At 41.6% G+C, this 57,671-nt stretch carries 56 protein-coding genes, 4 tRNA genes and 8 pseudogenes (1 of these 68 running past the window's edge); 46 read left to right on the forward strand and 22 right to left on the reverse strand.

The annotated features are described in order from the left end of the window. Positions 1-271 precede the first annotated feature (271 nt). From gyrA to dnaA, 7 genes are all read right to left on the reverse strand, one after another. The gene (gene gyrA, locus BTW01_RS09880; protein ID WP_162102826.1) at positions 272-2,737 is read right to left on the reverse strand and encodes a DNA topoisomerase (ATP-hydrolyzing) subunit A; all 2,466 of its coding nucleotides are present in this window, start codon (positions 2,735-2,737) and stop codon (positions 272-274) included. A 210-nt stretch (positions 2,738-2,947) separates the two neighbouring features. Further along, positions 2,948-4,864 carry a DNA topoisomerase (ATP-hydrolyzing) subunit B gene (gene gyrB, locus BTW01_RS09885; protein ID WP_162102886.1) on the reverse strand — a complete coding sequence of 639 codons (1,917 nt, stop codon included), beginning with the start codon at positions 4,862-4,864 and terminating at the stop codon, positions 2,948-2,950. Between the two features lie 53 nt (positions 4,865-4,917). After that, complete coding sequence (remB, locus tag BTW01_RS09890) at positions 4,918-5,163, reverse strand: extracellular matrix regulator RemB (RefSeq protein WP_162102827.1); 246 nt, start codon at positions 5,161-5,163, stop codon at positions 4,918-4,920. Between the two features lie 17 nt (positions 5,164-5,180). Further along, positions 5,181-6,293 carry a DNA replication/repair protein RecF gene (gene recF, locus BTW01_RS09895; RefSeq protein WP_162102828.1) on the reverse strand — a complete coding sequence of 371 codons (1,113 nt, stop codon included), beginning with the start codon at positions 6,291-6,293 and terminating at the stop codon, positions 5,181-5,183. Between the two features lie 15 nt (positions 6,294-6,308). Next, on the reverse strand, positions 6,309-6,524 hold the full coding sequence (gene rlbA / locus BTW01_RS09900; protein ID WP_003226810.1) for a ribosome maturation protein RlbA: 216 nt from the start codon (positions 6,522-6,524) through the stop codon (positions 6,309-6,311). Between the two features lie 131 nt (positions 6,525-6,655). Continuing rightward, positions 6,656-7,792, reverse strand: coding sequence for a DNA polymerase III subunit beta (dnaN, locus tag BTW01_RS09905; protein WP_162102829.1), 1,137 nt, complete (start codon positions 7,790-7,792; stop codon positions 6,656-6,658). A 191-nt stretch (positions 7,793-7,983) separates the two neighbouring features. Next, positions 7,984-9,324 (reverse strand): chromosomal replication initiator protein DnaA, encoded by a 1,341-nt coding sequence (dnaA, locus tag BTW01_RS09910; RefSeq protein WP_162102830.1) that lies wholly within the window; start codon positions 9,322-9,324, stop codon positions 7,984-7,986. Between the two features lie 618 nt (positions 9,325-9,942). Here dnaA and rpmH point away from each other — a divergent pair. From rpmH to noc, 8 genes are all read left to right on the forward strand, one after another. Next, positions 9,943-10,077, forward strand: a complete 135-nt coding sequence (rpmH, locus tag BTW01_RS09915; RefSeq protein WP_003178075.1) for a 50S ribosomal protein L34 — start codon at positions 9,943-9,945, stop codon at positions 10,075-10,077. A 149-nt stretch (positions 10,078-10,226) separates the two neighbouring features. Next, positions 10,227-10,577, forward strand: a complete 351-nt coding sequence (rnpA, locus tag BTW01_RS09920) for a ribonuclease P protein component (protein ID WP_162102831.1) — start codon at positions 10,227-10,229, stop codon at positions 10,575-10,577. A 144-nt stretch (positions 10,578-10,721) separates the two neighbouring features. Then, on the forward strand, positions 10,722-11,507 hold the full coding sequence (gene spoIIIJ / locus BTW01_RS09925) for a YidC family membrane integrase SpoIIIJ (protein WP_162102832.1): 786 nt from the start codon (positions 10,722-10,724) through the stop codon (positions 11,505-11,507). Next, positions 11,504-12,130, forward strand: coding sequence for an RNA-binding cell elongation regulator Jag/EloR (gene jag / locus BTW01_RS09930; RefSeq protein WP_162102833.1), 627 nt, complete (start codon positions 11,504-11,506; stop codon positions 12,128-12,130). The genes spoIIIJ and jag overlap by 4 nt, the downstream gene beginning before the upstream one ends. 311 nt (positions 12,131-12,441) lie before the next feature. Then, a complete protein-coding gene (mnmE, locus tag BTW01_RS09935; RefSeq protein WP_162102834.1) occupies positions 12,442-13,821 on the forward strand; it encodes a tRNA uridine-5-carboxymethylaminomethyl(34) synthesis GTPase MnmE in 1,380 nt (459 codons plus the stop codon). Between the two features lie 20 nt (positions 13,822-13,841). After that, positions 13,842-15,728, forward strand: a complete 1,887-nt coding sequence (gene mnmG, locus BTW01_RS09940) for a tRNA uridine-5-carboxymethylaminomethyl(34) synthesis enzyme MnmG (protein ID WP_162102835.1) — start codon at positions 13,842-13,844, stop codon at positions 15,726-15,728. 13 nt (positions 15,729-15,741) lie between these two features. Then, the gene (gene rsmG, locus BTW01_RS09945) at positions 15,742-16,461 is read left to right on the forward strand and encodes a 16S rRNA (guanine(527)-N(7))-methyltransferase RsmG (protein WP_162102836.1); all 720 of its coding nucleotides are present in this window, start codon (positions 15,742-15,744) and stop codon (positions 16,459-16,461) included. A gap of 121 nt (positions 16,462-16,582) precedes the next feature. After that, positions 16,583-17,434: a nucleoid occlusion protein gene (noc, locus tag BTW01_RS09950; protein WP_162102837.1), complete on the forward strand. Its 852-nt coding sequence runs from the start codon at positions 16,583-16,585 to the stop codon at positions 17,432-17,434. 50 nt (positions 17,435-17,484) lie between these two features. On the opposite strand, the gene BTW01_RS09955 is transcribed toward noc, so the two are convergent. Continuing rightward, the gene (locus BTW01_RS09955) at positions 17,485-17,925 is read right to left on the reverse strand and encodes a PH domain-containing protein (RefSeq protein ID WP_162102838.1); all 441 of its coding nucleotides are present in this window, start codon (positions 17,923-17,925) and stop codon (positions 17,485-17,487) included. A gap of 241 nt (positions 17,926-18,166) precedes the next feature. On the opposite strand from BTW01_RS09955, the gene soj reads away from it, so the two are divergent. Both soj and spo0J read left to right on the forward strand, forming a co-directional pair. Further along, a complete protein-coding gene (gene soj, locus BTW01_RS09960) occupies positions 18,167-18,928 on the forward strand; it encodes a sporulation initiation inhibitor protein Soj (RefSeq protein WP_162102839.1) in 762 nt (253 codons plus the stop codon). Continuing rightward, the gene (gene spo0J, locus BTW01_RS09965) at positions 18,921-19,769 is read left to right on the forward strand and encodes a stage 0 sporulation protein Spo0J (protein WP_162102840.1); all 849 of its coding nucleotides are present in this window, start codon (positions 18,921-18,923) and stop codon (positions 19,767-19,769) included. Before soj ends, spo0J begins: the two co-directional genes overlap by 8 nt. Positions 19,770-19,801: 32 nt before the next feature. Here spo0J and yyaC read toward each other — a convergent pair whose 3' ends face one another. Next, on the reverse strand, positions 19,802-20,419 hold the full coding sequence (gene yyaC / locus BTW01_RS09970) for a spore protease YyaC (protein ID WP_162102841.1): 618 nt from the start codon (positions 20,417-20,419) through the stop codon (positions 19,802-19,804). A 409-nt stretch (positions 20,420-20,828) separates the two neighbouring features. Between yyaC and BTW01_RS09975 the strand changes: the two genes are divergently transcribed. From BTW01_RS09975 to BTW01_RS10025, 11 genes and pseudogenes are all read left to right on the forward strand, one after another. After that, positions 20,829-21,845 (forward strand): hypothetical protein, encoded by a 1,017-nt coding sequence (locus tag BTW01_RS09975; RefSeq protein ID WP_162102842.1) that lies wholly within the window; start codon positions 20,829-20,831, stop codon positions 21,843-21,845. A 93-nt stretch (positions 21,846-21,938) separates the two neighbouring features. Then, positions 21,939-22,145, forward strand: a complete 207-nt coding sequence (locus BTW01_RS09980; RefSeq protein ID WP_162102843.1) for a DUF951 domain-containing protein — start codon at positions 21,939-21,941, stop codon at positions 22,143-22,145. 50 nt (positions 22,146-22,195) lie between these two features. Next, entirely contained in the window at positions 22,196-24,199 is a 2,004-nt protein-coding gene (locus BTW01_RS09985; protein ID WP_162102844.1) for a molybdopterin-dependent oxidoreductase, read from the forward strand. A 126-nt stretch (positions 24,200-24,325) separates the two neighbouring features. After that, positions 24,326-25,426 carry a redox-regulated ATPase YchF gene (ychF, locus tag BTW01_RS09990; protein ID WP_162102845.1) on the forward strand — a complete coding sequence of 367 codons (1,101 nt, stop codon included), beginning with the start codon at positions 24,326-24,328 and terminating at the stop codon, positions 25,424-25,426. A 110-nt stretch (positions 25,427-25,536) separates the two neighbouring features. Continuing rightward, complete coding sequence (gene rpsF / locus BTW01_RS09995; protein ID WP_014115888.1) at positions 25,537-25,824, forward strand: 30S ribosomal protein S6; 288 nt, start codon at positions 25,537-25,539, stop codon at positions 25,822-25,824. Positions 25,825-25,864: 40 nt separating this feature from the next. Then, positions 25,865-26,386, forward strand: a complete 522-nt coding sequence (gene ssbA / locus BTW01_RS10000) for a single-stranded DNA-binding protein SsbA (protein WP_039074877.1) — start codon at positions 25,865-25,867, stop codon at positions 26,384-26,386. Between the two features lie 43 nt (positions 26,387-26,429). After that, positions 26,430-26,669 (forward strand): 30S ribosomal protein S18, encoded by a 240-nt coding sequence (rpsR, locus tag BTW01_RS10005; protein WP_010332656.1) that lies wholly within the window; start codon positions 26,430-26,432, stop codon positions 26,667-26,669. A 67-nt stretch (positions 26,670-26,736) separates the two neighbouring features. Next, positions 26,737-27,495 carry an exodeoxyribonuclease III gene (xth, locus tag BTW01_RS10010; RefSeq protein WP_162102846.1) on the forward strand — a complete coding sequence of 253 codons (759 nt, stop codon included), beginning with the start codon at positions 26,737-26,739 and terminating at the stop codon, positions 27,493-27,495. Between the two features lie 59 nt (positions 27,496-27,554). Further along, positions 27,555-27,716, forward strand: a pseudogene (locus BTW01_RS10015) (LacI family DNA-binding transcriptional regulator); the annotation flags it as partial. A 123-nt stretch (positions 27,717-27,839) separates the two neighbouring features. After that, complete coding sequence (locus BTW01_RS10020; RefSeq protein WP_162102847.1) at positions 27,840-28,220, forward strand: VOC family protein; 381 nt, start codon at positions 27,840-27,842, stop codon at positions 28,218-28,220. Positions 28,221-28,237: 17 nt separating this feature from the next. Continuing rightward, positions 28,238-28,455: pseudogene (locus BTW01_RS10025) on the forward strand (acetyltransferase); the annotation flags it as partial. 75 nt (positions 28,456-28,530) lie between these two features. Here BTW01_RS10025 and BTW01_RS10030 read toward each other — a convergent pair. After that, entirely contained in the window at positions 28,531-29,886 is a 1,356-nt protein-coding gene (locus tag BTW01_RS10030) for an MFS transporter (RefSeq protein WP_162102848.1), read from the reverse strand. A 226-nt stretch (positions 29,887-30,112) separates the two neighbouring features. Between BTW01_RS10030 and BTW01_RS10035 the strand changes: the two genes are divergently transcribed. After that, complete coding sequence (locus tag BTW01_RS10035; protein ID WP_162102849.1) at positions 30,113-31,012, forward strand: CPBP family intramembrane glutamic endopeptidase; 900 nt, start codon at positions 30,113-30,115, stop codon at positions 31,010-31,012. Here BTW01_RS10035 and BTW01_RS10040 read toward each other — a convergent pair. Together BTW01_RS10040 and BTW01_RS10045 are read right to left on the reverse strand one after the other, a co-directional pair. Continuing rightward, entirely contained in the window at positions 31,009-33,078 is a 2,070-nt protein-coding gene (locus BTW01_RS10040; protein WP_162102850.1) for a thioredoxin domain-containing protein, read from the reverse strand. The genes BTW01_RS10035 and BTW01_RS10040 overlap by 4 nt on opposite strands. 335 nt (positions 33,079-33,413) lie before the next feature. Next, positions 33,414-33,986: a DUF421 domain-containing protein gene (locus tag BTW01_RS10045; RefSeq protein ID WP_162102851.1), complete on the reverse strand. Its 573-nt coding sequence runs from the start codon at positions 33,984-33,986 to the stop codon at positions 33,414-33,416. Between the two features lie 322 nt (positions 33,987-34,308). Between BTW01_RS10045 and BTW01_RS10050 the strand changes: the two are divergent. Beyond that, positions 34,309-34,377 (forward strand): annotated as a pseudogene (locus tag BTW01_RS10050) (universal stress protein); the annotation flags it as partial. Between the two features lie 372 nt (positions 34,378-34,749). Here BTW01_RS10050 and BTW01_RS10055 read toward each other — a convergent pair. From BTW01_RS10055 to BTW01_RS10065, 3 genes and pseudogenes are all read right to left on the reverse strand, one after another. Next, complete coding sequence (locus BTW01_RS10055) at positions 34,750-34,989, reverse strand: hypothetical protein (RefSeq protein ID WP_162102852.1); 240 nt, start codon at positions 34,987-34,989, stop codon at positions 34,750-34,752. Beyond that, on the reverse strand, positions 34,976-35,197 hold the full coding sequence (locus BTW01_RS10060; protein ID WP_162102853.1) for a helix-turn-helix transcriptional regulator: 222 nt from the start codon (positions 35,195-35,197) through the stop codon (positions 34,976-34,978). The genes BTW01_RS10055 and BTW01_RS10060 overlap by 14 nt, the downstream gene beginning before the upstream one ends. Before the next feature lie 350 nt (positions 35,198-35,547). Continuing rightward, positions 35,548-35,718, reverse strand: a pseudogene (locus BTW01_RS10065) (DUF255 domain-containing protein); the annotation flags it as partial. A gap of 185 nt (positions 35,719-35,903) precedes the next feature. Here BTW01_RS10065 and BTW01_RS10070 point away from each other — a divergent pair. The 5 genes and pseudogenes from BTW01_RS10070 to BTW01_RS10085 all read left to right on the forward strand — a co-directional run. Further along, positions 35,904-36,269: pseudogene (locus BTW01_RS10070) on the forward strand (cystatin-like fold lipoprotein). Positions 36,270-36,410: 141 nt separating this feature from the next. Next, positions 36,411-36,659 (forward strand): annotated as a pseudogene (locus BTW01_RS18460) (replication protein); the annotation flags it as partial. A 246-nt stretch (positions 36,660-36,905) separates the two neighbouring features. Beyond that, complete coding sequence (locus BTW01_RS10075) at positions 36,906-37,376, forward strand: hypothetical protein (protein WP_162102855.1); 471 nt, start codon at positions 36,906-36,908, stop codon at positions 37,374-37,376. A 21-nt stretch (positions 37,377-37,397) separates the two neighbouring features. Further along, entirely contained in the window at positions 37,398-37,835 is a 438-nt protein-coding gene (locus tag BTW01_RS10080; RefSeq protein WP_162102856.1) for a terpene synthase, read from the forward strand. Between the two features lie 1,094 nt (positions 37,836-38,929). Further along, positions 38,930-39,139 (forward strand): annotated as a pseudogene (locus BTW01_RS10085) (MBL fold metallo-hydrolase); the annotation flags it as partial. Between the two features lie 76 nt (positions 39,140-39,215). Here BTW01_RS10085 and BTW01_RS10090 read toward each other — a convergent pair. After that, positions 39,216-39,527: pseudogene (locus tag BTW01_RS10090) on the reverse strand (GNAT family N-acetyltransferase); the annotation flags it as partial. Positions 39,528-39,620: 93 nt separating this feature from the next. Here BTW01_RS10090 and BTW01_RS10095 point away from each other — a divergent pair. Then, a complete protein-coding gene (locus BTW01_RS10095) occupies positions 39,621-40,403 on the forward strand; it encodes a hypothetical protein (RefSeq protein ID WP_162102857.1) in 783 nt (260 codons plus the stop codon). Positions 40,404-40,447: 44 nt separating this feature from the next. On the opposite strand, the gene BTW01_RS10100 is transcribed toward BTW01_RS10095, so the two are convergent. Continuing rightward, the gene (locus BTW01_RS10100) at positions 40,448-41,758 is read right to left on the reverse strand and encodes an MFS transporter (protein ID WP_162102858.1); all 1,311 of its coding nucleotides are present in this window, start codon (positions 41,756-41,758) and stop codon (positions 40,448-40,450) included. A 180-nt stretch (positions 41,759-41,938) separates the two neighbouring features. On the opposite strand from BTW01_RS10100, the gene BTW01_RS18275 reads away from it, so the two are divergent. Continuing rightward, positions 41,939-42,094: a hypothetical protein gene (locus tag BTW01_RS18275; protein WP_202923598.1), complete on the forward strand. Its 156-nt coding sequence runs from the start codon at positions 41,939-41,941 to the stop codon at positions 42,092-42,094. Between the two features lie 144 nt (positions 42,095-42,238). On the opposite strand, the gene BTW01_RS10105 is transcribed toward BTW01_RS18275, so the two are convergent. After that, positions 42,239-43,168 (reverse strand): manganese-dependent inorganic pyrophosphatase, encoded by a 930-nt coding sequence (locus tag BTW01_RS10105; protein ID WP_162102859.1) that lies wholly within the window; start codon positions 43,166-43,168, stop codon positions 42,239-42,241. A 202-nt stretch (positions 43,169-43,370) separates the two neighbouring features. Between BTW01_RS10105 and hypR the strand changes: the two genes are divergently transcribed. Next, on the forward strand, positions 43,371-43,742 hold the full coding sequence (gene hypR / locus BTW01_RS10110; RefSeq protein ID WP_162102860.1) for a transcriptional regulator HypR: 372 nt from the start codon (positions 43,371-43,373) through the stop codon (positions 43,740-43,742). Positions 43,743-43,771: 29 nt separating this feature from the next. Here hypR and BTW01_RS10115 read toward each other — a convergent pair whose 3' ends face one another. Further along, the gene (locus BTW01_RS10115) at positions 43,772-44,251 is read right to left on the reverse strand and encodes a spore coat protein (RefSeq protein WP_162102861.1); all 480 of its coding nucleotides are present in this window, start codon (positions 44,249-44,251) and stop codon (positions 43,772-43,774) included. Positions 44,252-44,396: 145 nt separating this feature from the next. On the opposite strand from BTW01_RS10115, the gene BTW01_RS10120 reads away from it, so the two are divergent. The 4 genes from BTW01_RS10120 to rplI all read left to right on the forward strand — a co-directional run bounded on the left by BTW01_RS10120 (position 44,397) and on the right by rplI (position 48,160). Further along, positions 44,397-44,546, forward strand: coding sequence for a hypothetical protein (locus BTW01_RS10120; protein WP_162102862.1), 150 nt, complete (start codon positions 44,397-44,399; stop codon positions 44,544-44,546). A gap of 222 nt (positions 44,547-44,768) precedes the next feature. Beyond that, positions 44,769-45,698, forward strand: a complete 930-nt coding sequence (locus BTW01_RS10125; protein WP_162102863.1) for a YybS family protein — start codon at positions 44,769-44,771, stop codon at positions 45,696-45,698. A 36-nt stretch (positions 45,699-45,734) separates the two neighbouring features. Next, positions 45,735-47,714 (forward strand): cyclic-di-AMP phosphodiesterase GdpP, encoded by a 1,980-nt coding sequence (gdpP, locus tag BTW01_RS10130; RefSeq protein ID WP_162102864.1) that lies wholly within the window; start codon positions 45,735-45,737, stop codon positions 47,712-47,714. Continuing rightward, complete coding sequence (rplI, locus tag BTW01_RS10135; RefSeq protein ID WP_162102865.1) at positions 47,711-48,160, forward strand: 50S ribosomal protein L9; 450 nt, start codon at positions 47,711-47,713, stop codon at positions 48,158-48,160. Before gdpP ends, rplI begins: the two co-directional genes overlap by 4 nt. A gap of 127 nt (positions 48,161-48,287) precedes the next feature. On the opposite strand, the gene BTW01_RS10140 is transcribed toward rplI, so the two are convergent. After that, a complete protein-coding gene (locus tag BTW01_RS10140) occupies positions 48,288-49,493 on the reverse strand; it encodes a CynX/NimT family MFS transporter (protein ID WP_162102866.1) in 1,206 nt (401 codons plus the stop codon). A 71-nt stretch (positions 49,494-49,564) separates the two neighbouring features. Next, positions 49,565-49,708: a YycC family protein gene (locus BTW01_RS10145; protein WP_003236536.1), complete on the reverse strand. Its 144-nt coding sequence runs from the start codon at positions 49,706-49,708 to the stop codon at positions 49,565-49,567. 120 nt (positions 49,709-49,828) lie between these two features. Between BTW01_RS10145 and BTW01_RS10150 the strand changes: the two genes are divergently transcribed. Next, positions 49,829-50,032 carry a hypothetical protein gene (locus BTW01_RS10150; RefSeq protein ID WP_162102867.1) on the forward strand — a complete coding sequence of 68 codons (204 nt, stop codon included), beginning with the start codon at positions 49,829-49,831 and terminating at the stop codon, positions 50,030-50,032. A 51-nt stretch (positions 50,033-50,083) separates the two neighbouring features. Here BTW01_RS10150 and BTW01_RS10155 read toward each other — a convergent pair whose 3' ends face one another. Continuing rightward, positions 50,084-50,284: a DUF2188 domain-containing protein gene (locus BTW01_RS10155; RefSeq protein ID WP_162102868.1), complete on the reverse strand. Its 201-nt coding sequence runs from the start codon at positions 50,282-50,284 to the stop codon at positions 50,084-50,086. A 168-nt stretch (positions 50,285-50,452) separates the two neighbouring features. Here BTW01_RS10155 and dnaB point away from each other — a divergent pair, with 168 nt between their 5' ends. The 10 genes from dnaB to yycH all read left to right on the forward strand — a co-directional run. Next, the gene (dnaB, locus tag BTW01_RS10160; RefSeq protein ID WP_162102869.1) at positions 50,453-51,817 is read left to right on the forward strand and encodes a replicative DNA helicase; all 1,365 of its coding nucleotides are present in this window, start codon (positions 50,453-50,455) and stop codon (positions 51,815-51,817) included. A 277-nt stretch (positions 51,818-52,094) separates the two neighbouring features. Continuing rightward, positions 52,095-52,190 carry a hypothetical protein gene (locus BTW01_RS18695; RefSeq protein ID WP_419724064.1) on the forward strand — a complete coding sequence of 32 codons (96 nt, stop codon included), beginning with the start codon at positions 52,095-52,097 and terminating at the stop codon, positions 52,188-52,190. 231 nt (positions 52,191-52,421) lie between these two features. Continuing rightward, complete coding sequence (gene purA / locus BTW01_RS10165; protein ID WP_162102870.1) at positions 52,422-53,714, forward strand: adenylosuccinate synthase; 1,293 nt, start codon at positions 52,422-52,424, stop codon at positions 53,712-53,714. Positions 53,715-53,939: 225 nt separating this feature from the next. Beyond that, positions 53,940-54,015, forward strand: a tRNA-Lys gene (locus BTW01_RS10170). A gap of 9 nt (positions 54,016-54,024) precedes the next feature. After that, positions 54,025-54,096 (forward strand) — tRNA-Glu (locus BTW01_RS10175). A gap of 83 nt (positions 54,097-54,179) precedes the next feature. Beyond that, positions 54,180-54,256, forward strand: a tRNA-Asp gene (locus BTW01_RS10180). 34 nt (positions 54,257-54,290) lie between these two features. After that, positions 54,291-54,363: transfer RNA gene (locus BTW01_RS10185), tRNA-Phe, on the forward strand. A gap of 382 nt (positions 54,364-54,745) precedes the next feature. Then, complete coding sequence (gene walR, locus BTW01_RS10190) at positions 54,746-55,453, forward strand: cell wall metabolism DNA-binding response regulator WalR (RefSeq protein WP_162102888.1); 708 nt, start codon at positions 54,746-54,748, stop codon at positions 55,451-55,453. Between the two features lie 7 nt (positions 55,454-55,460). Further along, entirely contained in the window at positions 55,461-57,296 is a 1,836-nt protein-coding gene (gene walK, locus BTW01_RS10195) for a cell wall metabolism sensor histidine kinase WalK (protein WP_162102871.1), read from the forward strand. Further along, positions 57,286-57,671, forward strand: the beginning of a protein-coding gene (yycH, locus tag BTW01_RS10200) for a two-component system activity regulator YycH (RefSeq protein ID WP_162102872.1). It continues 979 nt past the right edge of the window; the window shows 386 of its 1,365 coding nt (coding positions 1-386); its start codon is at positions 57,286-57,288; the stop codon falls past the right edge of the window. Before walK ends, yycH begins: the two co-directional genes overlap by 11 nt.

The following is a 57,671-nucleotide window of genomic DNA, read 5'->3' on the forward strand; positions in this document are numbered from 1 at the left end:
CTGACTACGCACATCACTGTACGATTTGTTTAAAACTGAATTAACAGGTACGTTTTGTCTTGTTTAGTTTTCAAAGAACTTTGTGTGCTTCTCTCGAAGCGACTACTTAATAGTAACATTTTTAGTTAACTAGGTCAACACTTTTTTGAAAAAGTTTTACTAGCTGTAATTATGTCTTTCAAAAGACAACAGAAATGATTATACCATAATTTTTATGACTGTAAAGGACTATAATAGAAAAAAAGCACAGCTATTTCAGCTGTGCTTTCTCTTACACTTCTTCTTGTGTTTCTTCCTGCTCATCTTCTTCATTTTTCTCTACTAATGCTACTGTTGCAACATGCTCTTCTTCCGCCATTCTGATAAGGCGTACACCTTGAGTGACACGTCCGGTGGTTGAGATGTCATTAATGTCCATTCTAATGAGTACGCCGCTGGCAGTAATAATCATTAGATCCTCTTCACCTTTAGTAGCCTTGACTGTTACTAATTGGCCGTTGTTCTCTGTGATTTTTGCTGTTTTGAGTCCTTTTCCGCCACGGCTTTGGGTTCTGTACTCTTCAGCTGGAGTTCGTTTTCCATAACCTTTTTCAGTTACGATCAGGACATGTGAGTCTTCTTCTAATATCTCCATCCCGACAACAACGTCATCATCAGTCAGGGTAATGCCTTTTACACCTGCTGCAGTTCTTCCCATTTCCCTGACATCAGTTTCAAGGAAACGGATCAGCAACCCATTTTTCGTTCCGATGATCATTTGTTTTGTGCCGTCGGTCAGACGTACACCCATCAATTCATCATCCTCACGAAGGCCTAGGGCGATTAAGCCGTTATTTCGGATATTAGCAAACTGAGCAAGTGAAGTTCGTTTTGAAATCCCATGCTTTGTTGTGAAGAAAAGGTAAAGATCTGCATTGAATTCAGTGACTGGAATAATCGCGTTAATCCATTCACCCTTTTCTACCTCCAGCAGGTTAATAATCGGAATTCCCTTTGCTGTTCTGCCGTATTCAGGGATTTCATACCCTTTTGCACGGTATACTTTCCCTTTGTTCGAGAAGAAGAGTATCGTGTCATGTGTTGACGTAGAGACTAAGTGCTCAACAAAATCATCTTCATTAGTCCCCATTCCCTGTACGCCTTTTCCGCCTCGTTTTTGACTGCGGTAAGTTGATGCAGGGAGACGTTTGATGTATCCATTGTGTGTCAGAGTGACGACGATGTTCTCTCTTTCGATAAGATCTTCATCTTCGATTGTCTCTAATCCAGAAGTAACGATCTCCGTACGTCTTTCATCATTGAAACGCTCTTTGATTTCAGTAAGTTCTTCACGGATGATTTCAAGCACTTTATATTCATTTGCCAAAATGTCTTTTAGCTCTGCAATTAATTCGACTAGAGATTGGTATTCTTCTTCAATCTTTTCACGTTCCAGTCCTGTTAAACGCTGCAGTCTCATATCGAGGATTGCCTGCGCTTGCTTCTCTGTCAATGAGAATTGCTCAATTAAACCTGTTCTCGCAATTTCAGCCGTTTGAGAATTACGGATAAGAGAAATAACTGCATCGAGATGATCCAGAGCTACTCTCAAACCTTCCAGGATATGGGCTCTCGCTTCCGCTTTACGCAATTCATATGCAGTACGGCGTCTGATTACGACTTTTTGGTGGTCAAGATAATACTCCAGACATTGCTTTAAATTCAATACCTTCGGCTGACCGTCAACAAGTGCAAGCAAGTTGATACCAAAAGATGTTTGTAATGCAGTTTGTTTGTAAAGGTTGTTTAGAATAACATTTGCATTAGCATCGCGTCTGATTTCAATGACAATTCTCATACCTGTACGATCTGACTCATCGCGAAGATCTGTGATGCCTTCTATCTTCTTGTCTCTAACAAGATCAGCAATTTTCTCGATTAATTTTGCCTTATTTACTTGGTAAGGGAGCTCGGTAACGATAATTCTTTCTTTACCTGAAGATGTTTGTTCGATCTCAGCTTTTGCTCTGATCGTAATTGAGCCTCGGCCAGATTCATATGCTTTCCGGATACCGCTGCGTCCCAAGATTTGACCCGCAGTCGGGAAGTCAGGCCCTGGAATGACTTCCATCAGCTCCTGGATTGTAATGTCTGGATTCTCACTGACCGCAAGTACGCCATCAATGATTTCACCAAGCTGGTGCGGAGGGATGTTTGTCGCCATACCTACCGCAATACCGGCAGCACCATTTACAAGCAGATTCGGGAACCTTGAAGGCATAACAACCGGTTCTCTTTCTGACCCGTCATAGTTGTCTTGATAATCGATTGTGTCTTTTGTGATATCTCGAAGAATTTCCATCGAGATTTTAGACATTCTTGCTTCTGTATAACGCATAGCAGCCGCTGAGTCTCCGTCAACAGAACCGAAGTTTCCGTGACCGTCAACGAGCATATAGCGGTAGTTGAAATCCTGCGCCATTCTGACCATAGATTCATATACCGCTGAATCACCATGCGGGTGATATTTACCGATAACTTCTCCGACGATACGCGCGGATTTTTTATAAGGCTTGTCACTCGTCATGCCTAAATCATTCATTGCGTATAAAATCCGTCTATGAACCGGTTTTAAACCGTCACGAACATCTGGAAGAGCACGAGATACAATAACGCTCATTGCATAATCCAAGAAGGATGTACGCATTTCTTGGCTGATATTTATTTCACGAACTTGTGGTGTGTTTTGTTCACTCATTAAAAAACCTCCCTGAAGTATCACATGAAATATGTGGGAGTAGATTGTCCATTATGACCTTCTATACGATTTCACTATTCTCCATTATATCAATAAACTCATGATTATACACATAAAATTGCTAGAATATATAGGTGTTGCAAGCATTACTGCGTCTGATCTTTTTTAGAAAAAAGCCTTATTTCATAATGGAAATAAGGCTTTTTATAATTAGATGTCAAGATTTTTAACGTATCTCGCATTGGCTTCTATGAAGTTTCGGCGAGGCTCTACTTTGTCTCCCATCAGCATTTCAAATGTCTCATCCGCATCCATTGCATCTTCAAGCGTGACCTGAAGAAGCGTTCTCGTGCTTGGATCCATGGTTGTCTCCCATAGCTGGACGGCATTCATTTCTCCAAGTCCTTTGTAACGCTGCAAGCCAGGCTTAGGCGTTTGCGGAAGAGTATTTAACAAGTCTTCCAGCTCCTTGTCATTGTATGCATATTCAACGCGTTTCCCTTGTTGAACCTTGTAGAGCGGCGGCTGCGCAATGTATACGTAGCCATTTTCTATAATTTGGCGCATATATCTGTAAAAGAACGTTAATAGCAGTGTTCTGATGTGCGCGCCGTCAACATCGGCATCTGTCATAATGACAACTTTGTGGTAACGGGCTTTTTCCAGATTGAAATCTTCCCCGATACCTGTACCGAGCGCTGTGATCATAGAACGAACTTCATTGTTGGAAAGAATTTTATCCAGTCTCGCTTTTTCAACGTTCAGGATCTTACCTCTAAGCGGCAAAATGGCTTGGAAATGTCTGTCACGCCCCTGTTTAGCAGATCCTCCGGCAGAGTCACCCTCTACGATATACAACTCGGAGATGCTCGGGTCTTTTGAAGAGCAGTCCGCTAACTTACCAGGCAGGTTTGAAATTTCCAACGCACTTTTGCGGCGTGTTAATTCACGGGCTTTTTTTGCAGCCATTCTTGCTCTTGCCGCCATTAAACCTTTATCGACAATTTTTCTGGCCGCATCTGGATTTTCAAGCATAAATGTTTCCATTGCTGCAGAAAATAACGTATCAGTAATTGTCCGTGCCTCTGAGTTACCTAGTTTCGTTTTCGTTTGGCCTTCAAACTGCGGATCAGGGTGTTTGATTGAAATAATTGCAGTTAATCCTTCTCTTACGTCATCCCCGCTTAAGTTTGGATCATTTTCTTTAATAAGCCCTTTTTTTCGTGCGTAATCGTTGATAACACGAGTCAGCCCCGTTTTAAAACCCGCTTCGTGGGTACCGCCTTCATACGTGTTAATGTTGTTTGTAAAAGAGTAAATGTTGCTTGTGTAGCTGTCATTGTATTGCAAAGCCACTTCAACCGTAATGCCGTCCTTCTCACCTTCGATGTAAATCGGTTCTTCATGGACAACTTCTTTAGAACGGTTTAAAAACTCTACATAACTTTTAATTCCGCCTTCGTAATGGTACTCATGTTTGCGCTCTTGCCCTTCACGTTTATCTTCAATCGTGATGTTCACGCCTTTCGTCAAAAAGGCTAATTCACGAACGCGGTTAGCAAGCAGATCATAATCATACTCAGTCGTTTCTGAGAAAATTTCAGGATCTGGGACGAAATGTGTCGTCGTTCCTGTATGATCCGTTTCGCCAATGATTTCAAGATCTGAAACCGGAACTCCGCGTTTATAAGTTTGGCGGTGGATTTTACCGTCACGATGCACCGTCACAACAAGCTCGGTTGAAAGCGCGTTTACGACTGACGCACCTACACCATGCAATCCCCCGGATACTTTATAACCGCTTCCGTCAAATTTCCCTCCGGCATGAAGCACCGTCATAATGACTTCTACCGCAGGACGACCCATTTTTTCATGAATCCCGACTGGAATACCGCGACCATTATCGATCACCGTGATACTGTTGTCTTTTTCAATCTCGATATTGATATCCGTGCAATAACCGGCCAAGGCTTCGTCAATACTATTGTCGACAATTTCCCATACTAAATGGTGAAGGCCTTTGCTGTTTGTTGAACCGATATACATCCCCGGTCTTTTACGGACAGCTTCCAATCCCTCTAGTACCTGTATCTGATTTTCATCATAACTATTTTGCTGCTGTTCCATAGCCACGTCATTCACCTACACTTTTCTAAACGATATATTCGCGATAAAAATTTCTAAGAATCTATTTCAAACATAAACTGCGCACGCTTTTTTAATGTACTGGAAGATAATGGAGAGTAATATATATTCTGAACTGTGACTACGATAGATTTTGGTGTGCCGTTTACGGAAGGCACCGTCTTGTGTTTCTGTTTTTTCAGAAATTCTTCAACAATAGGCGACATGTTGGCTTTGAAATCAAAAATGCCAACAATATCTCGTGTTGAAACCACAAAGTCATCACCTAAATGAATATACAATTGCCCACCTCATTTCTTCACTTCACTAACGCACCGTCTTGCACACGAAACATTCCTGCTTGCCGTAAGGTTTCATGGTCAATGCCATCAACGCTTGTCGTGGTGACAAACGTTTGTACACGGCCTTGGATCGTATGAAGCAAGTGCGACTGGCGATAATCATCCAGCTCACTCAGTACATCATCCAATAGTAAAATGGGATATTCTCCGATTTCTTCATGGATTAGGTCAATCTCTGCCAGCTTAAGAGATAATGCTGTCGTTCGCTGCTGTCCTTGAGAACCATACGTTTGCACATCGCGTCCGTTCACATAAAAAAGGACATCGTCACGATGAGGCCCTGACAGCGTAACACCGCGCTCAATTTCTTTTTCTCTTAATTTAGAAAACGCTTCTTGATAGCTATCTCCTATTTTCGACAAGTCTTCGGGATCTGATACCTCAAGAGTCGTATGGTATTTCAGGGTTAGCTCTTCAAGTCCTCTTGAGATGCCCGCATGAATAGGCTGCGCCCATTTTTCGAGCTGGGCTGTAAACCGCAGTCGCTTTACGACGACTTTTGCCGCAGCTTCTATAAGCTGATCGGTCAAAACATCAAGCATCGTTCTGTCAGTTTGTTTTCTTGTTTGCAGCTGCTTCAAAAAATGATTTCGCTGGGAAAGGATTTTCTGATAAAGAGACAGATCGTGGAGGTAAACAGGAGAAACCTGTCCGATTTCCATGTCAAGAAACCGCCTTCTCACTTGAGGGCTTCCCTTTACAAGATTTAAATCTTCCGGCGCGAACATGATGGTGTTGAGGGCCCCGACATACCGGCTGAGTTTTTGCTGCTCAATATGATTGACCTTGCCCTTTTTACCCTTTTTGGAGATGACGAGCTGCATCGGGATCGCCCCGTTTTGCTTCATCACTCTTCCCTCTATTTTAGCATAGTCTTTGTCCCATCGTATAAGTTCTTTGTCATTTGACGTCCTGTGCGATTTTGCCATGGACAAGACATAGATCGCTTCCATGAGGTTTGTTTTCCCCTGGGCGTTTTCTCCGATGATCACATTTACTTTATTTTCAAATTGAAGTTCGGCATGGTCGTAGTTGCGGTAAGATGTCAGTTCTAAGTTCTGGATATACAATCAGTGTCACCCGCTTTAATTAACGACTTGAAATGAACCAAATCCTTCAATCTCTACCACATCGCCAACATAAAGCTTTCTGCCGCGGCGGTTGTCCGGTTCGTCGTTCACAAGCACTTCATGCTCGCTTAAAAACCACTTTGCCATACCGCCTGATTGAATCACATCGGCTAATTTTAAAAATTGTCCGAGTGTAATCATCTCTGTATCAATTGAAATCGGATTTGCCATTATATCGACCTCTTTCAAATATCACTAATATCTAATTGTACTAAAAAAAAACGAATTAGGGAAAGGGAAAACTTGTCGGAGCAGATACTGAATAGAAAAGCTGCCGAAAGGATCGGCAGCAATGTGTCGGATTAATAGGTTCTGACAGGAAGGATAAGCTGTACAATCGTTTCATCATTCGGCGTGCGAATTAGGAAAGGTCTCATTGCACCAGTAAAGCTTACGCGTATTTCTGCTCCTTCAAGCACCTTTAGTGCATCCAGCATATATTTTGGACTAAACGAGATATTTAATTCCTCACCTTCAATTCGATCTGCAACAATCGCTTCCACAACTTTCCCGATCTCAGGTGAGTTGGAAGAAATTTCTATGGATTCAGCTGGTTTTGCAGACAGCTTCACCACGTTGTTGCGTCCCTCTCTCGCTAAAAGAGATGCGCGATCAATCGCCTGAAGGAAATCTTTTGTGTTCACAATCATTTCTGTTTTGCTTTCTTGCGGAATCAGGCTGGTGGTATCCGGATAATTTCCGTCCAGAAGCCGCGAGAAGAATAAAACGTTTTTCGCTTTAAACAGAACTTGGGTTTCTGTGATAACGATATCTACAAGTTCTTGGTTGTCGTCCAAAATTTTGCTGAGCTCAGTTAAGCTTTTTCCCGGAATCACAACGTTATAAGATCTGTCTTCTGAAATATCAAGCTTCGCTTTTCTCAAAGCAAGACGGTGGCTATCCGTCGCAGTGCATAATAATTCACTTTTCTCCACTTTCCAGTTTACACCTGTCAAGATAGGGCGTGTTTCTGAGGTGGACACCGCGAATACTGTTTGTCTGATTAGATTTTTCAACAAATCAGTTGGAATTTGAATCGCATGATGCTCCTCGATCTGTGGCAAATGCGGATATTCATCAGCATCAAGCCCGTTTAGATTAAATTCAGCTTTTCCTGAACGAATAATCGTTAAATATTGATTTTGGACTTCGATTTCTACAGTTGCCATCGGCAGTTTTTTGACAATCTCACTAAAGAAGCGGGCTTGTAAAACGATGCTTCCCGGCTGTTCTATTGTGACAATTTCCTTATCTTCTTCTTCTTTCGGGATAAAGGATTCAATAGAAATATCGGAATCGCTTCCTGTAAAGGATACGCCATCATCTGATGCAACGATTTTAATACCAGTCAGAATGGGAATCGTCGTTCTAGACGAAACTGCTTTTAATACATCTTGGACACTTTCAACAAGACGATCTTTTTGAATCGTGAATTTCATTTTTATCCTCCTAACGGATAATGTATTAATATATATTTTATTTATAAAAAATAGTAGAAGTAATAGTAGGGCTTGTGGATTTGTGGATAAGTTGTGAAAAAGACAGGAAACACAGCCTATCCACATGTGGACAGACTGTGCATGACTGATGAAAAGTTATTCACACTTTCCCCGATTCATCCTGGGCCCTTCTATTTGAGCTGTTCTTTAATTTCTTTTACATGCTGCTGAAGCTGTTCATCATCTGCCAGCAGTTTTGAAATTTTTTCATGTGCATGAATAACGGTTGTATGGTCACGGCCTCCAAACTCTTCTCCGATTTTCGGAAGAGAGGAATCAGTCATTTCCCTCGATAAGTACATGGCGATTTGACGCGGGAAAGCCACTGATTTTGTCCGCTTTTTCGCTTTGAAATCCTCGAGTTTAATATTAAATTGCTGGCCTACTACCCTCTGAATTTCTTTTATCGTAATGACTTTTGGTTTGGAAGAAGGAATAATATCTTTCAGCGCCTCAGCGGCCAGATCAGCATTAATATCTTTATTAATTAAAGATGAATAAGCAACAACTCTGATTAATGCTCCTTCAAGTTCCCGAATATTGCTGTCGATTTGATTCGCAATATAAAGCATGACCTCGTTCGGAATATCGAGGCCCTCCGCTTTGGCTTTTTTTCTTAAAATTGCAATTCTCGTTTCTAAGTCAGGCGGCGTGATATCAGTAATCAGGCCCCATTCAAAGCGCGAACGCAATCTGTCTTCAAGTGTCGGAATTTCTTTTGGCGGCCGGTCACTTGAAATGACGATTTGTTTGCTTTCTTCGTGCAATGTGTTAAATGTATGGAAAAATTCTTCCTGAGTCTGTTCTTTCCCGGCTAAAAATTGAATATCATCTATCAAAAGCACATCAACATTCCGATAGCGATTGCGGAAATCTACGGCTTTATTATCCCGGATAGAGTTGATGAATTCGTTTGTAAATTTTTCAGAAGACAGATAAACCACTTTGGCAGAAGGATTATGATCTATAACATAATGGCCGATCGCATGCATTAAGTGTGTTTTCCCTAGGCCGACGCCCCCATAGATAAATAAAGGGTTGTATGCTTTCGCGGGAGCTTCCGCAACTGCGAGGGAAGCAGCGTGTGCAAATCGGTTTCCAGATCCGATGACAAAAGTATCAAAAGTATATTTTGGATTGAGCATATTTTGAGGAAAATCAGATGTATCTTCTTTGGCCTTTTTCTTCACTTGCGGTTTTGGCATAAAGTCTTCAACATCTTGATTTTGGGGAATGACAAACTTAATGCTCAATTCTTCCCCGGTTAATTCATATATAGTATCTGCAATCAGATGCAAGTATCTGGACTCCAGCCAGTCTCTGGCGAATTCATTAGGAGCCGTGATTGTCAACGTGTCTCCCTGCAGTGAGTGCGCCTTGGTTGATTTCATCCAAGTCTCAAAACTCGGTTTGCTCAATTTTTTTTCAATTTGAGCAAGGGCTTGGTTCCACAGGTCTAATATATTTTCCATCTTTCGGCATGTCCCTCCTTTTCATATCAAATTGTTTCTTTCTCTGTTGTAGAACACAAAAAAAGAGCAAATGGCGCTGCCATTCGTACACATTAAATGTTGAAAACATATAATATAGTAGATAAATAGCTTTTCGACAAAATTCACAACTTGTGGACAACATTCTACACAAGCTGTGAGAAATCAATCCACAACTTATCCACAGTTTGTGGATAAAGAGGAAAGGTGAGATTAGTAATCAAGAGTTAAAACACAAATATAATACCAAAATAAACGAGAGCATGCAATGGTTGTTGCAATCTTATCCACAAAGCAGACAACCTGTTGAAAAAATATTGTCCACAGGGGTTGGTAATGTGAAAATGTTGTCGATAACCTTTGTGGATATTGAAAAAAGGCAAAAAAGATATCCACATTCGTGATGTAAGAGGCAAATTGTTCGATTTTTTTCGATAAATTACGGAATCTGAAAAATAAGGTTTCGAAAGTTGAAAAGGTGTGGTATCCTATTATGGTTGCAGGAAATAAAAGCAATAGTGAAGTTGACAATGAATAGGTAGCACAAATATAATAAGTAAGACTGTCTTTAACAGCTATTCCTCGAGGGAGGTGTCATAAATGAAAAGAACATTCCAACCGAATAACCGTAAACGCAGTAAAGTTCATGGCTTCAGAAGCCGTATGAGTTCAAAAAACGGTCGTCTAGTTTTAGCACGCCGTCGCCGTAAAGGCAGAAAAGTATTATCAGCTTAGGCCACTGAATAATGTCAGTGGTCTTTTTTCACATTATGGGAAAAGAAGTGTGATGCGGGATGGACCAGAGGATGCTCCCTGGTTCAGACGCATCTCATTTTCATAATAAATTTTATAAGTTTCTGCCAGCCAGTATCGGAGTGAGTCATTTGAAGAAGCGAAATCGTTTAAAGAAAAATGAAGATTTTCAAAAAGTGTTTAAGCACGGGGTATCAGTAGCGAACCGCCAGTTTGTCTTATATACGCTTGATCAGCCTGAAAACGATGAGCTGCGCGTCGGGCTTTCCGTCAGCAAAAAAATAGGTAACGCTGTGATGCGAAATCGGGTCAAACGTTTGATTCGGCAGGCTTTTCTTGAAGAGAAAGAGAGACTGAAGGAAAAGGATTACATCATTATTGCCAGAAAACCAGCGAGCCAGCTGACATTTGAGGAAACGAAAAAAAGCCTGCAGCATCTATTCAGAAAGTCTTCTTTATATAAGAAATCTTCGTCAAAGTAGGCATTTGCCATTGCTTTCTTACAACTTTTAAAAGCGCTTCCTTTCTGGTTGATTAGAAAAAGACACCATTTAAAACTGAAAGATGCTAAAATACATACAAGTATGCTTTGCACTTAAAGAATGTAAAGATAATTATAGGAGGAAATGTTGTTGAAAAGGAGAATAGGGTTGCTATTAAGTATGGTTGGCGTATTCATGCTTTTGGCTGGATGCTCAAGTGTGAAAGAGCCGATCACTGCAGATAGTTCGCATTTTTGGGACAAGTACGTAGTATATCCATTGTCTGAGCTCATTACGTATGTAGCGAAATTGACGGGAGATAACTATGGACTTTCAATTATTCTTGTTACCATTTTAATTCGTTTATTAATTTTACCGCTGATGATTAAGCAGCTGAGAAGTTCGAAAGCGATGCAGGCTTTACAGCCGGAAATGCAAAAGCTTAAAGAAAAATACAGCTCAAAGGACCAAAAAACACAGCAAAAGTTACAGCAGGAAACAATGGCTTTATTCCAAAAGCATGGCGTGAATCCACTGGCGGGTTGTTTCCCGATTTTAATCCAGATGCCGATTTTAATTGGATTTTATCATGCGATCATGAGAACACAGGCGATCTCGGAGCATAGTTTCTTATGGTTTGACTTAGGAGAAAAAGACCCTTACTATATCCTTCCTATCGTTGCAGGTGTCGCTACATTTGTTCAGCAGAAACTGATGATGGCGGGCAATGCGCAGCAAAATCCGCAAATGGCAATGATGCTTTGGATTATGCCAATCATGATTATCGTATTTGCGGTCAACTTCCCGGCGGCACTTTCTCTTTATTGGGTAGTCGGCAACTTATTTATGATTGCACAGACTTTCCTCATTAAAGGACCAGATTTGAAAAAAAATTCTGAGCCGCAAAAAGACGGAGGAAAGAAAAAGTGAGGAATGTGACTGCTGCAGGGCGAAATGTCGATGAAGCAGTACAGTCCGGACTGAAAGAGCTGGAATTAACGAAGGATAAGGTGGAAATTACCGTTATTGAAGAGGGAAACAAAGGATTTCTCGGTATTTTCGGAAAAAAGCCTGCGGTCGTAAAGCTAGTTGAAAAGATTGATCCGATTCAGCAAGCGAAGTCTTATCTTCAAACGATTGCCGAAGCGATTGCCGGAAAGTCTGATGTGACTGTTCAAGAAAGCAGGAAGACAGTGAGTTTTCATATAACAGGTGAAAAAGCGGCATTGTTGATTGGGAAAAGAGGACAAACCTTAAATGCCCTTGAAACGTTGACACAGCTTGCCCTTAACCGTTATCCAGGCCAATATAAAAATGTCATAGTAGATGCAGAAAACTATCGGCTAAAAAGAAAAGATACACTGAGTCAGCTGGCCATCAGGCTTGCAGATCAGGTTCTAAAAACGAAAAAAGCAGTTCATCTTGAACCGATGCCGTCCAGTGAAAGAAAAATCATTCATGATACTCTTTCTGGATATGCGAATCACGAGATCAAAACATATTCAATGGGTGAAGGTGAAAATCGTCATCTCGTTATTTCCCATAAAAGATAGCATAAAACCGAAGTCCGGTAAAAAGCGGATTTCGGTTTTTTTGTTTGAAAAAATACTATTTTGCCTAGTAATATCAAGCTTTTGGTCGTTATGTTTTTTTCTTTTAAAGTGTATCCTGTTGATAAAAAGGAAAGTCAGGAAATAAAATTAATTGTTATTCACATGTGGATAAGTTAAAGTAATAGGAGGCGAATTCCCTATTCTGTGGATAACACATCTTCCACTTCGAACCAAACTATGTTATCTTTTAGTTTTGGCATAATAAAATTTTTTTATATAGATGAAAGATTAAGTAAAGAGAGGTGAACAGCATGGATACAATTGCAGCAATTTCCACACCGATGGGAGAAGGTGCGATTGCGATTGTACGGTTGAGCGGTCCAGAAGCCATTCAAATCGCAGATAAAATTTATAAAGGACCGAAGGAGAAAACACTTGGCTCGGTCGAATCACATACGATTCATTATGGTCATATCGTAGACAGACTTTCGGATCGTGTCGTTGAGGAAGTAATGGTATCAGTGTTAAAAGCACCGAGAACCTTTACACGTGAAGATGTCATCGAAATTAACTGTCACGGGGGAATTGTAACCGTGAACCAAGTGCTTCAGCTCGCTTTAAGAGAGGGAGCGAGACTGGCAGAGCCGGGTGAATTTACGAAGCGCGCATTTTTAAACGGACGAATCGATCTTTCACAGGCGGAAGCGGTGATGGACTTGATCAGAGCCAAAACGGACCGGGCAATGAACGTCGCCATGAATCAGATGGAAGGGCGTCTTTCTGCATTGGTGCGCCGGTTACGCGGTGAGATTTTAGAAACACTGGCTCATGTTGAGGTGAATATTGATTATCCGGAGTATGACGATGTAGAAGAAATGACGCATCAGCTTTTGGTTGAAAAGGCAACTGCCGTGAAAAAAGAAATTGAAGCGCTGCTGAGGACTTCTGAGCAAGGAAAAATTTTGCGTGAGGGTCTTTCTACTGTCATTATCGGCCGGCCGAATGTGGGAAAATCATCTCTTCTGAACAGCCTTGTACATGAGGCAAAAGCTATTGTAACGGATATTCCGGGAACGACTCGGGATGTCATTGAGGAATACGTAAATGTACGGGGTGTTCCGCTCCGTCTGGTTGATACAGCAGGTATTCGTGAAACAGAGGATATTGTTGAACGAATCGGTGTTGAACGTTCTCGCCAGGTTCTAAAGGAAGCGGATCTGATTTTACTTGTGCTTAATTCTAGTGAAGAGCTTTCTGAAGAAGACGTGAAGCTTTTTGAAGCCGTAGAGGGCATGGACGTTATCATAATTATGAATAAGACTGACCTTGAGGTGAAGATTGACAGTGAACGTGTTCGTGAGCTTGCTAACGGACGCCCTGTTGTCACGACATCTCTATTAAAAGAGGAAGGTATCAATGATCTGGAAGAAGCGATTCAATCGCTGTTCTACACGGGTGCCATTGAGAGCGGAGATATGACTTATGTCAGCAACACACGTCATATCTCTATTTTACAGCAAGCCCAACGTGCCATTGAAGATGCACTTAGCGGCATTGAACAAGATGTCCCGATCGACATGGTGCAAATCGACCTTACAAGATGCTGGGAGCTTTTGGGTGAAATCATCGGAGATTCAGTCCATGAAAGCTTAATTGATCAGCTCTTTTCACAGTTCTGTTTAGGAAAATAATTAAAGGAGGAGTTAGAATCATGGGGTATGAAGCAGGCCAATACGATGTGATTGTGATTGGCGCCGGGCATGCCGGTGTTGAGGCTGCCCTCGCATCAGCACGCCAAGGCGCCAAAACGCTTGTCTTGACCATCAACTTAGATATGGTTGCATTTATGCCATGTAATCCGTCTGTCGGCGGTCCCGCAAAAGGGATTGTCGTCCGCGAAATTGACGCGCTTGGCGGAGAAATGGGCAGAAACATCGATAAAACGCACATTCAAATGAGAATGCTGAATACTGGAAAAGGTCCTGCGGTTCGTGCTTTGCGTGCGCAAGCAGACAAATTCCAATACCAGCACGAAATGAAAAATACACTTGAAAAAGAACCAAATTTAACATTGCTGCAAGGAATTGTAGAGCGGCTGATCGTTGAAGACGGCGAATGCCGCGGTGTGGTGACACAAACCGGCGCGCATTATCGTGCGCAAGCAGTTGTTATGACGACTGGAACATATTTAAGAGGACGAATCATTCTTGGTGATCTGTCTTACTCAAGCGGTCCGAACAACCAGCAGCCTTCTATTAAGCTTTCTGAGCATTTGGAGGAGCTTGGTTTTGACCTTGTTCGTTTTAAAACAGGTACGCCGCCTCGCGTCAAAAGCGACACGATTGACTACAGTAAAACGGAAATCCAGCCTGGTGACGAAGTGCCTCGCGCTTTCTCATATGAAACAGTGGAATATATTACAGATCAGCTTCCTTGCTGGCTGACATATACAAGCCCTGAGACACATGAGATTATTGACAGCAACCTGCACCGCTCACCAATGTATTCCGGTATGATCAAAGGTACGGGCCCAAGATACTGTCCGTCTATTGAAGATAAAGTTGTCCGTTTTAACGATAAACCGCGTCATCAAATCTTTCTTGAGCCTGAAGGCAGACATACACAGGAAGTCTATGTTCAAGGTTTATCTACAAGTCTTCCGGAAGATGTACAGCAAAGAATGCTTGCAACGATTCCAGGTCTTGAAAACGTGCAAATGATGAGAGCGGGCTATGCGATCGAGTACGATGCGATTGTACCGACACAGCTGTGGCCGACACTTGAAACGAAAAAAATCACAAATCTCTATACTGCAGGCCAAATTAACGGAACATCCGGCTATGAAGAAGCTGCAGGACAAGGAATTATGGCGGGAATCAATGCAGGACGAAAAGCGCTTGGAAAAGAAGAAGTCATTCTAAGCCGTTCTGATGCCTACATTGGCGTTCTCATTGATGACCTTGTCACAAAAGGAACCAATGAACCATACCGCCTTTTGACATCACGTGCGGAATACAGATTGCTTCTTCGCCATGACAATGCTGATTTGCGTCTGACAGAAATCGGACACCGCATTGGATTGATTTCTGATGAGCGTTATACCGTTTTTGAGAAGAAAAAAGCGGCGATTGAAGCTGAGAAAAAACGTTTGTATTCTGTAATTATCAAGCCGTCTCCGGAAAATCAAGAATATATCCGTTCTCTTGGCGGAAGCGAATTGAAAGATGGAGTTCGCGGCACTGACTTGATGAAACGTCCTGAAATGAATTATGAAACCGTCACAAAATTGGCTCCGTCAGAAGTGCCGGTTCCGCAAGACGTGGCAGAACAAGTAGAGATCCAAGTGAAATATGAAGGATATATTGAAAAATCCCTTCAGCAAGTGGAAAAACTGAAAAAGATGGAAAACAAAAAAATTCCGGATCGAATTGATTATGACGCAATTAAAGGGATCGCAACAGAGGCGCGTCAAAAGCTAAAAAATGTGCGTCCTTTGTCTGTTGCCCAAGCTTCCCGCATTTCCGGTGTAAACCCGGCGGACATTTCAATTCTATTGGTGTATTTAGAGCAGGGACGCATTGCGAAGATAGCCGAATAGAAAGGATGACGGCATGAATATTGAAGAATTCACTTCTGGTTTGGCGGAAAAAGGGATCTCCCTTTCTCCCCGTCAGCTGGAGCAATTTGAACTGTATTACGATATGTTGGTTGAATGGAACGAAAAAATTAATCTGACTTCTATTACAGAGAAAAAAGAAGTATACTTAAAACATTTTTATGATTCCATTACCGCCGCTTTTTATGTCGACTTCAACCAAGTGAACACGATTTGTGATGTTGGAGCGGGAGCGGGTTTTCCGAGTCTGCCGATCAAAATATGTTTTCCGCATCTCCATGTCACAATCGTGGATTCATTAAACAAACGGATTACGTTTTTAGAAAAATTGTCTGAAGCTTTGCAATTGGAGAATACGACATTCTGCCATGACAGAGCTGAAACATTCGGACAGAGGAAGGACGTACGGGAAAGCTATGATATTGTGACGGCGCGAGCAGTTGCAAGACTATCTGTTTTGAGCGAGCTTTGCCTGCCTCTGGTGAAGAAAAACGGTTTATTTGTTGCTTTAAAAGCCGCTTCAGCTGAAGAAGAGCTGAATGCCGGCAAAAAAGCGATTACGACGCTTGGAGGAGAACTTGAGAATATCCATTCCTTTAAGCTGCCCATTGAAGAAAGCGATCGTAATATGATGGTGATACGCAAGATCAAAAATACACCTAAGAAGTATCCAAGAAAACCGGGAACTCCTAATAAATCGCCAATTGAGGAGTAATTTAGACAGCGTGATATGACAATGCCATCATATTTTCAGCAAAATTAATGGATGTACAGCAGGAAAAACCATGAGAAAATAGAATTATAAAAATGGCAGTTTTTAAAGGTGGTGTAGGTACATGAAGCATTCATTCTCTCGTTTATTCGGGCTTGGTGAGAAGGAACCGGAACCGGAGATTGCTGAACATGAGACGAACAAAGAAGAGATTCTGGAAATACCGGTAAATGCTATCGTTCCCAACCGTTTTCAGCCACGCACCATTTTCTCAGATGAAAAAATTAAAGAGTTAGCAATGACCATTCATACACATGGCATTATTCAGCCGATTGTTGTCAGGCATACAGAAGAAGAAGGCCAATACGAACTCATTGCCGGTGAAAGACGCTGGAGAGCGGTACAATCGCTTGAGTGGGAAAAGATTCCCGCTATTATTAAGGATTTTTCCGACACAGAAACCGCTTCTGTGGCGTTAATTGAAAATTTGCAGCGGGAAGAGCTGTCTTCTATTGAAGAAGCGCATGCTTATGCTCGGCTTCTTGAATTGCATGACTTAACACAGGAAGCACTCGCACAGCGTTTAGGAAAAGGGCAGTCCACAATTGCGAATAAGCTGCGGTTATTAAAGTTGCCTCAGCCGGTCCAAGACGCGATTATGGAGAAGAAAATTACTGAGCGTCATGCCAGAGCGCTGATTCCGCTTAAACAGCCTGAACTCCAAGTCACACTGCTCACAGAAATTATTGAGAAAAGCTTAAATGTAAAGCAGACGGAAGACCGCGTGGTGAAAATACTGGAGCAGGGCCAGAAAAAGCCAAAGCCGAGACGCAAAGCGTTCAGCAGAGATACAAGAATTGCAATGAACACAATTCGCCAGTCACTATCAATGGTTGAAGACAGCGGTGTAAAATTGAATACAGAAGAAGAAGAATTTGAAGAATTTATTCAATTAACGATTCGCATACCAAAATAAAAGCTCTCCTGAAAAGCAGGGGGGCTTTTATTTTTATGATAAAAAGGTAATTATTTACTTTTTGTCGATGATATTATATTAGCATTATTTTCATTGAGCTTGTGGATAAATTCTTCAGTATCTTGCGGAGAAATGACTACATGTCCCAAACCCCCCTGATAATATATCGTGATGCCATGGCGAGAGCCGATTAGGCGAAAACCTGACAACAGCTTCTTTTTTCGAACCACTTTGACGATTTTTTCGTAAGGAATCTGCTGCTCGAGCAGTCCGGCTTTAATGATCAGATGATGTTCTCTCAATGTATATTTTAGATCAATAAAGCTCCACGTGATGAGCACATTTAAAAGAGTCAGCAGAATAAAAATGATCCAGCCTGAAACCCTCATATTTCCCAGCACAAAAGGAACAATGGCATCTGCTTGTATCAGTAATATGAGGAACACAGCTATCAGTGTAACGGGTATATCTCTCTTTGTTTTATAAACCATATTTTCACCATCCTGTTCATTCTGCACTGTAACTCTTCTTTTTTCTTTAAGAAATTCCTTTTTTCATTCAAAAAAACAATAAAATTGTAAAATTTTCAAGAGAAAGCATAGAACGGTGTTCAATTTCTAGTGATTTCCCCTCTAAAACGAAACAAAATGATGAAAAAAATGAAACGCTTTACCCTTTTTTTGATAGAATAGAATCAAGATAGTACATGTTCATGTGAAAGTAGGTGACATCGTGGGAAAAATCATAGCAATTACGAACCAAAAAGGCGGCGTAGGCAAAACAACGACGTCTGTTAACCTTGGGGCATGCTTAGCTTACATAGGGAAAAGGGTTCTGCTGGTAGATATTGATCCGCAGGGAAACGCGACAAGCGGATTAGGAATTGAAAAAGCCGATGTAGAACAGTGTGTGTACGATATTTTAGTAGATGATGCAGATGTAATAGATATTATTAAAGCAACGACAGTAGAGAACTTGGACGTCATTCCTGCGACGATTCAGCTTGCTGGAGCTGAGATCGAGCTGGTACCGACGATTTCAAGAGAAGTAAGACTGAAGAGGGCGCTAGAAGCAGTAAAGCAGAATTATGATTATATTATCATTGATTGTCCGCCGTCATTGGGGCTGCTGACGATTAACGCGCTTACTGCCTCAGATTCCGTTGTCATTCCTGTACAGTGCGAATATTACGCCTTAGAGGGACTCAGTCAGCTATTAAATACAGTGCGTCTTGTGCAAAAGCATTTGAATACTGATTTAATGATTGAAGGTGTATTGCTGACAATGCTTGATGCCCGAACAAATCTCGGTATTCAAGTCATTGAAGAGGTTAAAAAATATTTTAGAGATAAAGTATACAAGACGGTTATTCCGCGTAATGTTCGTCTGAGTGAGGCACCGAGTCACGGAAAACCCATCATTTTATACGATCCGCGGTCAAGAGGTGCGGAAGTATACTTAGACTTAGCAAAGGAAGTGGCTGTGAATGGCTAAAGGCCTTGGGAAAGGGATTAATGCGTTGTTTAATCAGGTCGATTTGTCTGAAGAGACAGTTGAAGAAATTAAAGTTGCCGATTTACGCCCTAATCCTTATCAGCCAAGAAAACACTTTGATGACGAGGCATTAGCTGAACTAAAAGAATCTGTGCTGCAGCATGGCATTCTTCAGCCTCTTATCGTTAGAAAATCTTTAAAGGGCTATGATATTGTTGCGGGGGAAAGGCGTTTTCGTGCGGCAAAGCTGGCGGGTTTAGAGACAGTTCCGGCAATTGTCCGTGAATTGTCAGAGGCATTAATGAGAGAAATTGCTCTATTGGAAAACCTCCAGCGTGAGGATTTATCACCGCTTGAAGAGGCTCAGGCCTATGATTCTTTGCTAAAACACCTAGACCTTACGCAAGAACAGCTTGCCAAACGTCTCGGGAAAAGCAGGCCGCATATTGCGAATCATTTAAGATTGCTGACACTGCCAGAAAACATTCAGCAGCTTATTGCCGAAGGTACGCTTTCTATGGGGCATGGACGTACGCTTCTTGGCTTGAAAAACAAAAATAAGCTTGAACCGCTTGTACAAAAAGTGGTTGCGGAGCAGCTTAATGTTCGCCAGCTTGAGCAGTTGATTCAGCAATTAAATCAGAATGTTTCACGTGAAACAAAGAAAAAAGAACCTGTAAAAGATGCGGTTCTAAAAGAACGGGAATCCTATCTCCAAAATTATTTTGGAACAACGGTTAATATTAAAAGACAAAAGAAAAAAGGCAAAATTGAAATCGAATTTTTCTCTAACGAAGATCTTGACCGGATTTTAGAACTTTTGTCTGAACGAGAATCATAAAAACCATCTTTCAAGCGAAGATGGTTTTTGTTTTATATTCGTCTAGTGAGTCTTTGCAGTGGTGTAAGGCGTTCCTGCCTCCACTCTGTTCGATCTGTTAATTTCAATCCTTCAGCAAGAACATCTGCCATATTCATGACCAAGTTGAGTCTTGTATTTTGCAATACAAAGTATTCCATAAAACCACTCACATTGACAATTCCGTTAATATGAAGGTCTCCGACTTCGGGAAGGTCTTTTTGCACACCGGCCCCAGGTTTTAATGGCCCGTCTCCAATTTGAAAAGATCCTACACTTTTGACGCGTCCGAGACATGCATCCACTGCTACAATAAATGGATTTTTATGTAATTTATGAATGTCATTGATTTTATCTTTCATGTTTACAGCATGAACTGGAGCAGATAAGGTTCCGTAAACATGGAACCTGGTGAGAGGCATTTGTGTGAGCTTCGTTCCTACAAGCGGGCCTAATGAATCTCCGGTTGAACGATCTGTACCGATACAAACCACAATTATTGGTTTGCCGGCAGCTTTTCGTAAGGATGAAGAAAGAATGGTTTGAATTTGTTTTGCTGCAGCTGTATCTGTATGTGAAACATATTGCTTTACTCGTTCTTGAGAGGAAAAAAGCCCGCTTTTTCGATTCATAGGTTTCACTTCCTTGTTATAGTAGTAACAGAATTGCTATGTGAATTGTTAAGTAAGGTTGTTTACAGTATATCCAGCAGCAGGAGCTTTTATGCTTTGTGTATGACAGAGGTTATTGTTTAAAGGAGGGGGTGGTTGTCAGTATTATGCGACCATGCTTTAGTCCACAATGAGGTGTGAATGTATCCTAATTCCTCTCAATGTTTTCATACTGGTTCACCTAATGAGAAATTCTTTGTGGCGATATTTATCTGTCAGGGCTGCTTGCATTGCCAGTCTTTTATATGAGTATTTCGTATGGTAATTTCATCTTGTGGCCATTGTCTATGAAAATATGGCATGTTTGCTTTCAGTTATTTATATAGTAATAGTAACGGAAACAAGCTGAACTCAGTGCGATGAGGTGATGATGTTGTGGAGAGCCGGAATGAAGTGGATGCTGCTCATATTAGGAAGCCTGATCGGGGCCGGGTATGCGAGCGGTCAGGAGATATGGCAGTTTTTTGGAGCTGAAAGCGGACTTGCTATTGTGCTGTTTACAATCATGTTCATGATCTCGTCTTATATTGTGATGAAAATCAGTTTTAAGGTTCAATCCACTCATTTTCTGCCGGTTTTGGAGCATTTGGTAGGACCGTGGCTGGCAAAAATGTATGATGTTCTCATCGTTTTTTATTTGTTTTCGACGACTATGGTGATGATTGCCGGAGGCGGTGTGACTCTGCAAATGTACAAGCTTCCTTTTTGGTGGGGAATCGCGTTGATTTGCATTGTGACAGTTTGTTTGTTTTTCTGGGATGTGAAAGGAATATTATCAGTAAACGGTTTTTTAATACCTGTTTTAGTCGTGGGATTGCTGTATGCGCTGATCTCCTTTCAAAGCACCCATCACCATACGTGGACGATCGATTTGACTCGGCAGTACAACTGGCCTGCAAGCATCACATTTACCTCTTTAAACATCCTTTCAGTTGTCGCGATTTTATCTTCCGTAGGGAAAGAAATGAAAGGACTGGGGGAAGCCAAAATAGCCAGTGTAGCAAGCGGTCTTATATTTGGCGTGATTTCCTTTGTTTATAATGAATCGTTAGTGGAGCTGGCGGGCTCCCTTTCTCAGTTTGAAATCCCGCTGTTTGCCGTTTTGGAGGGAGCGCCTTATCTTCTTTTTTTATGCATGACGGCGGTGCTGTGCTTAGCGATTTACACGACAACAGTAGCTGGGTTGCTGGGGCTGTCCAGCCGGCTGATGGCGTTTGTTCATATGCCGAGGTGGATGATTGTGCTGATCCTGCTGGCGTTAATGGTGCCTTTTACTTCTTTTGGGTTTTCTGATTTGATCGCGTTTTTGTATCCGATATACGGAATGCTGAATTTATATTTATTAGTTTGTCTGTTGTTATATCCTATTTTGAGTAAATGGAAATAAAAGGCTAATGTTGTTTTCGGATATCTTAATTGCTCTTCTGATCAGTTTTTTTGTACAATAGATACAGCAGTTTATGAAAAGAGGTGAAGGGTCTTGGCGGATAAAGACTTTGGCCTGAATGATATCGTAGAAATGAAAAAATCACATCCATGCGGAGCAAACAGCTGGAAAATTATACGCATGGGGATGGATATTCGAATTAAGTGTGAGGGATGTTCTCACAGTGTCATGATTCCGAGGAAAGAATTTGAAAGAAAACTAAAAAAAGTACTTGTCAAGCATGAGGAGCCTACTTCGTAGAAAGGCCTGCACTCATGCTTTTTCATATAGTAGGTAAGGAGAAGACGGCGATGAGCAAAGTGCATCAGTCAGCATGTCCGCTGAATTGCTGGGACAGCTGCGGCTTTTTGGTGACTGTTGAAGACGGGAAGGTAACAAAAGTGGATGGCGATCCAACCCATCCGATTACAGAAGGCAAAATCTGCGGCCGCGGCAGAATGCTTGAGACAAAAACAAATTCACCTGAGCGGCTTCGCTATCCGATGAAAAAACAACATGGCGAGTTTGTACGGATTTCCTGGGAGCAGGCACTTGATGAAATTGCCGATAAGCTTCGGGAGATCAAGGAAACGTCAGAGACGACTGCCGTTTTGCACAGCCATGATTATGCGAATAACGGGTTGTTGAAAGCGCTAGATCAGCGTTTTTTTAATGGATACGGCGGCGTAACTGAAATCGTCGGAAGCATTTGCTGGGGTTCCGGTATCGAGGCACAAAGCTGGGATTTCGGCCGCTCGTACGGGCACGGCCCGCTTGATATTTATAACAGCAAACATGTTGTTGTGTGGGGAAGAAATGTATCCCGAACGAATATGCACTTATATCACCACTTGCAGCAGGTGAAGAAAAAAGGATCCACAATTACGGTGATTGATCCGATCTTCAACCCGACAGCCAAGCTTGCAGACCGCTATGTTTCTGTAAAGCCGGGAATGGATGGCTGGCTTGCGGCAGCTATTTTGAAGGTTCTGATAGAGACAGGAAGAACAAATGAGTCGTTTATTGCTGAGCATTCTGTCGGTTTTGATGATGTGAAAGAGCTTTTGAATAACGTTTCCTTAGATGAGTTTATTGTAAAAACAGAAACTTCTATGGAGGAGTTGGAGTATCTGGCCGATGTGTATGCTGATGGCCCGGTGTCTACTTTTATGGGCCTTGGCATGCAGCGCTATAAAAACGGTGGCGAAACGATTCGCTGGATTGATGCGCTCGTCGCTGCAAGCGGAAATGTCGGGATAAAAGGCGGCGGCGCCAATTTCGGGAACGTCCAAATAGGTGAGCGCTTTGCAAAAACGAAGCTGACACTGCCGGAATTAAAAACAGCATCACGTTCGTTTTCTATGATGACGCAGGCTGAAGAGGTGCTGACGGCGGCTGATCCGGCGATTGAGATGATTATCGTAACGTGTGGGAACCCGCTGACTCAGGTGCCGAATACAAATAAAGTAAGACAAGCATTTGAAAATGCGCCGATGACTGTGGCAATTGATTCCATCATGACAGATACGGCAAAGCTGTGTGACTATGTGTTGCCGACAGCCACTGTTTTTGAAGAAGAGGATATCTACTATTCCAGTATGTATCACCATTACGTTCAGTACGGAAAAAAGCTTGTGGAGCCGCAGGGTGAAGCGAAGTCGGACAGCTGGATCTGGTCAGAGCTTGCAAAGCGCCTTGGATTTGGCGAGCTATTTGAACACAGCACTGAAGAATTCTTGGAAATGGGGCTTTCTTCATTGGAGGCAGAGGGTGTGACGCTTGAGCGATTGAAAGAAAAAGGCCACCTCCCTCTTCCGGTTAAGCAAGTGCCGTGGGATGATTATCGTTTTTTGACGCCAAGCGGAAAATTTGAATTTACTTCGTTGTTGGCTGAGAGAAAAAATTTTAGCGGTATACTTCAATTAAACGTGCCCGAAGAATCTGTTTTCCATAATGAAGAGTTAGCTGAAAAGTACCCTTATACGCTGTTGTCTATTCATCCGCAGCGGTCCAATCATTCACAGCATGTGCCGTTTATTGAAAAACTTCAGCATATTCAAGTCGAAATTTCCCCAGATATCGCGGTGGAGCAGAATCTTCGGGATGGAGACGAAGTTGTCATCTTTAATGATCGCGGGCGATTGATGGGCAGGGTGAAAGTGCTGAAGCAGGCTCATCCGAAGACGGTTAATATAGATGAAGGCATGTGGGCAGCGTTTGGAGGTTCAGTCAATGCACTGACAAATGATACAAATTCTGATAATGGAATGGGAAGTACGCTTTTTGACTGTTTAGTAGGCTTGAAAAAACCATAATCAAAGGGATTAACAGGCTGAAAATACAGTTTTGTCAGCTTGTCTTTTCCAGTGAACCTCCTTATAATTGCTCTAGGTTCAAAATACGTTTATACAATGACGGTTTTATATAGAGGAGATGAAAGAATGGCTTTAACAGCTGGAATTGTTGGTTTGCCAAACGTTGGGAAATCAACACTATTTAATGCAATTACACAGGCCGGTGCCGAATCAGCCAACTACCCGTTCTGTACGATTGATCCGAACGTGGGGATTGTAGAGGTACCTGATGATCGTCTGCAAAAGCTGACTGAGCTGGTCAAACCGAAGAAGACTGTGCCGACTGCTTTTGAATTTACTGATATTGCTGGGATTGTGAAAGGCGCGTCTAAAGGAGAAGGGCTCGGTAACAAATTCCTTTCTCATATTCGCCAGGTTGATGCGATTTGCCACGTTGTCCGTGCCTTTTCTGATGACAACATTACACACGTTTCCGGAAAAGTTGATCCTATCGATGATATTGAAACAATCAACCTTGAGCTCATCCTTGCTGATATGGAGACAGTTGAAAAGCGGTTAACACGCGTCAGCAAACTTGCAAAGCAAAAGGATAAAGACGCTGTATTCGAGTTTGAGATTCTGTCTAAACTGAAAGAAGCGTTTGAGAGTGAAAAGCCTGCGCGTTCTATTGAGTTCACTGAAGAACAGCAAAAGCTTGTAAAGCAGCTTCATTTATTAACTTCTAAGCCTATTTTGTACGTGGCCAACGTAAGTGAAGATGAAGTGGCTGATCCGTCTGGCAATGAAAATGTAGCGAAAATTCGTGAATACGCTGCTGGCGAAAATGCGGAAGTTATCGTTGTTTGTGCGAAAATTGAATCTGAAATCGCCGAGCTTGACGGTGAAGAAAAACAAATGTTCCTTGAAGAGCTTGGCATTGAAGAATCAGGTCTTGACCAGCTGATTAAAGCGTCATACTCTCTTCTTGGACTTGCAACCTATTTCACAGCCGGAGAACAGGAAGTCAGAGCTTGGACATTCAAAAAAGGCATGAAAGCCCCTGAGTGTGCAGGAGTTATTCATAGTGACTTTGAACGCGGCTTCATTCGTGCAGAAACTGTTGCTTATGAGGATCTCCTTGCGGGCGGCGGTATGGCAGGAGCGAAAGAAGCAGGAAAAGTCCGTCTCGAAGGGAAAGAATATGTGGTCCAAGACGGAGATGTTATTCATTTCCGATTTAATGTATAGGATGCAGTTGTAAAGGGACAAGAGCTTTGGTATAATATAAAATTGTGAGTAATAGAATTATTGCTCCTTGCCCATTATGGGCCGCTTAGTCCAAAAGGAGGTGCAAACAGATGAGAAAGTACGAAGTTATGTACATTATCCGCCCAAACATTGACGATGAGTCTAAAAAAGCAGTTATCGAGCGTTTCAACAACGTTCTGACTTCTAACGGTGCGGAGATCACTGGAACAAAAGATTGGGGTAAACGTCGTCTTGCTTACGAAATCAACGATTTCCGCGACGGTTTCTACCAAATCTTAAACGTTCAAGCTGATGCTGCGGCAGTTCAAGAATTTGACCGTCTAGCTAAGATCAGTGATGATATCATTCGCCACATTGTTGTTAAAGAAGAAGAATAAGCAATTTTGAAATATATAATGGTAAAAGGTGGTCTTTCTTATGCTTAACCGAGTTGTATTAGTCGGAAGACTGACAAAAGACCCAGAGCTTCGTTATACGCCAAACGGTGCGGCTGTTGCCACGTTTACTCTTGCTGTGAATCGTACATTTACGAACCAGTCCGGAGAACGTGAGGCCGATTTCATTAATTGTGTCACTTGGAGAAGACAAGCCGAAAACGTTGCGAACTTCCTGAAAAAAGGAAGCCTTGCAGGCGTAGATGGCCGTTTACAAACAAGAAACTATGAAAACCAGCAAGGACAGCGTGTCTTCGTGACCGAAGTTCAAGCTGAAAGTGTTCAGTTTCTTGAGCCTAAAAGCGGCGGCGGTTCTGGTTCAGGTGGATACAACGAAGGAAACAGCGGCGGAGGCCAGTACTTTGGCGGAGGCCAAAATGATAATCCATTCGGGGGAAATCAGAACAACAACCAGAGACGAAATCAGGGAAACAGCTTTAATGATGACCCGTTTGCCAACGACGGCAAACCGATTGACATCTCGGATGATGATCTTCCATTCTAATGAGAATATCGCTTAATCTTAAACAGAAAGGAGGGAAATGACAATGGCAGGAGGACGCAGAGGCGGTCGTGCGAAACGCCGTAAAGTGTGTTATTTCACTTCTAACGGTATCACGCACATCGACTACAAAGATGTAGATCTTCTTAGAAAGTTTGTTTCTGAGCGCGGTAAAATTTTACCACGTCGTGTAACTGGAACAAACGCTAAATACCAACGTAAATTGACTGCAGCGATCAAACGCGCTCGTCAAATGGCTTTACTTCCATACGTAACTGGTGAGTAAGCTGATACGTAAAGAGCAAGGACCTTCGGGTTCTTGCTCTTTTTTATAGGGGGGAGGATGAAACAATATGAAGCTGATTTCTTGGAATGTAAACGGCCTGCGGGCTGTCATGAGAAAGATGGATTTCTTTTCTTATCTGAAGGAAGAGGATGCAGATATCATATGTCTTCAGGAAACAAAGATACAGGACGGCCAGGTTGATGTTCAGCCTGAAGGCTATCATGTGTATTGGAACTATGCTGTAAAAAAAGGATATTCGGGCACGGCAGTTTTTTCAAAACAAGAGCCGCTGCGTGTCATGTACGGTATCGGAATAGAAGAGCATGATCAAGAAGGCAGAGTCATCACGCTGGAATTTGAAAACATGTTTGTAATGACCGTTTACACGCCTAATTCCAAAAGAGGGTTGGAGCGGATTGATTACCGCATGCAATGGGAAGAGGCCTTATTATCTTATATTCTTGAATTAGATAAGGAAAAGCCAGTCATATTATGCGGCGATTTGAATGTTGCTCATCAGGAAATCGATTTGAAAAATCCAAAGGCGAACCGGAATAATGCTGGATTTTCTGATCAAGAAAGAGGGGCATTCACTCGTTTCTTAGAAGCTGGATTTACTGACACCTTCCGTCATGTCTATCCTGATCTTGAAGGCGCTTATTCCTGGTGGTCGTATCGTGCCGGCGCTCGGGATAGAAATATCGGGTGGCGCCTCGATTATTTCGTTGTTTCTGAAAGACTTAAGGAACAAATTGAGGATGCCAGCATATCTGCGGATGTCATGGGTTCCGACCATTGTCCCGTTGAACTTGTGATTAATATATGATGAGATAGCAGTAAGGATTTTCACCTTACTGCTTTTTTATATGGAAAAGGAAGGATGATATGGCGAATGTAACTATTCCGACTGTTTCACGTGTATTGAATCACCATCCGTATAAGAGAAAGCTCGTTCATCAAGTCATCAAGGAGTTAGATTATACACCAATTCGAACCGCAATCAATCTCATCCGCCGAAAAATCAATACGGTGGGGGTGATCCTGCCTTAAGGCGATCACCCCTGCTTTGATAAAATGATATTAAAATTCAGCATCAATTTAATAAAAAAGCTTGAACTGAAATGCATTTCATACTTTATAACTTCATTAAAGGCGAAGGAGGAGAAAGAAATGCGGATAGAACATACAGCAATTTGGGTCAAAGATTTAGAACGAATGAAGTCTTTTTATGAAACATATTTTAACGGCAAAGCGAATGATCTATATCATAATGAGAAAAAAGGTTTTAAGTCTTATTTTATTACGTTTGATTCTGGCGCACGACTGGAAATCATGAAAAAAGGAAATGTGACTGATACGCCTTCACAAACGATGACAGGCTGGGCGCATATTGCCTTTTCCGTTGGAAGCAAAGAGAAGGTTGATGAAATGACTGATCGATTGAAGAAGGATGGATTCATAGTTGTAAACGGCCCGCGGACAACAGGAGACGGCTACTATGAAAGTGTGATTGAAGATGGTGAAGGAAATTTGATCGAGATTACAATCTGACCTCTGGAGTGACTTGAATGCTGAGGACAGAAAAAGAAAAAATGGCAGCCGGAGATTTGTATAATCCAGAAGATCAACAACCCCTGCTGGAACGCAAGCAAGAGAGACAATTTATAAGCTGGGTCGGTGCACACGGAGCTTCTGAAGGAGGCTCTTCGGTTCGGTGGTGATCAAGTCACGATTCATACAGGAGGCTGTGTTATTTTAGATATGTGTGGTCTGGATCGGACGTCATTAACTCGAAGCGTTGTAGGCGAGGGTGTTGAAGGAATTGTAATGAGATCAGTGCGGCAGATCCGCACTGATGTTTTTATATTTGTTTTGCATTCGTATTAGGACCGAAGCAGATTAACAGAACAGAGCATGCGAGCCAGCAGCCGCCGATAAATAAGAAGACACTGACATAGCCCAGCTGAACGGCGATAAACCCGACGAGCAATGAGCCGAAAATGTTTGAAAAGCGGCCGAGGCCATAGGCTAAACCGCTGCCAGTTGAGCGATATTCAGTCGGATAAGGTTCAGACGTATAAGCGTATAAGTTCGAGGTGAAAACCCGTTCTGTGATATTCACGATAAAGCCAAACACAACGATCATGAGCGGAATAAAAGTCATGCCGTATAAGAGGCCGGCGATGGCTGTCAAAAATGCGCTGGCGGCTAAAATCCATTTTCTTTGAAATGATTCAGAAATCATGGAACCAAGCAATGCGCCAAGCGGAGCGCCAACGGAATGCAGGACGTTATACCACAACGTATTTTCCATTGAGATGCCATTGCTTTTTAGCAGGCTTGGAACCCATGAGGCAAATCCGTAAAAACCAAACGTTTCAAAAATCCATACGGCCGATAAAACGATCGTGATTTTTAGATTTCTTCCTTTCAATAATCCAGCATAACCCGCATGCGGTTGAACGGTTCCGCTTGTTTTAGGCTGAACAGGTGCTGGAAGAGGCCCTTTCTCTTGTGCGACCTGAGCCTCAATCCTGTTAAGAATCGCATCAGCTTTTGCATATTCACCACGATTTTCGTGCCAGCGGGGGGACTCTTCGAGACGGCGAATGAAGAAAAAGTAAATAAGACCGACACCTCCCCATACAAATACGAGCCTCCAACCCCACGAACCGAGCGGAATGACGAAGGCGGATACAATATTGGTAATCGGAACGCCGATCAATCCAATCATCGCACAGAAAGAAATATATTTCCCGCGAACCCTGGAAGGGAAAAATTCTGCCAAATAGCTATTTGTAATGACCATGGCCGCTGCGACACCAAACCCGGTGAGAAAACGGAACGCCATTAAAGATGGGATATCCCATGCCACGGCATTGCATAGCGATGCGATTGAGAAAACAAATACAGATAGATGTAAGGCTTTTTTTCGGCCAACTTGATCGGATAGCCTTCCTCCTATTGATGCGCCTAAAAACATGCCTAAAAATGAAGCTGCTGTTACATTGGCGATGGTTGAAAGCGGAATGCCCCAATGCTCGATCAGTGCCGGCGCTACATTGCTGAGAGTAAATAAATCTGCCAAATCAAAGAAATAAACAATGCCAAGAGCAGTTAACACTTGGAAGTGAACACGAGAAATCGGAAGGCGGTCTAAACGATTTGCTGCGTTTGAGAAGGGGTGCGTATTCTTCTGTTTGAAGATTGTATTCATAATAAAACTCCTTTTCAGTAGTAAGAAAAGACTGAAATCTCTCTCTTGAAAATATTATAAGTATCTTGATTCATTGGCGACAGAGTTCAAATCACTAGATAAAAGAATTTAATTCGGGCTTTTTCTATTATTTTTCGCTTAAAAGATATGTAAAACCGTAGATTCATAGATTGATTTATGCAAATATATATTCATATTCTCAGGGAAAGGAAGAGACATAGAAGGAATGAGTTCGTTTATCCGTCCTATAGAAGGAAATAATACATTGGGGAGATATTTTTTCGCCTTTTTGGTGATGGTAGGTTTATATGTATTTGGGAATATTGCTTACCTTTTCGCAATTCTGCTTACAGTTATTGTGAATCCTGATATCACGTTTGATTTGGATGAAGCTGTGCTGAGCGATCCTCTGGTTGATCTTTATTTGGCTCATGTGATTTATTTATTTGCCATTCCAGGGGTGTGGCTGGCTGTGCGCTTTATTCTCAAACGTCCTTTTCGAACGATCATCACACCAAATTCAAAGATCAATTGGCGGAGAATTTTCTTTGGTTTTATCGCTTATTTCTTGTTGATGATTGCCGTACAATTGCTTGATTTCGCGATTCATCCTGACAGCTATTCCGTACAGGATTTTAATGCTTCACGGTTTACCTGGCTTCTGGCGGCGGCCCTCATTTTGGTTCCGTTTCAAACATCAGCGGAAGAACTGTTCTTCAGAGGGTTTTTGCTTCAAGCTTTTGGGAGAATAACGAAAAACCCGCTTATCTTAACTTTGATTGTCGGAGGCTTGTTTGGCGTTTTGCATTTTGCGAATCCAGAAATGAACAATGGCGCTGTCTGGGCAGGAATTGAGTATTTAACCTTTGGTTTTGTGTGGACCTATTACACGATTAAAACAGGCAGTATTGAAATCTCACTTGGCGCCCATGCCGCGAATAATATGTTTTTGTGTATATTTATTACAGAAAAAAACAGTGTGTATGGAGGAATTCCTTCTTTATTTACGGTTACTCGGGGGAACCCAATGTGGGAAGCTTTAATTACGATAGCGGTCAATCTTATTTTTGCGGGAATCGCTTTATGGTACCATAAGAAATCACAAAGTAAGCAGCAAGGGTCTTAATCCCTGCTGCTTATTAACGTTTGGATGGCTTGTGTAATATTTGTTGTCGGCTGTTGGCAAGCAAAGTTTTCACAAATGTACACGGTTGTTTTGCCTTCTATGATACGGTAATCTGCCGCGAATGGCGCAATGTCTTTACATTGATCTGGATGCTCCGCCACCAAAATGGAGTCGTTGGGAATAAAGGCTTTTTGCAGTGCCGTTATGATTTGTTTTCTGTCTGGATCGTCTGCGCTCCCCAAAATAACGATTTCTTTTTTAGGCATGATATGCTTCAATACGCTTTGCATAAAGAAAGCATGTCCGCTTGCATACGCATCGATCTCGGGCTTGAATACGGAGAACATCGTTTCCGCTTTTTCAATCAGTGATAAGTCGCCTGTAACCTGTCCAAGACGGAGAAGCTGAACGGCTGCCACACTGTTTCCAGAAGGAACGGCGCCGTCGTATACTTCTTTTTCACGAACGATTAAAGCTTCTGCATCGTGTCCGGTGAAATAGAATCCGCCGTGCTCCTCATCCCAAAATAAGCCGATCATATCGTCTGTCAGCTTCTTCGCTTTTTGTACATAAGAAAGATCAAACGAAGCTTCATAGAGATCAAGATAAGCCCAGAGGAGAAAAGCGTAATCGTCGATGAAACCTTTGTTTTTCACTTCTCCCTCTCGATACCGGACCATCACACGGCCGTCGATGATTAAATGGTTTTCAATAAAGGTGATAGCGTCTTTCGCTAAGCTGAGATATTTCGGTTCCTCGTATACCTTTGCTGCTTTGGCGAGACCCGCGATCATCAGCGCGTTCCATGACGTCAGCACCTTATCATCGACATGCGGATAGGTTCTTTTTTCTCGTGACTTTAAAAGCTTCTGTCTCGCGTCCTCAAGCTTGAGGCTGAGCTCTTCCTCGGTTAAACCAGCATCAGCTTTGATTTGGTCCCGCCTTGTGTGAATGAGGTTGGGAATATTTTTACCTTCAAAATTGCCTTTTTCAGTGATGTCATACACTTGGCAATACAGCCTTCCGAGATCGTTTCCAAGTGTCTTCAGGATCTCTTCCTTAGACCACACATAGTATTTTCCTTCTTCTCCTTCTGTGTCTGCATCTAAAGCGGAGAAAAAGCTTCCGTCTTCATGGGTCATTTCTCGCTGAATGAATGTGATGATCTGCTCGCAAATCTCTTTGTAGCGGCTGTTTTGCGTAACCTGATATGCTTCTGTATAAGCGGTCAACAGCAATGCGTTGTCATACAGCATTTTTTCAAAATGGGGTACGAGCCACTCATCATCGGTCGAGTAGCGAGCGAATCCATAGCCGATATGATCGAATATGCCGCCATTTGCCATGCTGTCCAGCGTTTTCGTCACGTTGTATAAAGCATTCTCCTGCCCTGTATTGTGATAATAACGAAGCAAATACATCAGCATATGAGGCATCGGGAACTTCGGCGCCTGCCCGAAGCCGCCGTAGATCGTATCAAACCCGCTGGCAAGCTGCTGGAATGTCCGGTGAATTGCTGATTCGCTGAGGCCTTCACCTGATTTAGCAGCTGTTTTGGTCTGCAGGTGCTTAGCGGCATTCTCCGCAATATCTTCAACATGCTCGCGGTCGTTCGCAAACGTCTCAGAAAGCTGCTCAAGCACATCAACAAAACCGGGACGATTGAATTTACTCGTCTTTGGAAAATATGTACCTGCATAAAACGGCTTCTGATCAGGCGTAATAAATACATTCAGCGGCCAGCCGCCCTGTCCGGTCATCAGCTGGCAGATTCTCATATAAACAGAATCCACATCCGGCCGCTCTTCCCGGTCGACTTTAATCGCCACAAACCGTTCATTGAGAAGGCGCGCAATTTCTTCGTCCTCGAAGCTTTCATGGGCCATGACATGGCACCAATGACATGTCGAATAGCCGATACTGACCAAAACCGGCTTGTTTTCGCGTTTCGCTTTTTCGAAGGCTTCTTCTCCCCAAGGGTGCCAGTTTACTGGGTTGTGGGCGTGTTGGAGTAAATATGGTGATTTCTCAGCGATTAATCTATTGGGTTTATTGTTAGTTGGCATGGGATCACCTTCTTTCGTTTTTTTATTTGCCTTTAGGTTACCACAATAATTATGAATAAATACAAAGATTAGCGATTTACTTAAAAGAGAGAGATGGAAATATTGTATAGTGTTTAATTGGGTTCGATTAATGAATAAAAAAGAAGTTGAAAATTTCTTAAAGAATTACCGGTGGATGATGAACAGCATTAAAGTACTACGAGAATCATTAGAAGAAACTGAAGTCTCAGTATAGAATAGAAGCTATTTTGCCAACAGCAAGTGATCCAGTTTGTAAAGAGATAGTAAGACGATTGAAACGGCTTACAGACGCTCTAAATTAGAGCGTCTGTAAATTAATGAAGCTGTTTAGGGTTATGTTGAGTTTGTTTACTATTAATTTCTTCAAATATATTGTTTTGATTATTCTTTTGGTTTGTTGATTGCATTGAATTAATTATTTTTTTGAAATCGCCAACAGTTAAAGGTTTTGCATCATCTTTTAGTTCGTATCCTAATTGTCCGTTGGGTTCTAAAGTAGCATTCTTGACGTTGTTAATATTTGAAATTCCAAGAAGCCTTAGCCGCATTTCAAGTTGATCAACTGTTAGTCTCATTTTCCTTAGATTATCTACATTGAGTTGACCATCTTCTATGACTAATTTCGCTTTTCCAGTTAAAAACTTCTCTACCCAGTTCGCTTTTACTTGAAACCATTCCATTAAAACTAAGGCAGTGGTGAAAATAGCAGCAGCTACAATTGTTCTCCACAAACTTGTTTCTATAATTGGTTGGACTATAATTGTCCCGATTGAAATCATAACTACTGTTTGTGCCAATGTCATTTGTGCAATTGATTTTCTTCCTGAAATCCTAAGGAGAATGATACCAGATATAATTAAGATTAATGCTTCCCAAGCAAAATTCATTTCATCACCTAGTTTTCACTTTTTTTTGTGGTTTTCTTTAGTGCAAAAAGTATTATTTATTCATAAAAGAATAAATGACACGAACAGAACGTTTTTCAAGATTTAATAATTGTAGTGTAAAATGGGAGATAGGATCAGCAGGCGTATTATTCCTGTGTCTGCACCGATTTTATATAATGAGTAAAGCCTCCTGATGTTAAGCGAGAATCAACATAGAGGGAGGCTTAATTTCAGTGAATTAGAGCCATATTGAGCAGCAGTATTCTGCTTACACATTAAAGTATTCCCTGCAAAATATGGTTTTATTCAAATTACAACCGGCATGGTGTTGGGCAGTGTAAGCCATAAAATTGCTAAACGTGTGAAATGTCCTGTGCTGATTGTAAAGTAATTGTTGAACAAGTCGATTAAGAATAAACCGGTTTTTTTTGCGGTTATTTTAGTAGACATGACACCAAATGCAAGTCATGATTAACTTTCAAAACCTTTTGTTGATTAATACGTAGAGGGCAACAAAATAAGTATTAGAGGAACATACTAAATAATGCAGGTATGTTCTCTAATTTTTGCTTTCATCTCGAAAATTATTGGAGTAGGCTAACTCTTGTAATCCACTTATATATGTTTTTTTACCAAAACAAATTGGATTAGGGGATAAGTTATATATGCAATACATAAAGCGGTAAATAATGTATAGTTCTTTCCGTTATTAATGAAAAAGAAATCGATGATCCATAGTATAAATAAAGTGATAATAACGATGTTATAGCTCAGTTGAGTACTTTTTTTTAAGTATTTGTTTGCCCATTTCATCTTTCTTTACTTCATTTCTCGTTCTCCATGTAAAAAATTGACCCCATGCTACTAGCAAGCTAATCAATAAAAACCATTCAGTAACGCCAAATGTAGCCCCATCAATTTTAAAATAGCTCAGTAAAGTTCCCCCGAAGTATAAAGAAATAATGATTAGAAATAACAAACTAAACACTTCAATTTTTCTCATTTTTGACATCCCCTTCTGATTCAAATAAAAATAGTTGATCTACTGTTACCCCTAAACAATAGGCCAATTGAAAAGCAAGAGATAAACTCGGATCATATTTGTTATTTTCAATAGCGTTAATGGTTTGACGGGAAACGCCACACGCTTTGGCCAATTGCTCTTGGGAAAAACCTTTTTCTTTTCTTGCATGTTTAATAACGTTTTTCATAAGTGCTCCCTTTTTGTAAAAGATGTTTTACATATTTATCGTAAATGATTGGCTTTTTTGTGTCAAATATATTTTACATTTGTTTTTTAAAAGAAAGGATAGTACCCTCATCTCTTTCGTTTTTAGTGTGAGGTGGCAGATTCTTAGATTATTAATTGAACAAGGTGCGATGTTAAATAGATTATTAAAGCTCAAGGTCTTTAATACTGGAACTTTAATTCAAGTAATTAATTTTGTGTATAAAAAAAGACAACGATAATGTTGTCATTTACCTACAATGAATTAGATTAGTTAGTGTGTTCTGAATATACTGGAGTTTGTCATATTTGGCTATTCTAAGAAACTTGTCACCAATGACATGTCGAATAGCCGATACTGACCAAAACCGGCTTGTTTTCGCGTTTCGCTTTTTCGAAGGCTTCATCTCCCCAGGGGTGCCAGTCAACAGGGTTATGAGCATGTTGAAGTAAATATGGGGACTTCTCAGCGATTAATCTATTGGGTTTACTTTTGTTTGGCATGGGATCACCTTCTTTTTAAATTACTATACTTAATTTAACATAAGTTTATTCTTGTGTAATTATGTATAAAATACTCACAAAGATGATGTATAGGTAAAATGAAATGAGAGAAAGTGGAAAACATATATATTTTTATTATAGTGAATATTCGAAAAATATAAGGTGCAATTTTGTAGGACCTTTTTATTTTCCTTAGTATATCCGCCATTCTATTGTTAACAGCATGTCGTGGAAATAAATATGATGATGCGATTAATAATTTAATAAAACAGGAGAAGAAAACTAGGAAAGAAACAAATATAGATTCGGATGAGTATAACAGGGAGAATTATATAGTTCGTGTATATAATAATAGGAAGTATATCCAATTGGCATTTTATAAGCGCGAGGATAATTATAAAAGGCTCACCGCATTTTCGTAATATGAGAAGCTGGGTGATTCATATGAAGAGCTGACTCATATGCCTGTGGACTGGAATCAAGATCGTCTGGGTTTGTATAAGAAAACGCCAGATTATGAAGAGGTTAAAGGCAAGGAAACGAAAACTTAGGAGTAGACTTAATGTCTACTCCTAATAAATTTTGTCAGGGAGCATGAGAAATATTGATTAAATGAGACTTGATAACGTTGTAACCAAGTTGTAAAATTCATATAGAAATCATTCTTTAAATCTTGAAGTATCCAAGTCAAGGATATGATACGTGGGAATGAAGTGACCGAGGATAACTTGGATACGGTCTATTATTTGGATGATGTTTTGGTTTCCAGGAAATTGATCGGTTACGGTGGGGTCTTGAAAGAGATACACTAGGAACTCAATTTAACGGATCCCGAGGATAGAGATCTGATCAGGATTGAAAAAGATGGTGATGAGGTAGTAGGAGACATTTGAGGTCATGGCGCATTGCATGTTGGCATTAAGAATTATATAACAAATTAGAAATGAATAGCGACTTATTCTAGAGATTTTTTAGTACAGCAGTACTTTCTATGAAAGCACTACTTACTTGCACCATCTATTTTATTGAAATATATAGGAATATAGTGAATTTTGAATAAAATGAGATTGTCAAGCGTCTCATTTTTTAAAATCACCTTAATTTTAACAATTTAATATATACATAAAGTCTCCATTTATATATTATATTATTTGTACTACAATAATGTTATATATTTGGAGGTTTTTATGAAAAAGAGTTTTATTTTAACAATGATAAGTACCTTATTCCTTACAACTATGTTTTTATGTCTTGGAACTAGTGAAGCTTCAGCTGCTACTATGAAACAAGTACCGGGTTCTGCTGGTTGGAAATATCGGGTTGATGGACCACATGTTGATGGGGTCAATAATGATTGGCATGTACATGTTGAAAAAGGAAAGGTTAAAGGAGCTGAAAGAGTAACTGGAGGGAAAAGTCATAATAAGACTCTAGATTCAGCTGGCGTTCCTAAAACTGTACAAAAAAATGTAAAGAAGACTAGTGATTTTAAAAAAGCGTTAGAGAAACAGAAAAAATTAGATAAAGAACGAAAAGAAGTTTCTGAATTTAGTTGGACTGATATATTGTGGCACCCTTCATATTTGGTAACATTAGCAGCTTTAGTAGGTGTAACAATAGGTCAATTACTAAAGAGTCCAAGTTTAGTATTTGGGTAATATCTCAGTAGGGGGGAAATTATGCTATCACTTAATAGAGCTTTAAAATTACGTGATTTAGAAGTTTTTCGTGTGCTGAAAGATGGTAACATTTTATCTTACGTAATCATTGAAGATACTCGAAAGCCATTTACAGAAGAAGACAAAAAATTAGAACCATTATGTTATATGGAAGAAGAAGATATTAATGCAATTTTAAATGTTTTTAAGATTTCTATTGTTAATGATGAAAAATTAAATGAAGATGATTCAATTTCTATAAGATCATACTTTTCCGAATTTGTTAATAATACAAATTTAACGAATTTTATTATTAAAGAATATGTTCAAAAGGATTTATATGATTACGATGATGAAGATGGCATCATTTTCTTTAATAGAATTTTACGTGGTATAGGATCAGATTATGTTATTAAAGAATTTGATGATATAAATTGGATTTATTTATCTCAAGATTGATTTCTTATTTAGATTTTGAAGGGGTACAGAAGATAATTTCTGTACTCCTTTTTAAGGCAAATGAAATAGACTTCTAGTTTCTCTTTTTAAGCAATAACACGCTTGACGAAAATCGTATTTTAGCATCCATTATCCTGATAACAACACTGTTTAGAAATAAAACTAAAATTGTATAACCTATTAAATTGTTGAGTGGACTTTGTGTCTGCTCTTTTTTTATGCGCTGATTTCTTGTCAAGAAACAAAGGACTTACAATAACCGCGATAAAGACGAAAAGAATAATTTCTTCAATAGACAATTCGTAATCTTTTTGGATCTTAACTTTGTCAAGAAATGTTCAATCTGAAATAATACAATTAATGTAAACTTTAAAAACTCTTTACGGAGTTGGGGAATTTGCTTGCAACAAGTTTTCTTGAACAAAGGTAAAATTCCATATGAAATTGTTACGAAAAAACTAAATGACTGGTATACAGCTATAAAGAATAATCTTGATATGAGGCTGTTAGGTTAAAATGAAGTTGAGGAATTAATGGGGCGGATGGAGAAGAACCCAGATGTGATCTTTATACCACCAGCTATTAGACTTCCGACACGAAATGAGAATTAGCTATCTTAAATCTAAAAATGAACAAGAATTAAAAAATGCTTATGAAGTACTCCAAGAACATCGAGGGCAGATTAAAGGGATGTTACTTCTTTTTTTTATGGGAATGTAATTGGTTTCTGCTATAAGCTCTTATAGAAGAGCTAACAGTCACTGAATTATGTTGATGATGAAATCGAACAGGCGGAGTTCTATTATAAAATGGCTGAGATTTATTACTATATGAAGCAAACATATTTTTCATTGCATTACGTTAAGAGAGCTATGCGTATTTAAGGAAAGTATAAAAATTATGAAGATCGAATATTAAGGTGTAAATATATAACTGCCGGAAATTTGATTGATTCTTTAAATTATAATGGAGCGTTAGAAATATTTAAAGAGACATTAGAAATATCGAGGAAGATAAGTAGACAGATTCACGTATATGCCTTCCATGTTGAATATGGGAATTGTTTATAGAGGGCTTATGAGTGTTTAATTGATGCCCTTTTAACAGGAGATCTTTTTATCACAAGTAAGAAGAATTTACATCCGCCTATCAAAAGGCTCAGCGTGGATATAAATGAGAACATCGACAGCGGCGCAATCATAGATGAAATCAAACCAACGCTCATTTGCTCTTCACATGGTGAAGAAATTCTTTATAACGAAGAGTTGTATAAAAGCTATGTGTTAAAGTATAGGGACCAATAGAAGTATTACAGAATAAGGAATTAAAACTTCGCTGGCATACAAGCAATCCTTCACTCATCGTTGATTCGTATACCAATCAAGTGCTTACGGTCATACATTTGTGAACGATTAATCGGCTATCTTCCTTTGTCATCAGCACATGGGGGATACCGTCCAGCATAAATTCATCAGATGCTGTCTGGTAGCCGAGTTTTTCATAAAAGCCTGCCGCCTGTGTCTGGCCGTACAGTTTGAAGGCAGAAATACCTTGTTCTATCACTATACGTTCTAACGTATCGACGATCACTTTGCCAAGTCCGAATTTGCGATAGGGCTTCAGAATGCAGATTATTTCAAGTTTTCCTGCTTGATCAACGATACGGACCCGGGCTGTGCGAGCAGATTCATTCTCGTAATAAACCTTTAGCTCGTTCAGAGATGTCTTTAGTGTGCCATCCCTGCATATAATGATTCATTCAGCTAATAAAGGAAGGTGGCTGCATTGAATCTGTATGACATCAGAATGGCTCCTTATTGGTTTTATGGAAGACTTGTTCAACATCCATACGTATTGCGGCCGGCTGCTTCCTCGCGCGCAATCATTGCATCAGCTCGAGGGGATGTAACGGGAGACGGCGTGATTGACGAAGTCTTTCTTACTGGCACCCAAATGACTGACAGCCCTTTATGGAGAAATATGACACTGATGATCCGAGATGGCAGAAGCCAACAGGAACAGCAAATTCAGCTTCAAAACAATATGGGGTACAATCCGTCTCTTTTTCTCGGGGATATGACAGGCAATAAGATTGATGATGTGGCGGTGGTGATAGATACCGGCGGAAGCGGAGCCATGATATATGCGTATGTTTTTGCTAATCTCAACCGGCGGTTCAGACAGATTTTTAATTCGGATATGTTTAATGCTGAATTGAAGTACAGTGTGAAGTATCAAAACCAATATAAAGCGAGCGTTATTAGTCATCAGCAAAACCAAATATATATCCTCGATCTTACTTACAAGGGAAGGGAATATTTGAATGAAATTTATACACAGCAGGGGGTTTTGAAGATGCCGATAGAAGGCTGGGTGAATCCCTTGTCTGGATTGTATCCGGTTGATTTTGACAGAAACGGCACATACGAACTGCTGGCGTATCAGCGGATAGCGGGGCGTTATAACGCTGATACGCTTGGATATGTTCAAACCGTATTGGCCTGGAACGGTCGGAGTTTTGCTATTGACCGCCAGAATGTATCCATTTTTGGTAGTGACCTATCGTAAGGATTTTTCTATCCAGAAAAAGAGTGCTTTTCAGCAAGCACTCTTTATTCCAGCTTAATCCGTTTTACTTCCCCTAACACAAACACATAAAAAACCAATCCCAGCAGCAGGACAAAACCTGCTACGAGAAAGCTGAGTGTAAAGGAGCCTGTCACATCAAACAAATATCCTGTCAATGAAGCGGCAATAATGCCTCCGAACAGGTTGTTTGCGAGATTCACCATGGAACTCAGCATAGATACAGAACCGATCGGCGCCAGCTCTGCAGAAATGGACCAGCCAACTGGAGCCGTTGCGGAAATACCGGCAAGGCCGATTGAAATGCAAACAATCGCCACAGTGATATTGTTCGTCAGAATGGAGCCTAAAAAGAAAAAGCCGAAGCTCATTCCGACAATGATCACGGTTCGGTACACCTTGGTGTTAGAATAGCCTTTCTTAATAAAGAAATCGACGAGCCAGCCGCCAACCGCAATTCCAGAAATGGTTGAGATCAGCCATGGCACAGCTGTAAATAAACCGGACGACATGAGATCCATCCCATATGTATGTTTAAAGAACGTCGGAAGCCAGGTAAGCAGCAGGTTGAATGTATAGCCGTATCCTGTAAATCCAATCATTAAGCCCCATACTTTCCGGTTGGAGAAAAGTTTTTTTAAAAGCGGTCCCGTTTTGTAAGGGATTTTTTCTGCTGTGACCGCATTGTGTTTTTGAATATAATTCAGCTCACTTTTAGAGATGCGTTTGTGCCGTTTTGGCTGCTCATAATAATGCCAGAAAAAAATCGTAAACAGCACGTTGATGCATCCAATTGTAAAAAAAGCGACACGCCAATCAAATGTGGTGACAAGAAAGGCGACCAACGGCGCACCGAGCACGTTTGAAAACTTTGCGGCTGAGTCGAACAGTGAGTTTGCCAATCCCCGCTCACTTGGAGGAAACCATTGAGCAGTTGCCTTAGAGGCGGCAGGGAACGCAGAGGCGCTCGACAGCCCAATGAGAAACCGGAACAGATACAACAGCAATTTTCCCTGCAAAAAAGCAAGAAGAATCGTTAAAATGCTCCATATTGTCATTCCGACCCTCGTGACCCATGCCACGCCAAACCGATCCAGCAAACTCCCGACAGGCAGCTGCATCACTGTATAGGAATACGTGTAAATAGAAAACACGATGCCCAGTTCGGTTGCTGTAAGGTGAAACGAATCTTGTATCGCAGGGGCGGCCACTGAGATGGCGACACGGTCAAAATAATTCAGAACAATAATGCCGCTGAGTAACGAAGATATGTACCATCTCGTATGTCCAGGCCGTTTCACCCGCTCTTGACTCATAATGAAAACCTCCTCTTTCAATAGCATGATCTCTTGATGGAAATACCATTCAAATTTTACATACCACAGTGCGTTTTTGCGTAAACGGACAGCGTGAATTTCATTGAAAAACCAGGTGCTTTAGCAGGAGGGATAAGATGTCCTCGTTGTTTATAAGGTGTTATGATTGTTTTGCGACATGTCTGTGATTTGGAGGATATAATGAGAAAAAGGTTATATATTTTCGTTTTATTAATCGTTGCAGCTCCATTCACTATTCATCTTTTTGTAGACAATGAAAGTATTCATACAATAAGTAATGTGATAGGTTTTGTTGTCATTTTGGTGATGGCCGTTGTGCTCAGAGTGATTTCTTAGGGTTCTGCTAACAGCAAAAGCGGCGTAATCTTGCGGGGGATGTTTGGGCGCGGAAGTGGTTTTACAATGAAAAACACCTCCAAGTATTGGTTTCGGATCACAACTATCCGATTTCAAACTTGAAGGTGTTTTTTACTTGTTTTATTATTCAGCCATTGCGTCTGTTAAGACAGGAACGACTTGTTTTTTACGGGAAACAACGCCTTTTAAGAGGGCTGTGTTGTTTTCTAATGTAACGTTGAACGCTTTTTCCACTTTTGCCGCCTCGTTACCGATCGCAAGGGCAAGGGAATCATTTTCTAAAATGTCTGTTATAACAAGAAGGAAGAGGTCAAGCTTCTTCTCGGCCACAACGCTAGAGATCGCAGCTTCTAATTCAGCTTGGCGTTTTTTCACATCTTCAATGTCTACTGTGTTTACTTGTGCGATTTCGACTTTTTTGCTGCCGAGTGTGAATTCTTTCGCATCAAGAGAAATCAGCTCTTCCACTGTTTTTTTGCTTAAATCAGCGCCTGCTTTGAGCATGTTCAAGCCGTATTCTTCAGCATCTACGCCAGCGATTTCCGCTAGCTCTTTCGCTGCCGCTACGTCTTGGTCTGTGCAAGTTGGAGATTTGAATAACAGGGAATCAGAAATAATCGCAGACAGCATAAGGCCGGCAATTTCTTTCTCGATTTTCACGTTATTTTCTTTGTACATTTTGTTTAAGATCGTAGCGGTACAGCCTACAGGCTCAGCACGATAATAAAGCGGCTCAGCCGTTTCAAAGTTAGCGATACGGTGGTGGTCGATAACCTCTAGAACCTGAACATCTTCAATGTCTTTGATGCTTTGCTGGCGTTCGTTATGATCAACCAGGATAACGCCGTTGACTTCGTTTGCAGCTGTTTCAACAAGGCGCGGGCTTTCTTGTTTGAAGTAGTCAAGTGCGTATTGTGTTTCGCCGTTGACTTGTCCAAGACGGACAGGCTCAGCATTGAAGCCAAGTTTGTTTTTTAAATCAGCATAAGCAATCGCAGAACAAATCGTATCTGTGTCTGGGTTTTGGTGTCCGAAAATAAGTATCTTTTCCATGATAGCTCCTTATCTTTTTTAAGTAGTATTATTTATATAGTGTAACACGTCTTGCTGCAAGTGTAATCATACTAACCCGTAAAAATTGATGTGAATAAGAAGCATTTTCTTTGAGCTGAGAAGGAAAGCTGTGTAAAATACTGGGTAGCTTAGTTGCGAAATGTAATGTAGTATCAAAAAAGGTACTATTGGAGGGTCGAGAATGAAAAATAATATATATCCAAACAAAGAAGGCTGTCCAGTTGAATTTACGCTAGATGTTATTGGCGGAAAGTGGAAAGGGATTCTTTTTTATCACATGATAGATGGCAAGAAACGGTTTAATGAGTTTCGCCGGATCTGCCCGAGTATTACCCAAAGAATGCTTACTCTTCAGCTTCGGGAGCTGGAAGCGGACGGCATTGTGCATCGTGAGGTTTACCAACAGGTGCCGCCAAAGGTTGAATATTCTTTGACGGAATTTGGGCGAACGCTTGAGCCGATCGTTTTGCAAATGAAAGCATGGGGAGAATCGAATAGAGGTGTGCTGGAAGCGTATCGTTCAAACGGCATACTAAAGGATCAGCAGAAATAGCAGCAAAGGGAACGCCTTTGCTGCTTGTTTTATTTCATTGAAAGAGCTTTGTTGGCGTTTCTGACATCATTTTTTAGCAGCTCGGAAAGGTTGTATGCAGGATAGTATCCGTGCTGATACATGTATTGGAAAATTTGTGCATGCCACTTAATGGCTGCGTTCAGCTGTTTCACCAGCACGTTCCTTAATTGAGGTGTCGCTGTTTCAGTGATAGCAATCGCGTAGTTGCGGACAGATGTTTTGGCAAACCCAAGCAGGTCGCCGCTATAAAACGGGTTATCCGCGCGTTCTTCTTCATCATCTCTGTGCGGCGCCTGCGGAAAGAATGGAAGAAGCTCTCTTAGATTTTGTTCAATGGCCTGGATGGATACACGATAAAGCTGTCTGAGCTCCGGGTCTTTTATTTCTTTTATCATTTTCTTCAGTTTAATGAGCCCATTTGATTGAAAAGCAACCAGCTCGTGCAGTTCTAATGTTTCATGCCAAGCTAATGTTCTGCGTTCATCCATGTAGCAATTCTCCTTTATCCATCAGATTCTATATCAGCATATGCCCAACGCTCAATGTGGTTCATCATGTTTTGAAGTTCTTAAAAAGGGAAATTCACTTTATATAGGACACGGGTTGAGAAGACGCAAAAAGAGGTGAAACACGATGTGGGACATGATAAAGAACTTTTTCTTGTTTAGCAGCGGCGTTCTGCAAGCAACAACCCTTTTACTGGTGGTTTTAATCTTTATGTATGTCAGAAAAACGAAAAAGAAAAACAAAGATTCTTCTGGCTTTATGGATGATAAACATTAATGGTGATGGGCATTCTTTTCAAAGAATGCCTTTTCATTTGTGATGTTTCACATGAAACATTGGTGTGATTTTACTTGCGATTTGGTCTTATGTTAAAATATAAAGTGAAATTTTGAGATGATATAACCTTTCGGTGTAACGCATGTTGCAGCGATGATAAAAGAGCAGTCGTTTATGCTGCTCTTTTCTATTCGTATGTTCAGGATGACACGAGGTGACTAAGTGAAACAAACGAGAGCATTAATGGAGGGCGCTATTTTAATCAGTCTGTTTGCGATCATTGCGCTTTTGGTTGTTTATGTGCCTGTGATTGGAATACTGTTTTGGTTGGTTTTACCTCTACCTGTGATTTTATACACATTGAGATACGGGGCAAAATTAGGTTTTTGGATGAGTATTGTAAGTCTTCCAGTTATTTTTATAACTAGTTCAATTACAGGTGTCTTTTTAGCGATTATGTCCGCATTTACAGGTGTTGCTTTAGGTTTTTTTCTTAAGAAGAAGGATCCTGCAATTGCGATTTTATCGAGTTCTTTTGTTTCAGTGCTATGTATTATGATGTTTTTTGTGGTAAGTATTTTATTTATGGATATTAATATCATCGATAGGGCCTTAACACAATCACAAGAAGCGATTGATTCAGTTGAATATATGATGAAAAATTCAGTTCATACAGAAGAAATTAACAAAGAATTGGGTGTAATGAGAGATGATTTAGACACAGCTCAATACCTATTCCCAACAGCTATTGTGGTGCTGGGTGTAATATATGCTTTCCTCAGTTACCTTATCGCTAAGCCGCTCATAAGGCGATTTTCCCCCGACATTCCTAATCTAAAGCCTTTTAGAGAGTTGAAGTTTCCGCAAAGTGTTGCCGTGCTGTATGTAATGATTGTCATGCTGTCATTTTTGCCTTTAGAAAAAGGCCAAATGCTATACTCGATCGCTTTAAATGGGGAATTTATACTCGGATTTATAATTTTTATCCAAGGCGTATCATTTATCTTTTTCTATTGCCATAAGAAACAATATTCGAAGGCTATGGCTGTGATTGCAGTTATTCTTGGATTTGTGCATCCGATCTTTATGGCGGCCATTCGTATTTTAGGCGTTTTAGATATGGGCTTTCAAATAAGGAATAAGGTGAAGTGAACATGAGTTTTACTCACATGGTGGGGAGTGATAGTAATGCCAAGCTTTTATGAAAAACCGCTGTTTCGGTATCCCATCTATGCGTTGATTGCTCTGTCAATCATTACAATCCTCATCAGCTTTTATTTTAACTGGATATTAGGAGCTGTCGAAGTGCTGCTGCTCGCAGTTGCTTTGTTTTTTATTAAACGCGCTGATTCTCTTATTCGAAAAGAGATTGATGCTTATATTTCTACGTTATCCTATAGGTTGAAAAAAGTCGGTGAAGAGGCATTGATGGAAATGCCGATCGGCATCATGCTTTTTAATGACCAATATTATATAGAATGGGCAAATCCGTTTCTTTCGTCTTGCTTTAATGAAAGCACATTAGTCGGAAGATCCCTTTACGATACTTGTGAGTCGGTTGTGCCGCTTATCAAGCAAGAGGTCGATTCGGAAACGGTTACATTGAATGACCGCAAGTTTAAGGTTGTCATCAAACGGGATGAGCGTCTGCTGTATTTCTTTGATGTAACAGAGCAAATTCAAATTGAAAAGCAATATGAAAACGAAAGAACTGTGCTGGCGTATATTTTCCTTGATAACTATGATGATGTGACCCAAGGATTGGATGACCAGACGAGAAGCACGATGAACAGCCAGGTGACGTCTTTGCTGAATGCTTGGGCGCAGGAGTACGGTATCTTCCTGAAAAGGACGTCTTCAGAGCGCTTCATCGCTGTACTTAATGAACACATCTTAACTAAACTTGAAAATTCGAAGTTTTCGATTCTTGATGAGGTGCGTGAAAAAACCTCATTCGACGGCGTTGCGCTGACGTTAAGCGTTGGTGTTGGAGCTTCAGTCTCTTCACTAAAAGAACTTGGCGATTTGGCGCAATCCAGCTTGGACTTAGCGCTGGGGCGCGGAGGAGACCAAGTAGCGATTAAGCTGCCGAACGGCAAGGTGAAGTTTTACGGAGGTAAAACAAACCCGATGGAGAAACGGACTAGGGTGCGGGCCCGCGTCATTTCTCATGCCTTAAAGGAAATTGTCTCTGAAAGCAGCAATGTGATGATCATGGGGCATAAATTTCCCGACATGGATTCCATCGGGGCAGCGATTGGGATTTTAAAGGTCGCGCAGGCAAATAATAAAGATGGTTTTATCGTGATTGACCCCAATCAAATCGGATCAAGTGTGCAGCGCTTGATTGAGGAAATCAAAAAATATGAAGATCTGTGGTCAAGATTTATTACGCCTGAAGAAGCGATGGACATTTCCAATGATGACACGCTGCTTGTGATTGTAGACACACATAAGCCGTCACTTGTCATGGAAGAACGGCTGATCAATAAAGTGGAACAAATCGTGGTCATCGACCATCACCGCAGGGGTGAGGAGTTTATCAAGGATCCGCTGCTCGTTTATATGGAGCCGTACGCTTCTTCGACAGCAGAGTTGGTGACAGAGCTGCTTGAATATCAGCCGAAGCGCTTAAAAATCAATATGATTGAAGCAACAGCCCTATTAGCTGGTATAATAGTGGATACAAAGAGCTTTTCTCTCCGCACAGGCTCGCGGACCTTTGATGCGGCTTCTTATTTAAGGGCAAAAGGCGCTGACACTGTGCTTGTGCAGAAGTTCTTGAAAGAAACCGTTGATTCCTATATTAAACGGGCGAAACTGATCCAGCATACAGCCCTCTACAAAGAGAACATTGCGATTGCTTCTCTTCCTGAAAATGAAGAGGAATATTTTGATCAAGTGCTGATTGCGCAGGCGGCCGATTCGCTCCTGTCGATGAGTGAGGTTGAGGCTTCATTTGCGGTGGCGAGACGCGATGAACAAACCATCTGTATCAGTGCCCGGTCACTTGGCGAGGTCAATGTTCAGATCATCATGGAGGCGCTGGAAGGCGGAGGGCATTTAACAAATGCGGCGACTCAGTTGTCCGGCATTTCAGTAACGGAAGCGCTGGAACAGCTGAAGAATGCCATAGATGAGTATTTTGAGGGAGGCGTACAGAGATGAAGGTTATTTTCTTGAAAGATGTAAAAGGAAAAGGGAAAAAAGGCGAAGTCAAAAACGTAGCAGACGGTTATGCGCATAACTTTTTAATTAAAAAGGGTCTTGCTGTTGAAGCCAACGCGTCAAATATCAGCGTGCTAAACGGCCAAAAGCAGAAAGAGAAAAAAGAAGCCATCGCCGAACTTGAGCAGGCAAAGAGCTTAAAAGAGACATTAGAAAAACTGACGGTTGAGCTTAGCGCGAAATCAGGTGAAGGCGGCCGTTTATTCGGTTCTGTCACAAGCAAGCAAATCACTGAACAGCTCCAAAAAGACCATAATATTAAAGTAGATAAGCGGAAGCTTGACCTGCCAGACGGCATTCGTGCATTAGGATATACAAACGTGCCTGTGAAGCTGCATCCTGAGGTGCAGGCTGTGTTGAAGGTACATGTGAAAGAAGAAGCTTAATAGAAAAGAGGCTTGGGTTGCGCCAAGCCTCTTTTTTATTGCAAGAGATTAAGAATTTGTAAGTATGAAGGCGAATTTGTTTTTCTTAGTATTTCATAGAAAAAAGGCGGAGAGATCTCTCCGCCTTTTATGCTGAATTTCTTTGTTTCTCTGTTTGAAGAATGTAGTGATCCCGCCCGGCACCCAATCCAGCTGCTCCCATGCCGATTAAGGCTGCAATAAGGAGCACAATCGGTAATGTCCATGAATGTGTCTGGTCAAAGAGATAACCGACAAAGATGGGTCCAATGGCTGCAAGCAGGTAACCGAATGACTGAGACATACCTGAAAGCGCCGCGGCCTGCTGGGCATTTTCACTGCGAAGACCAATCAGCGTAAGCGCCAGACTAATGCTGGAGCCTTGTCCAATCCCGATGATAATCATCCAGATGGCAATTAGGATATGATTGCCGCCCGCCAGCAATCCGCACAGCCCGATGAGATAGACAGCGGACAGTCCTGCCGCAATGCCGCGCTGCTGCTTCATGCGATCAGCTAAAACAGGTGTCAGAAAAGTGAAAGGCAGACTTGCAAATTGCATAAGTGATACCATCCACCCTGCTGTTGACGTATCCATGCCGTGTGAACGAAGAATTTCAGGAAACCAAGCGATGCTGCTGTAAAATAGAAAAGATTGCAAGCCCATAAAGATGGTGACATGCCATGCTATTTTGGAAGCCCAAATGGAGCCCGTTTGAAGTTTTACCGTCCGATTTGCTGTATCTCGGTGGCGCAGCTGAGGTATCCAGATCAGCAGAGCAAGCAAGGCCAGCCCGCCCCATAAGAGAAAGGCCTGTTTCCATCCGCCTCCTATTTGTGCCGCTAGAGGGACACTGACACCTGACGCTAAGGCCGCGAAAATACACATTGCAGTCGTATATAAGCTGATCATGACGCCCGATTTTTCGGGATATTTATGCTTAATCAAACTTGGAAGCAGAACGTTTCCGATGGCAATGCCGACACCGATTAAAGCTGTTCCGGCAAATAAGGCACAAACCGAGCCGGCAGAGCGAAGCAAAATCCCGATCAATAACGTCAGGAGGCCGAGCCATAAGGTCCGTTCATTTCCAAGCCGCTGTCCAAACTTTGGCGCAAGCGGAGAAAGTACCGCAAACGAAAGCAACGGCAGCGCTGTTAAAAATCCGGCGGTCCCATTAGACATATGCAGGTCTGCCCTGATAGAGCTGATGACCGGACCAACTGAAGTGATCGCCGGCCTCAAATTAAAAGCGATAAAGACAATGCCGATGATCAGCCAAAAAGAGGATTGGATATTTTTATGTTTTGGCAAAGCAGTTACTCCTTTTTTCTAACATATATTAAATATAATTCCATAGATGAAAGCAAGTATGCGAACGAATGCTACGATTGTTTTTCTTCTTTCTGCAATTCAGCCATTTTGGCAAGCAGTATATGCTGAGGCATATGCATGATCTGTTCGAGCGGCAGATTCAAGGATTCTGCAAGCTTTTGGGCTGTTTCGGCAGAAATTTGCAAAGGTCTCACCAAAGATCCCTCCTCTCTTCTGTCCATTGTACAAGAATCAGATGTGAAACGTAAGAAGATGTCACAAAGGAATGGAGCAATCCCCCATTGCCCGTTATAAAAGAGAGAAGGAGGATTCTTATGCACACATCATTATCATTATTAAAACAAACGCTGGATGAACATCTGAAAGTAACTAAAAAAGCTGTCACTTTTGAAGAATACATAGCTGTGAGGCTGAAACTTGAGGAACTGATGGGGAAATTTGCTATGTTTGAGGAATGGGATTTGTATCAAAAAACGGCCGATCTGATGATGCATACAGGCTTTCAATGGATGAAATAAGCCAAAAAACGTTAAAAAAACCCCCGCTCCAGCGAAGGGTTCCATTCATTATTAAAATGAGTGTTCTTCTTCTACATTTTTAAACTGATCATAAATTACAAGCTTCGATGGACTGTTTTCTTTTGCCATTTGTTTGGCTTTTTCAATCGCCGCGTCTTTAGATGTATACAATGCTGTTGGCGCCACATTCTCCACTTTAATAAACCAGCCATCCGCATCGACATTGGGTGTAATCGCATATTCTTTGATCATTTTTCAATCCTCCCTCACGTTTTATTTCTTTTTTCCCGCCAATCTGCTGTCCAAAACGAGCCAATCGGCTGCCTGAAAAAAAAGGAAATAGACAATTTTTCTATTTTTTTTCTCGAGAAATGGTAGAATGGAGTTTGGAGATTTTTTAACGAGAGGACGGTGCTTAGCATGACAGACCTTCTGAATGATCGGCTTCCCCCGCAAAATATAGAAGCCGAACAAGCCGTGTTAGGCGCTATTTTTTTACAGCCGTCAGCTTTAACACTGGCTTCAGAAGTATTGATTCCAGATGATTTCTATAGAATGTCCCACCAAAAAATTTATAATGCGATGCTTGTGCTCGGTGACCGCGGAGAACCGGTTGATCTGGTTACGGTAACGTCAGAGCTTGCGAACACAGACCTGCTGGAAGAAGTGGGCGGCATTTCGTATCTGACTGATATTGCAAATTCGGTGCCGACAGCGGCTAACATAGAATATTACGCGAAAATCGTTGAAGAAAAATCAATTCTTCGCCGATTGATCAGAACAGCGACAACGATAGCTCAAGACGGGTATACCCGTGAGGATGAGGTCGAGGATTTACTCAGTGAAGCGGAAAAAACGATTATGGAAGTGGCGCAGCGTAAAAACACGAGTGCCTTCCAAAATATTAAGGAAGTCCTTGTCCAAACTTATGACAATATCGAACAGCTTCATAACCGAAAAGGCGATATTACAGGAATTCCAACAGGGTTTACTGAGCTTGACCGGATGACTGCCGGGTTCCAGCGCAACGATTTGATCATTGTGGCTGCCCGTCCGTCAGTGGGGAAAACAGCCTTTGCCCTGAATATTGCTCAAAACGTGGCGACCAAGACCGACGAGAGTGTAGCGATCTTCAGTCTTGAGATGGGCGCGGAGCAGCTCGTGATGCGTATGCTCTGTGCCGAAGGAAATATCAATGCCCAGAATCTCCGTACCGGCAACCTGACGGAAGAGGATTGGGGCAAGCTGACGATGGCGATGGGAAGCCTGTCGAACAGCGGGATTTACATTGATGATACACCAGGTATCCGTGTGAGTGAAATCCGCGCCAAATGCCGCCGCTTGAAGCAGGAAAACGGACTCGGCATGATTTTGATCGACTACTTGCAATTGATTCAGGGAAGCGGACGTTCAAAGGACAACCGTCAGCAGGAAGTATCAGAAATTTCCCGTGAACTGAAGTCTATCGCCAGAGAGCTGCAAGTTCCTGTTATCGCGCTTTCTCAGCTTTCCCGGGGTGTTGAGCAGCGTCAGGATAAGCGTCCGATGATGTCTGATATCCGGGAATCAGGAAGTATCGAGCAGGATGCGGATATTGTCGCGTTCCTTTATCGTGACGACTACTATGACAAAGAATCCGAGAATAAAAATATTATCGAGATTATTATTGCCAAACAGCGTAACGGCCCGGTAGGAACCGTGTCTCTTGCGTTTGTAAAAGAATACAATAAATTCGTCAACCTGGAACGGCGTTTTGATGACGCAGGTGTTCCGCCTGGCGCATAAACCCCAAGAGCTGATCTTGGGGTTTTTTTAATTCGAAAGCGATCCCTCAGCCGGTATTCATGAAAGCGATTTAATAAAATAGCCCGAAAAGGAGATGGTAACATGGAAACCGTTTTTCATATTGTCTCGCAGCGCAAATCCAATTGTGCGATCGACGCGCCGGACGGATAGGGGGAATTCTCGCGGCATAACGGGTATGACGTTGTCGTATGCAATCGATTATACCCAGTGAAAGTGCCGCCGCTGTCCATATCCCGACAGTCTTCTCGTTTTTTATTTGTCAGCTACAGATAAACTGACAGCAATCGTTTCAAAGCTGAAACACATGGGTTATCAATGGAGACTTGAACGGGCTGGCGAGTTATTCTTATGAAAATAAGAGGGATATCAGGGCAGCATCTCTTTTTCGTGCTAAAGAACAAAAGTTTCATAAGCTTTTGATAGAAAATCAGTGAGAAAACGCTTCTAAACACAATTAAAACGAACGAATATAGATTTTTAACAAATTAATGTTCGGATTTACAATTGACTTTCTGTTTCTTCACTGATAAACTTGACTTGTTTGAATAGAATCGTTTTGAAAGGTTAACGGAGGTGCACGGACATGTCTTCAGTAGTTGTAGTAGGTACGCAATGGGGCGATGAAGGAAAAGGTAAAATTACAGATTTCCTTTCAGAAAATGCAGAAGTGATCGCCCGTTATCAAGGCGGAAATAACGCAGGGCATACAATCAAGTTTGACGGAGTCACATACAAGCTTCACTTAATCCCGTCAGGAATTTTCTATAAGGATAAAACGTGTGTGATCGGAAACGGAATGGTTGTAGATCCGAAAGCATTAGTCACAGAGCTTGCGTATCTTCATGAACGCAACGTCAGTACAGACAACTTGAGAATCAGCAACAGGGCTCACGTGATTTTACCGTATCATTTGAAATTGGATGAGGTAGAGGAAGAGCGAAAAGGGGCTAACAAGATCGGCACAACGAAAAAAGGAATTGGCCCTGCTTACATGGATAAAGCAGCCCGCATCGGAATTCGCATCGCGGATTTGTTAGACCGTGACGCATTTGCGGAGAAGCTAGAACGCAATCTCGAAGAAAAAAACCGTCTGCTTGAAAAAATGTACGAGACAGAAGGGTTTAACATTGAAGATATCTTAGACGAATATTACGAGTACGGTCAGCAGATTCAAAAATACGTCTGCGATACATCTGTTGTCTTAAATGATGCTCTTGATAACGGGCGCCGTGTATTGTTTGAAGGTGCGCAAGGGGTTATGCTCGATATCGACCAAGGAACATACCCGTTTGTTACATCCTCTAACCCGGTTGCCGGCGGTGTTACGATTGGTTCTGGTGTCGGTCCGACTAAAATTCAGCATGTTGTCGGTGTATCAAAAGCATATACGACTCGTGTCGGAGACGGTCCTTTCCCGACTGAACTGAATGATGAAATCGGCGATCAAATCCGTGAAGTTGGCCGTGAATATGGAACAACAACAGGCCGTCCGCGCCGTGTCGGCTGGTTTGACAGCGTCGTCGTCCGCCACGCCCGCCGTGTGAGCGGAATAACTGATCTTTCTCTGAACTCAATCGACGTGTTAACAGGAATTGAAACGCTGAAAATCTGTGTGGCGTACCGCTACAAAGGTGAAATTATTGAAGAATTCCCGGCAAGTCTTAAAGCACTTGCTGAATGTGAGCCGGTATATGAAGAAATGCCGGGCTGGACAGAGGATATTACAGGCGCGAAAAGCTTAAGCGAGCTTCCGGAAAACGCGCGTCACTATCTTGAGCGTGTGTCTCAGCTGACAGGCATCCCGCTTTCTATTTTCTCTGTCGGTCCAGACCGTTCACAGACAAATGTCCTTCGCAGTGTGTACCGTGCGAACTAAATAGAGTATGTTTTACAAGCCCCTGATCTATAGGGGCTTGTTTTTTGTTTGAAAGCTGCAGGTAAGTTGGCCTGAGAAAAAAATATGAAAAAAAACCAAAAAAGTTATTGCTACTTGTATTTGTTCGTGATATTATAAATCTCGTTGTTACGGAAACTGCTTCAATAGAGTACAAGATGAGAACGTAATTCGAGTTGTTTGCTCTATGAAATTCCGACATCTTAAGAGCCATTAGCTCAGTTGGTAGAGCATCTGACTTTTAATCAGAGGGTCGAAGGTTCGAGTCCTTCATGGCTCACCATTTCGTGAAGGCCCGTTGGTCAAGCGGTTAAGACACCGCCCTTTCACGGCGGTAACACGGGTTCGAATCCCGTACGGGTCATTGATTTACTTTAGCGTTATTGCTAAATTCCTTATTTGTCTGCGAGGGCTGACACGACAGCTCTCCAGGCAAATTACTGTAAGGGTCCGGTAGTTCAGTTGGTTAGAATGCCTGCCTGTCACGCAGGAGGTCGCGGGTTCGAGTCCCGTCCGGACCGCCATTTTACTTTACTTCGTAGAGAAAAATACATATTTGGCTCGGTAGCTCAGTTGGTAGAGCAACGGACTGAAAATCCGTGTGTCGGCGGTTCGATTCCGTCCCGAGCCACTTACCAAACGCATCTGCAATCGTAGGTGCGTTTTTTCTTTTAGGAAAAGGCAAATATGAGGAGTGTTATAATAGAAGAAAAAGGGAGAACCGGCCCTGCGGCCGGTTCAAAGAAGAAGACGTCATTGATAAAGACGCACTCCGGTGAGGGGAGGTTTCAGTAAAGTTAACTATTTTAAAAAAAGTTGACCAGTATGACAACAGATAAACAAAAGACGGATAAAGGTGAAACTTGTGTTTTTTTCTAAACCTTTATTTTTTTTATCTTTTGACCTTAAACCGTTATAATAGACAAGGACCCATTGTTTGCATGGGCCATAAGTGATGAAATGAATGTTATATAGATGAAACGAAGTTATTCGGCAGGAGGAAAATCAAAATGATGGATAAAAAGATCCTTGTAGTAGATGATGAAAAACCGATTGCAGATATATTGGAATTTAACTTAAGAAAAGAAGGTTATGAAGTGCATTGTGCTTACGACGGAAATGAAGCCGTTGAAATGGCAGAAGAGCTTCAGCCCGATTTAATTCTTTTAGATATTATGCTTCCTAATAAAGACGGCGTTGAAGTGTGCCGTGAAGTCAGAAAGAAATACGATATGCCGATCATTATGCTGACGGCGAAGGATTCAGAAATTGACAAGGTCATCGGGCTCGAAATCGGAGCGGATGACTATGTCACAAAACCATTCAGCACACGCGAGCTTCTGGCCCGTGTAAAAGCGAACCTGCGCCGCCAGCTGACAACAGCGCCTGCGGAGGAAGAGCCATCCTCAAATGAGATTCATATCGGCTCTCTCGTCATTTTCCCTGACGCATATGTTGTGTCAAAACGAGAGGAAACAATTGAACTGACTCATCGTGAGTTCGAATTGCTTCATTATCTAGCAAAACATATCGGACAAGTGATGACCCGCGAACATTTACTTCAAACCGTTTGGGGCTATGATTATTTCGGAGATGTCAGAACGGTTGACGTAACAGTCCGCCGGCTTCGCGAAAAAATCGAGGACAATCCGAGCCATCCAAATTGGATTGTCACACGCCGCGGTGTAGGTTATTACTTGAGAAACCCAGAACAGGACTAATGCCCATATGAATAAGGTTGGTTTTTTTCGCTCGATCCAATTTAAGATTACCTTGATTTATGTGCTTTTGATTATCATTGCCATGCAAATCATTGGTGTGTATTTTGTCAATCAGGTAGAGAAATCGCTGATTAACTCCTATGAACAATCGCTTAATCAGCGAATCGACAACCTTTCTTACTATATCGAACAAGAATATAAAAGCGATAACGACAGCACCGTCATCAAGGATGACGTCAGCCGTATTTTGAATGACTTCACGAAAAGTGATGAGGTTCGGGAAATTAGCTTTGTAGATAAGAGCTATGAAGTGGTTGGTTCTTCAAAGCCGTATGGCGAGGAAGTGGCAGGAAAACAAACGACCGATCTGATCTTCAAAAGAATTTTTTCTACCAAACAGTCGTATTTAAGAAAATACTATGATCCGAAAAGCAAAATCAGAGTTCTTATTTCTGCTAAGCCTGTCATGACTGAAAACCAAGAGGTTGTCGGCGCGATTTATGTTGTGGCGAGTATGGAGGATGTCTTCAATCAAATGAAGACGATCAACACAATTTTGGCATCCGGCACAGGTTTGGCACTTGTTTTGACAGCTCTTCTCGGAATTTTTCTGGCAAGAACCATTACCCATCCGCTTTCAGATATGAGAAAGCAGGCGATGGAGCTTGCGAAAGGGAATTTCTCGAGGAAGGTTAAAAAGTACGGGCATGATGAAATTGGGCAGCTCGCCACCACGTTTAACCACTTAACGAGAGAGCTTGAAGATGCCCAGGCGATGACGGAAGGAGAGCGCAGAAAGCTTGCTTCTGTTATTGCTTATATGACAGACGGCGTGATCGCCACAAACCGAAATGGAGCGATTATTCTCTTAAACAGCCCGGCACTGGAGCTGTTGAACGTTTCACGTGAAACAGCTTTAGAAATGCCGATTACGAGCTTACTGGGGATTCAAGAGAATTATACATTTGAAGATTTAGTCGAGCAGCAGGATTCCATGCTGCTGGAAATTGAACGTGATGACCAATTAACTGTGCTTCGCGTAAATTTTTCTGTGATTCAAAGGGAACATGGCAAAATCGATGGGTTAATAGCTGTCATTTACGATGTAACTGAGCAAGAGAAAATGGATCAGGAGCGCAGAGAATTCGTGGCGAACGTATCACACGAGCTGCGGACGCCGCTCACGACAATGCGCAGTTATTTAGAGGCGTTAGCTGAAGGCGCGTGGGAAAATAAAGACATTGCTCCGCGTTTCTTAATGGTGACACAAAATGAAACAGAGCGTATGATCCGGCTTGTCAATGACTTGCTTCAGCTTTCCAAATTTGACAGTAAGGATTATCAATTTAACCGGGAATGGATTCAGATTGTCCGGTTTATGTCGCTCATTATTGACCGATTTGAAATGACAAAAGAACAGCATGTGGAATTTATCCGAAATCTGCCTGACAGAGAGCTGTATGTCGAGATTGACCAGGATAAAATTACGCAGGTACTCGATAATATTATTTCCAACGCTTTAAAATACTCACCGGAAGGCGGGCATGTCACGTTTTCCATTGATGCCAATGAAGAGGAAGAACTTCTCTATATCAGCGTGAAGGATGAAGGGATCGGAATTCCGAAAAAAGATGTTGAAAAAGTCTTTGACCGCTTTTACAGGGTTGATAAAGCGAGAACGAGAAAGCTTGGCGGAACCGGCTTGGGATTGGCAATTGCCCGGGAAATGGTTCAGGCGCACGGTGGAGATATTTGGGCGGACAGCATAGAAGGAAAAGGTACGACGATTACATTTACTCTTCCATATAAAGAGGAACAAGAGGATGATTGGGATGAAGCGTGAAAATATAAAAACGATATTACTTTCGGTGCTCGTCATCATCAGTCTTGTGTTTACATGGGGGATATGGACGTTCCAGCCAAACTTTTCTGAAAGCTCATCATCAGCAGAGTCTACTGTGCGTGAGAAACATAAAATCGAAAAAACGACCCAAAAACTGTCAGAAACAGTAAGGCCGAGGGAGATGTTTATCCATGATGACGGCGCTCATTATAAGGTGGATGAAGACCTTTATGAAGAAGTCTGGTCTGACTTGCCGCATTGGGATGTAAAAGGAATTAAAGATATTTCTGATCAATATGACAAGATCGGATTCAAGAGCTGGTTTTATGCAATAGGAGGTTCGAAAGCGAAGCTTGATTTGCAATTCAATGACAC

Origin of the sequence: Bacillus sp. SKDU12, assembly GCF_010093085.1 — a bacterium.
Lineage (GTDB): Bacteria > Bacillota > Bacilli > Bacillales > Bacillaceae > Bacillus > Bacillus mexicanus.

Excerpts from the sequence above, each read along its gene's own strand:
- gyrA (WP_162102826.1), bottom strand. The coding sequence starts at position 2,737 with ATGAGTGAACAAAACACACCACAAGTTCGTGAAATAAATATCAGCCAA.
- gyrB (WP_162102886.1), bottom strand. The coding sequence starts at position 4,864 with ATGGAACAGCAGCAAAATAGTTATGATGAAAATCAGATACAGGTACTA.
- rlbA (WP_003226810.1), bottom strand. The coding sequence starts at position 6,524 with ATGGCAAATCCGATTTCAATTGATACAGAGATGATTACACTCGGACAA.
- dnaN (WP_162102829.1), bottom strand. The coding sequence starts at position 7,792 with ATGAAATTCACGATTCAAAAAGATCGTCTTGTTGAAAGTGTCCAAGAT.
- dnaA (WP_162102830.1), bottom strand. The coding sequence starts at position 9,324 with ATGGAAAATATATTAGACCTGTGGAACCAAGCCCTTGCTCAAATTGAA.
- rpmH (WP_003178075.1), top strand. The coding sequence starts at position 9,943 with ATGAAAAGAACATTCCAACCGAATAACCGTAAACGCAGTAAAGTTCAT.
- spoIIIJ (WP_162102832.1), top strand. The coding sequence starts at position 10,722 with ATGTTGTTGAAAAGGAGAATAGGGTTGCTATTAAGTATGGTTGGCGTA.
- mnmE (WP_162102834.1), top strand. The coding sequence starts at position 12,442 with ATGGATACAATTGCAGCAATTTCCACACCGATGGGAGAAGGTGCGATT.
- mnmG (WP_162102835.1), top strand. The coding sequence starts at position 13,842 with ATGGGGTATGAAGCAGGCCAATACGATGTGATTGTGATTGGCGCCGGG.
- rsmG (WP_162102836.1), top strand. The coding sequence starts at position 15,742 with ATGAATATTGAAGAATTCACTTCTGGTTTGGCGGAAAAAGGGATCTCC.
- noc (WP_162102837.1), top strand. The coding sequence starts at position 16,583 with ATGAAGCATTCATTCTCTCGTTTATTCGGGCTTGGTGAGAAGGAACCG.
- BTW01_RS09955 (WP_162102838.1), bottom strand. The coding sequence starts at position 17,925 with ATGGTTTATAAAACAAAGAGAGATATACCCGTTACACTGATAGCTGTG.
- spo0J (WP_162102840.1), top strand. The coding sequence starts at position 18,921 with ATGGCTAAAGGCCTTGGGAAAGGGATTAATGCGTTGTTTAATCAGGTC.
- yyaC (WP_162102841.1), bottom strand. The coding sequence starts at position 20,419 with ATGAATCGAAAAAGCGGGCTTTTTTCCTCTCAAGAACGAGTAAAGCAA.
- BTW01_RS09975 (WP_162102842.1), top strand. The coding sequence starts at position 20,829 with ATGTTGTGGAGAGCCGGAATGAAGTGGATGCTGCTCATATTAGGAAGC.
- BTW01_RS09985 (WP_162102844.1), top strand. The coding sequence starts at position 22,196 with ATGAGCAAAGTGCATCAGTCAGCATGTCCGCTGAATTGCTGGGACAGC.
- ychF (WP_162102845.1), top strand. The coding sequence starts at position 24,326 with ATGGCTTTAACAGCTGGAATTGTTGGTTTGCCAAACGTTGGGAAATCA.
- rpsF (WP_014115888.1), top strand. The coding sequence starts at position 25,537 with ATGAGAAAGTACGAAGTTATGTACATTATCCGCCCAAACATTGACGAT.
- ssbA (WP_039074877.1), top strand. The coding sequence starts at position 25,865 with ATGCTTAACCGAGTTGTATTAGTCGGAAGACTGACAAAAGACCCAGAG.
- rpsR (WP_010332656.1), top strand. The coding sequence starts at position 26,430 with ATGGCAGGAGGACGCAGAGGCGGTCGTGCGAAACGCCGTAAAGTGTGT.
- xth (WP_162102846.1), top strand. The coding sequence starts at position 26,737 with ATGAAGCTGATTTCTTGGAATGTAAACGGCCTGCGGGCTGTCATGAGA.
- BTW01_RS10020 (WP_162102847.1), top strand. The coding sequence starts at position 27,840 with ATGCGGATAGAACATACAGCAATTTGGGTCAAAGATTTAGAACGAATG.
- BTW01_RS10030 (WP_162102848.1), bottom strand. The coding sequence starts at position 29,886 with ATGAATACAATCTTCAAACAGAAGAATACGCACCCCTTCTCAAACGCA.
- BTW01_RS10035 (WP_162102849.1), top strand. The coding sequence starts at position 30,113 with ATGAGTTCGTTTATCCGTCCTATAGAAGGAAATAATACATTGGGGAGA.
- BTW01_RS10040 (WP_162102850.1), bottom strand. The coding sequence starts at position 33,078 with ATGCCAACTAACAATAAACCCAATAGATTAATCGCTGAGAAATCACCA.
- BTW01_RS10045 (WP_162102851.1), bottom strand. The coding sequence starts at position 33,986 with ATGAATTTTGCTTGGGAAGCATTAATCTTAATTATATCTGGTATCATT.
- BTW01_RS10055 (WP_162102852.1), bottom strand. The coding sequence starts at position 34,989 with ATGAGAAAAATTGAAGTGTTTAGTTTGTTATTTCTAATCATTATTTCT.
- BTW01_RS10060 (WP_162102853.1), bottom strand. The coding sequence starts at position 35,197 with ATGAAAAACGTTATTAAACATGCAAGAAAAGAAAAAGGTTTTTCCCAA.
- BTW01_RS10075 (WP_162102855.1), top strand. The coding sequence starts at position 36,906 with ATGAAAAAGAGTTTTATTTTAACAATGATAAGTACCTTATTCCTTACA.
- BTW01_RS10080 (WP_162102856.1), top strand. The coding sequence starts at position 37,398 with ATGCTATCACTTAATAGAGCTTTAAAATTACGTGATTTAGAAGTTTTT.
- BTW01_RS18275 (WP_202923598.1), top strand. The coding sequence starts at position 41,939 with ATGAGAAAAAGGTTATATATTTTCGTTTTATTAATCGTTGCAGCTCCA.
- BTW01_RS10105 (WP_162102859.1), bottom strand. The coding sequence starts at position 43,168 with ATGGAAAAGATACTTATTTTCGGACACCAAAACCCAGACACAGATACG.
- hypR (WP_162102860.1), top strand. The coding sequence starts at position 43,371 with ATGAAAAATAATATATATCCAAACAAAGAAGGCTGTCCAGTTGAATTT.
- BTW01_RS10115 (WP_162102861.1), bottom strand. The coding sequence starts at position 44,251 with ATGGATGAACGCAGAACATTAGCTTGGCATGAAACATTAGAACTGCAC.
- BTW01_RS10120 (WP_162102862.1), top strand. The coding sequence starts at position 44,397 with ATGTGGGACATGATAAAGAACTTTTTCTTGTTTAGCAGCGGCGTTCTG.
- gdpP (WP_162102864.1), top strand. The coding sequence starts at position 45,735 with ATGCCAAGCTTTTATGAAAAACCGCTGTTTCGGTATCCCATCTATGCG.
- rplI (WP_162102865.1), top strand. The coding sequence starts at position 47,711 with ATGAAGGTTATTTTCTTGAAAGATGTAAAAGGAAAAGGGAAAAAAGGC.
- BTW01_RS10150 (WP_162102867.1), top strand. The coding sequence starts at position 49,829 with ATGCACACATCATTATCATTATTAAAACAAACGCTGGATGAACATCTG.
- BTW01_RS10155 (WP_162102868.1), bottom strand. The coding sequence starts at position 50,284 with ATGATCAAAGAATATGCGATTACACCCAATGTCGATGCGGATGGCTGG.
- dnaB (WP_162102869.1), top strand. The coding sequence starts at position 50,453 with ATGACAGACCTTCTGAATGATCGGCTTCCCCCGCAAAATATAGAAGCC.
- purA (WP_162102870.1), top strand. The coding sequence starts at position 52,422 with ATGTCTTCAGTAGTTGTAGTAGGTACGCAATGGGGCGATGAAGGAAAA.
- walR (WP_162102888.1), top strand. The coding sequence starts at position 54,746 with ATGGATAAAAAGATCCTTGTAGTAGATGATGAAAAACCGATTGCAGAT.
- walK (WP_162102871.1), top strand. The coding sequence starts at position 55,461 with ATGAATAAGGTTGGTTTTTTTCGCTCGATCCAATTTAAGATTACCTTG.